This is a genomic window from Lacticaseibacillus sp. 53-4, from assembly GCF_016861805.1.
In the GTDB taxonomy this organism is placed as follows: Bacteria; Bacillota; Bacilli; order Lactobacillales; family Lactobacillaceae; genus Lacticaseibacillus.
Genome location: NZ_BOLT01000006.1, coordinates 56029 through 106544, shown reverse-complemented (window position 1 = coordinate 106544; position 50516 = coordinate 56029). Strand labels below are relative to the sequence as shown.

Genomic DNA, 50516 nt, shown 5'->3' with positions numbered 1-50516 from the left:
ACCGATGCATGGCGTAACAGCCTAGACCACTATCAAGAATTCGTTATCATCGTTGCACTTGACTTGAAAATTGAGGAGGCGAACTGGATGATACTTAACATCCTCATCGTAGTCTATGCAGCACTCACCATCTTTGCCGTCATTGCTGACTGGCAACCCACTGTACTGGTAAACTGGGTCAGCTTAGCCGCGGCGATTTTTTTGCTACTTGGTCTTCGGTGGCATTGGGCGATTCTAGTCGCTATCGTTCTGCTGCTGGCTGCGGCCATTGCCCAGGGCTATCAGCGCTACGGCCACATCCACTGGTCGCATCTGGTCGTGCGCCTGCTGCTGAGTGCGGCGATATTGGTTTTTGGGGGATTGCAGCACTGGCACTAACTCACACGCATACAGCAATGCCCCCGGTTCGCACCGACGCGAACCGGGGGCATTTTTAGCCTGACGTTAGAATTTCTGCCAAATATCTGCCAGCACATTGGTCTGCTCGCGGTCCGGGCCCACTGAGAACGTCAACAGGTCGACGTTGGTCAGTTCAACGATGCGCTTCACATAATTGCGGGCGTTTTCGGGCAAGTCGGCCAGCGTCTTGGCGCCGGTGATGTCCTCGTCCCAGCCGGGCAACTCCTCGTAAATCGGCTTGCAGGCCGCCAGCTCCTTGAGTGACGCCGGGTAGCGCGTGATGGTCTCGCCGTTCAGATCGTAGGCCGTGCAAATCTTCACCGTCCTGAGCCCAGTCAGGACGTCGATCGAGTTCAGCGCGAGATCAGTGACTCCGGCAACGCGGCGCGCATGGTTGACCACCACGGCGTCGAACCAGCCAATACGACGCGGACGGCCGGTGACGGTGCCGTACTCGTGGCCGGCCTCACGAATGAAGCTGCCATCGTCGTCAAACAGCTCGCTTGGGAACGGGCCGTCGCCGACACGCGAGGTGTATGCCTTGGCCACGCCGACCACGCGATCGATCTTCGACGCGCCAACACCAGACCCAGTGGTGACCCCACCGGCCGGATTGGATGAAGTGACAAACGGGTAGGTGCCCTGGTCAACGTCAAGCATGGTGCCTTGCGCGCCTTCAAACAGTACGTTTTCGCCGTGGTCGATGGCGTCGTTCAGCACGACGGACGTGTCAGTGACGTATTGCTTAATTTGCTGACCATAGCCGTAGTATTCCTCGAAAATGTCGTCAAAATTCATCGGTTCAGCGTCGTAAATCTTGGTGAACAGCAGGTTCTTTTCCTTGAGGTTGGCGCGCAGTTTTTCCTCAAAAGTCTCCCGGTCAAGCAGGTCGGCGATGCGAATGCCGACGCGGGCGGCCTTGTCCATGTACGCCGGGCCGATGCCGCGGTTGGTGGTGCCAATCTTGTCCGCGCCCTTGGCCGCTTCCTGCAGCTTGTCCAGCGCGATGTGGTACGGCAGGATGACCTGCGCCCGGTCGGACACGCGCAGGTTATCGCCGGCAACGCCTTGCTCGCGCAGGTGCGCCAGTTCTTCAACCAGGCTCTTCGGGTTGACGACCACCCCGTTGCCGATCACGGACAGCTGGTGTGAATGCAGGATGCCGCTGGGGATCAGCCGCAGCTTGTACACCTGACCGCCCTGGTGAATCGTGTGCCCGGCGTTGTCCCCGCCTTGATAGCGGCCGATGATCTTCGCGCCTTGGCTGAGGAAATCGGTAATTTTCCCCTTACCTTCGTCGCCCCACTGTGTGCCAACAACTACGACTGTTCCCATGACTGCTCGCTCCTTCGTCTCGATTGGTAAATGCCACTCATTGCCACTCAGTATGATAACAACATTGCGGCTGGCTTTCAAGCCTAAACCCGAATGTTAATTTTTTAAATTTAAAAAGAATACAAAAAATCCGAACAATTTGTGTCCGGATTTTTCAATATTCAAAAATAACCGAATTACCGTTCGTGATGCAGCCGCGCTTCCTGCAGGTAGGCATAGATGTGGCCGAACGCGATCTCCTGCACGTCATCAAACGCGACCAGGGCCGGCTCACTGTCACTCGGCAGCTGCATCTCAAAGTTGGCAGGGCCGACCGCCTCGGGCACGCCCATCAGGTGGTCGTCATCGTCCTTGGTGCGAACGCGCACCACCCGCTCGAAGGCCGCCGCCTCCTGGATCAGACTCTGAAACAGGTCTGAGGAGCTGTCAAACTCGCGGTCCGCGTTCAGCACCGGCTGCTTTTCCAGGTGATTGGCCATCATCCAGTCGCTGTACGCGCGAACCGTTTGCAGGTAATCCGACGCCAGCGTCACACTTTGCAGACTGGTGAGCCGCAGCGCCACGTAACCGCCGAACTGACCCGCCATGTCCTTGAGCCGCAGCACGACCACGCTGTCGTTGATGGCCTTGACCGTGCCGACATAGAACTGGTCGTCCCCGCCCTTCGGCATCGCCGCCAGCAGTGTGCCGGCGGCCTGCGCATCCGTGAACACGGACTTGAGCTGGCCGTCGTTTTGCACGATCTTAGTGACGACGTGGCGCAGTTCGTCGCGTTTTTGAACCAGCTGACTTTCCAAATGCAGCTCAAGGCCCTGAAACTCGACCACCAGTACGTCACTGAAATCGACCTGCATGTAGCGCACATCAGTGTAATTGAACTTGTTGAACACGGACAGCGTCATGCGTCCTTCCGCGACGGCCGTCACCTGGCCTTCCAGATACGCGTCATCATCGGCGAGGATCACCAGGATTACCTCACCCGTTCGCTGCGCCTGGGCGGCCAGCTGGTGCATCAGGCTTTTGCGCGGGTCAAAATGCAGCTCGGGGCTCGGCTCCGCCATGGTGAGAAAATGCTTCTCCGCCGCCACGCGCATGCGAAACGACATGTCGACCAGGTCATCCCCGGCGAACTCGACCTGATCGATCGCGGTGAACGCAATCAGCACCGCCCCGTCGGCGATCCCCGCGTCGTTGTACGTCGAAAGGAGCACCCGCTGCTTGCCCAGCGACTGTACGTAACCAGTGTAAAAATCATCGGTGTCGCGCTGGTAGACGTTGATCAAAAGCTGCTCGTTGAGGGCAGTCATGAGACTCATCAAAATTGCATCCATGGTGGGGACCTCCTTTCTGTGAGGTTGCGTAGGGTCTGCGCGCTTAGGGAAACAGCTAGCCTAGCCTACCGCATTGGCGCCGTTCTTTGGCGCCGAGGCGGTGGGCGTTGATCAGCCAGTCTCGCAAAGCGAGTTACTGGCTGACATGCGTAGCTGCTAGATGCTTCCCCGTTGCAGACCCGAAGCGCGACTAAGTGTACATCCGTCGTATCACTCAGTCGGGCAACAGGGTGGTACGCCTAGTCGCGCTCCGCACTGGCAACGCGGGAGTGGATAGCTACGCTCAGCGCCTCGAAGCCAAAGTGCGGCTTCAATGCACTGAGCTATGATCAGACTGTAGCCGTTCACGGCGTACAGTCTGACATGCATAGCGGCTATCCATCCCGCTAAGTTCGCCAGTGCTTCGCAGCCTTACTCTTGCATCGGTGCCAGCGAACTGAACTTGTTATAGGACTTCACAAACAGCAACTTGACCGTACCGCGCGCGCCCGAACGGTTCTTTTCGATGATGACTTCAATTGGGCCAACATCCGGCTCGTCGCCGTTGCCCTGGGCATTGTTGTTGGTATTGTCGGCGTCATCGTCGTCGCCGCCTTCACCGTCGCGGTAGTAGTCCTCGCGGTACAAGAACGCGACAATGTCGGCATCCTGCTCGATCGACCCGGATTCACGAATATCGGACAGCACTGGCCGTTTGTCCTGGCGCTGCTCAACGCCACGCGACAGCTGCGACAGTGCGATGACCGGGCAGTGCAGCTCCTTGGCCAGCTTTTTCAGCTGACGCGAAATCGCGGAGACTTCCTGCTGCCGGTTTTCGCCGGTGCCTTCGATCAGCTGCAGGTAATCGATTACGACCAGGCCCAAGGGGTGAGCACCCTTTTCCTGATTACCATTCTTGTCTGTGGTTTTCTTTTCCTTCATTTCCTTTTGGAGCTTGAGGCACTCGGAGCGAATCTGTGCCACGCGCATGCCTGGGGTGTCGTCGATGAAAATCGAGGCATTGCTCAGGCTGCCCATCGCCACGACCAGACTGTTCCAGTCGTCAGGGGTCAGCTGGCCCGTGCGCAGGTGCTGCGAGTTGATGTTGCCTTCCGCACACAGCATGCGGTTGACCAGGGACTCCGCCCCCATTTCCAGCGAAAACATCGCGACAGTCTTCGGCGTCTTGGTACCGACGTTTTGCGCAATATTCAGGGCGAACGCCGTTTTCCCGACGGCCGGGCGGGCGGCCAAAATAATCAGCTCATCGTCGTGCAGGCCGGTCGTGATTTCGTCGAGGGCCTTGAAGCCAGTCGGCAGTCCCGTGATGGTCTGATCACCCTGCGCCAACTTGTCGATCTCGTTCATGGTCAGGTTCAGCACGTCTTTGATGGGGCGGAACCCGCCTTGCTGGTTGCCATCGTTGACCTTCATGATCGCCGATTCGGCGTTTTCCATCAGCGCTTGTACGTCATGGGGATCGTCGTAGCTCTGCTGGATGATTTTCGTCGCGGCATCGATCAGCTGGCGCAACTGCGCCTTGTCCGCGATAATTTTGGCGTAATAGACCACATTATCTGGCGTTGGGACGGCGTCGGACAGCTCCATCAAATACGGCACGCCACCGACGTCATCGAGCTGGTTGTGGTCGTCCAGGTAATTCTTGACCGTGACCACGTCGATGCCTTCCTCGTTCAACGACAGGTCGGACATCGCGGCGAATACGAGCTGGTTTGCGCGCTTATAAAAAGCCTCCGGCACGAGGAACTCTTCGGCCGTCGCAAGCGAACTTGGGCTCAGAAAAATGCCCCCGAGAAGCGCTTTTTCGGCGTCTGTATCTTGCGGTGGCATGTTCCGGATCTGATTATCCATGCTCGAGGGCTCCTTTTCTTACATCGTGAGTTATCTTATATAGTTTAGTTTACGCCGCAGGGTTTAGCAACAGACCGACCGCCAGGAAAAAGTAGGTCAGCATCCCGCCAGCACAACATTAGACGTCAATTAAATGACACCCGCTATGAATCAAAAAAGTGCACTGACATGGTATCCTATGCTAGCCCGCCGTGCGGTGGCACACCTTTCAGACTCAAATTGGAGGTGATGCCTATGTTATTATTTTGGGGGCCTCCAGAATGGAGGACGCGTGAATACGTTTGAAGTGTTAACGTTGCTGTTTCAATTTGGCACGTTAATTGCTTACATCGTCATCAGCCGCGACCAAAAGAAATAGCCGCCCGGCCATAAGCCAGACGACTGAAGAATCAATCTAAAGTCTGAAGGTGACCACCGGGTTCAGCGGCGGGTGACCCAGGGGCGTCGTGTTCGCGCACGGCGCCTTTTGTGTCTCCATTATAGCATGGTGAACAACTTGCCCGCTACTACTTCTGCGCGGTGATGTGAACGCGGATCCTGGCGTCGACGCCTGGGTACAGGTGAACCGTTACATTGCGGAAACCAAGGGCACGAATCGGCTCCGGCAGGTCCATCTTGCGCTTATCGACCTTGATCTGGTACTGCTTTTCCAGGGCCTGGGCGATTTGCTTGCTTGGGATCGAGCCGAACAGCCGGGAGTCCTCGCCGGCCTTGCTTTGGATCTGCACGACCGTCTTGTCGTCTTCGAGCTTAGTTTTGACGGCTTCGGCCTCGGCGCGATGTTCAGCCGCCTTTTTCTCTTCAAGCTTCTGCTGGCCGCGCAAGGCACTCATTGCCTGCGGAGTGGCCGGCTTGGCCTTACCGTTTTTGATCAGGAAGTTCTGTGCGTAGCCATCCGGGACCTCTTTGACCTCGCCACGGTTACCTTTGCCTCGTACGTCCTGCGTAAAAATCACTTTCATAAGATGGCCTCCCTAGTTTTCTTCCTTTTCCGTCTTGATGGCGTCTTTGAGCATCGCCGTCGCTTGCACGATGGTTTTGCCTTGAAGCTGAGTCGCCGCATTATTCAGGTGACCGCCGCCGCCAAGCTTTTCCATGATCAGCTGCACGTTGATGTTGCCAAGGCTGCGCGCAGAGATGCCCACGGTTGAATCAGACCGCCGCGTGATCACGAAGCTGGCCTCTATGCCGTTGAGCGACAGCAGTGTGTCCGCCGCCTGGGCCGCGATGACCGGATCATACGTCTGAGTCTCTTCACCCGTACATAATGCCATAGTTGGCGCGATCATTTCAATCGTGTCAATCAGGTGGTTCTTTTGAATGTACGAGTCGACGTTCTCCTTCAAAAAGTTCTGCGTCATCTGCGGATCGGCGCCCAGGCTGCGCAGGTACGACGCGGCGTCAAACGTCCGCGTGCCAGTGCGCATCGCAAAGTTGTGGGTGTCGACCGTGATGCCGGCCAGCATCGCCGTCGCCTCAAGCTTGGACAACGTCGCCACGCCCTTCGGCTGGTACTCGAACATTTCGGTGATCAGCTCACACGTTGAGCTGGCGTACGGCTCGATGTAAACCAACATCGGGTCTTCTGGGAACTCCTCGCCGCGGCGGTGATGGTCGATGATGACCGTGCGCGTCGCCAGGCGGTCGAACAGCGCCGGCGCCGCCGTGATCGACCGCTTCGAGTGGTCGACCAAGATCAATAGAGACTTGTCGGTGGCCTCGGTCAGCGCCGCTTCCGGCGTAACGATGGCGTTACCGATGTCCGGATCCTTGCCAACTGCGCCCATCAGGCGCTCGACGTCAGAGTGCAGGTGCTCGGGATTGATCACGACGTAGCATTCCTTGCCGTTCATCTGGGCGATGCGGCGAATGCCAAGGCTGGCGCCGATCGCATCCATGTCAGGCCGATCGTGCCCGACGACAAAAATCTTGTCCGTCTGCTTGAACAGCTCCTGCAAGGCCTGCGAAATCATGCGGGCCCGTACGCGGGTGCGCTTTTCCATCGGGTTCGTCTTGCCGCCGTAAAAACGGGCCTGGGCATTTTTCGCGCGGACGACGACCTGATCGCCGCCGCGGCCGAGCGCAAGGTCCAGGTTCGACTGCGACGTGATCGCCAGTTGCGCCAGGTCCGAGTCGCCGTACGCAATCCCGACCGACAGCGTCAGTGGATAATTCTGCTTCGACGTTTCGGTGCGGATCGTATCGAGAATCTTGAACTTGTCGGCCTCAACGGCTTCCAGCGAGCGCATATAGGCGATCATCAGGAAGCGGTCGTTGGCCACGCGCTTGACGAACATGCCGAACTTGTTGGCCCAGTCGCTCATTTGGTTGGTAACATAGGAGTTCAGGTTCGTCGTTGCCTGGTCATCCATGGTTTGGGTAACCTCATCGTAGTTATCCAGGAACACCTGGCCGATGGCGATGCGCTCGCCCTTTGCCTTTTCCTCGATCTGAGCGTAATGCGTGATGTCCATCAGGTACGCGACGCCGATCGGCTTTTGCACCGTCAGGTTGAAGTCGTGACCGCCCCAGTGAACCTCGGACAGCTCTGTGTCGTCCTGGTGCGCGGTGATGACATCCGCCAGCTCGCCGTCGATGTCCTTCAACGGCCGGCCCAGAATGTCCTCATCCTTGAAGTACTGCAGCAGGTATGGGTTCGCCCACTCCACGTTCATCTTCTGGTCAAAAATCAGGATCCCGACCGGCATCTTGATCAGGGCTTCCTGCTCCCCGCGCTTGATGCGGTAGGACAGGTCAGAGATGTATTTATTGGTCGACACCGTGATGCGTTCCAGGGTGAAGAACGTGGCCACGACCAGGCCGAGCAGGAACAGGAACAAAAGCAGACCCAGCCAGGGTTTGATGAAGACCGCGATCACCACGTCGACCACGGCTAGGCCGGTCATGATCAGCGCCAGATAACGCAGCCGCACGTCTTCTAAAAAAGACGGCAGCGTAATTTTTTCAAGTAATTTTTTCATAGTCCTCGCTAACTCGCTTTCGCAGTGCTGCTAATCGCTTTAATGTGCCCTTACAGTTTAACATATTATTAAGGAAAGGCTGCGAAGCCGAGCGCACTTAGTCCGATGGCTAGCCTAGCTCAAGGCATTGGCGCCGTTCTTTGGCGCCGAGGGCTTGAGCGTAGCTGGACACTCGGACGTTGCTCGGCTGAGCGCGACTAAGGCTGCGAAGCCGAGCGCACCTCAGACCCACGACAAAAAAGGCCGGCTCATCAGCCGCCCCCCTTCACCGCTTAACTTTCTTGTACCCGTCCTGCTCCAACGTGTGCGAGACATTATCCAGGCTGATGTGATCGACCTTGCCGGGACTCGGCTGGCCGTCCGCCTGCGCCAACTTCTTCATACTGGCTCGGGCTGGATCGACCGTGACCACCTCCCGGGCCTTCGTGCCGGCAAACGTCGCATTGGCGGTCACGCCGCGCAGCTTGTCGTGAGCCTTGGCATCGGCCCTCACTACTCGCCGCCAGCGCTCAGCTTCTTTTTTAGCCGCGCTTTTGCCCACAATTTTGACGAAATCAAGGTCCAGCGTGGTGACCTGCTTGTCGACGCGGTCAGAGCGGCCGCGCGTGTAAAAGACCATCGTCGTGGTCTCACCGCCGCCGCTCTTCTCAAACACGGTCTTCTTCACTGCCTGGCTGCAACCTGCCAGAAGCAACACTAAAACCAAGACGCCGAACCACCGCGTCAGGTTTGCGAAAAATGGCTGGCTAGCGGCTGGTCTCTTCATAAAGGTACCCGGCCTCGCGCAGGGACGCCTGAATCGCCGTCAGCTGGGCGGGCGTCTCGTAGGCGATCGTGTGCAAGTGAATGCCGTCGGTCAGCTCCGAGAGCATTTTTCCCTTATTCTTCCGCATGCGGCCGAGAAACAGGTTGATTTCGGCGTGCGTGCGAATCTGCAGCTCACCGCGCAGCTGGCCGTAGAGCGGGTGGTCGACGATGACGTCAAGCACCGCGCCGCCGTTATCGACAATGCGGCTCAACTCGTCGCCCGCCTGCGCCGGGGTGTGGCGGCAGACAATAATGGCCTCATGCGCGGCGTCCTCGACGTACATGTACCCGCGCGGCGTGGCGACCAGTTCCTCACCATGGGCGCGCATCAGGGCGATGTCGCCCACAATGGTCTGCCGTGACACGCCAAAACTTTCCGCAAAAGTGGTCGCGGTGATCGGTTTTTTCGCCGTGCTCAGCTGCATCTGAATCTGAGCCTGCCGTTCTGCACTATTCATAATGGTCAACTCCTCTTGTGATAACTTTAACGCAAAGCGCGACAAGACAACAGTCTTAACACACACTTAACCACCCGCACGCCTGGCACCATGCTATCGTAATGGTGAAGCAAGAACTGGGGAGGGAGCGGAAAATGTTCAAAAAACTGTTGATTGCCCTGTCCGCTCTGCTGGTGGTGGGTGGCATCGGGTTTGGCGTCGCCTTATGGCCGGATTTCGTGGCCCGCAGCACGACTTTGAACACGCTGAACGCCAAGCAGTGCGACCTGAACCGGTACACGGATCCGGAAACCGCGCAGGCGCTGCAGTCAGACCACTACCGGGTGGTGCTGCAGTCCGACGACCAGGGCTGGGCCGGCACCGCCGCCTACGCCATGCAGATCAACGGTGTGTCCTACTGGGTCGAACTTAGCCGCCGCGGCAAAATTTTCCCCGAAGAAAAGCTCCTGCGAATCAGCCCGTTTCAGCCTGATGGCACAAATTGAGCAATCGGCTTCGCGCGTAAATGCTAAACTGAAGACGACCATCAACGGGAGGATTCAGCAATGGCAGAAACCAAGGGACACTTAATTGAACTGGAAGGCACAATCAACCTGCGCGACATGGGCGGCTACCACACCAAGGACGGCCGCACCATTCGCCGCCACCGCCTGTACCGCTCCGGCCTGATCACCTTCATGCCGGAAAAAGTGCAGCAGCACATGCTGGAAGTCGGGCTCAACCAGGACCTCGACCTGCGCCAGGCGGACAACTCGGACAACGCGCCGGACGTCAAGCTGCCCGGCGTGACTTACTACAACCTGTCGCTTTACCCCTTCGCCGACCATCCCCACTTTCAGGAGGAATTTCGCGGCGCGGACACCGCCAAAAAGTTTGAGCTGGCACGCTTGTCCTACCAGTACATGGCGACCGACCCGCGCACGGCGAAAATGCTGCGGCGGGCGATCCAGCTTATCGTCCAAAACGAAACCGGCGCGACGCTGTTTCACTGTTTTGCTGGCAAGGACCGCACCGGCGTCGTCGCGATGCTGATCGAGGGCTTGCTCGGCGTGCCCGAAAAAGTGGCCCACCAGGATTACATTGTCACCAACGATATCCTGCTGGATCGCTTCAAAGACGAGCAATCCGCCGCCGACCTACCGATGGCGGATCGCATGGTGACCGGCATGAACTCGCAGCCCGCCGATGACAGCTACTTCGAAACTGTGCAAAAGGTCGTCAAGAAGTACGGCAGTTAGGAAGAATACGCCAAGCGGCATTTGGCGCTGGCGGACAGCGATATTGCCGATCTGCGGCGGTTATATCTGGAGTGATGGCAGCCTGATTCTAGGCTGTTTTTTGTTGCAGGCGGACAAAAAAATCGGCCATCTCTGACCGACTTCGTGTTGCTATTGCTCTTTAAACCCTGCCGCCTTCAGTGTGTTGACCGAATCCTTCAAGCTGACGGTGTTCTTGGTGCCCTTATCCAAGCCCTGCGCGTCCTTGAGCTTTTGCATGTCAACTTTGGTGTAGTCAATCGTGATGTTTTGGGTGACCGTGTTGCCTTTGCGCGTCACCTTGGTCGTCACGCCCTTGAGGCCCTTGTAACTGTTGACCGATTTTTTCAGTGAATTGTAGGCGGAGTCTAGGTCCTTCTTCTTTTTGGAGCCGATCAGCTTGGTCAAGTCGTTCTCGCTGGTCAGGCTTTGCTGCTGGACCTTATCTGAATTGCGCTTCGTGTAGTAAACCATTGTCGTCTTAGCGCCGGCGACCTGGGTGTTGACCAGCGTCGTCTTGTGCTCGAACAGCGTGCAGCCGGCCAGCACGGTGATGCTGAGGACGGCAGCGGCGGCGATGAGTGCCTTAAGGATTTTTTTCATGAACGTGCTCCTTTAATGAACCAGATTGCCCGACAGATTCCTGCCGGCGAATTAGGTTTTATCATAATAGTTTAACCTAGTGAGTGCAACCGGCCCGCCCTAATCTACGCTGATGAAAATTTAATGGAAGCGCTTCACTTTTCGAAAAAATTGTGAAATAATGAACAGTGTGCCAAATGAAACCTCAAGGGAGTGTGTAATTTGAAGATCAAAGCAGCTGTTGTAGAGAAGCAAAACGCGGATTTCGAGATCAAAGATGACGTCGAACTCGCCGAGATGGGCCCGGACGACATCCAGGTCCACATGGTTGCCAGCGGCATCTGTCACTCGGATGAGGCCCTGCGCATTGGCGACGCCGTCATCGACTACCCAATCGTCCTCGGCCACGAAGGCTCCGGCATCGTCGAGAAGGTCGGCCCGGAAGTCACCCAGTTCAAGCCAGGCGACCATGTCGTACTGAGTTTTTACGCCTGCGGGAACTGCAAGTCCTGCCTGAAGGGCATCCCGACCCAGTGCGAGAACTACGCGCACAACAACCTGTCGGGTATTCGGCCGGACGGCTCCAGCCACTTCACCGAAAATGGCCACCACGTCGCGGACATGTTCGACCAGTCCTCGTTTACCACGACTACCGTGGTGCGTGAGCGCAACGCCGTTAAGGTCGACAAAGATCTCGACCTGCGCACCCTCGGCCCGCTGGGCTGCGGCTACGTGACGGGCTCCGGCACCGTGCTGAACACCCTGAAGCCAAAACCTGGCGACACGATCGCCGTCTTCGGCACCGGCGCCGTTGGCCTTGCCGCCATGATGGCCGGCCGCATTTCCGGCTGCGTCAAGGTCATCGGTATCGACATCGTGGACTCCCGCCTGGCGCTCGCCAAGGAGCTCGGTGCCACCGACGTCATCAACTCCAAGGACGTTGACGTGGTCAAGGCCGTGCAGGACCTAACAGGCGGCCGCGGCGTTGACTGGGCCGTTGACACGACTGGCGTCACCGCCGTCATGGAAAACTCCATCAAGGTCCTTGCGCAGGGTGGCACCACGGCAACCATCGCCGTCACCCCGCACCACATCGATGTCGACACCTGGAACGACCTGTGCGTGGACGACAAGAAGATCGTCGGCGTCAACATGGGCGACTCGGTCCCGCAAATCGACATTCCGCGCCTCATTGACTTCTACAAGATGGGCATGTTCGACTTCCCGAAGACCGAGAAGTTCTACAAGTTCGACCAGATCAACGAAGCCAACGCCGATTCCCGCTCCGGCAAGACCATCAAGCCGGTGCTCGTGATTGACGAAGACTACAAGCCTGGCGAATAATTTCGCCGCCAAGGCAAAACAAGACCCCGCTGCCGCATAGAAAAGCCTATGCCGCAACGGGGTTTTCGTTTACTTTAAGGTACCGTCGGCCCGCAGCTTGGCGAGGTCGACTTGTGGCAGGTACTGCTCATTGGCCACCAGCAGCTCGTTGAGCAGCGGCCGTGCGTCAACGTCAGAGTGAACCGCGGGATTGATGGTCAGGGCCTTCAGCGCAGTGGCGTAATCCCCGGAAACCGCCGCTTGGCACCCTACCTGCTCGAAGCTCTTCATCTCGTGCACAATGCCGGCGCACGCCTGCGGCAGATGGCCGGTCGCAAGCGGCACCGGGCCGTGACCAGTGATGATGCAATTCATTTCCATCACCGAGTCCGGTGCCAAGTCCAGGCAGCCACCGTTGTTCGCGACGTTGACGACCTGCACGTCGCGCTTGTCGGCGTATATCGAGTAAATCAGGTTGCAAGAGGCCCGACTGTAACCCGACCCGCCGCGCTTTTTCAACTCTTCCGGCAGGGTGACCAGCGTTGGGTCGCGGTAAATGTCGAAAAGCTGCTTCTCCAGCCGCTCGGCCACGACCGCCCGGCTACCTTCGTGCGCCGCCGCCCGCTGCTCCTCGGCGACGACCTGTTTATTTTTCCAGTAATACTGCAGATAGCTGATGGGAATCACACCGAGGCTTTGCAAAAAGTCGCCGTCCCAGTTGCCGATGCCGGGATTGTCAACGCGTTGCTTCTGGCTGGTCACCAGCTTGATCACATGTGCCGTCACGTCCTGGCCGTCGAGGTAGATGTGCTTGGCGAACACCAAGTGGTTCAGGCCGATGAACTCAACGTAAACGCGCGCCGGGTCGACGTCCAGCGCCTTGACGATATCGCGGCGAATGTTGTCCGGCCCGTTGCAAAGCCCAATGACCTTGGTCCAGTTCGTGTAGTGCAGCACCGCCTCGGTCATCATCCCCGCCGGGTTGGCAAAGTTGATCAGCCACGCCTCCGGGCAGAGCCGCTCCATGTCGTGCACAATGTCGATCAGCACGGGAATCGAGCGCATCGCCATCATCAACTCGCCGGCGCCGTTGGTCTCCTGCCCCAGCGTGCCGTACTTGATTGGAATATTCTCGTCGTTGACGCGCGCCGGCAGCTGGCCAACGCGAAACTGCGTCGTGACAAAATCGGCATCGGCCAGCGCGGCCTCACGGTCCAGCGTCGTGACGATTTTCATCGGCTTACCTGCCGCCTTGACCATGCGTTTTGCCATGGCCCCGATCACGTTGAGCTTCTCCTCACCGCTTGGCACATCGACCAGCCACAGCTCGCGCACCGGCATTTCATCGTACCGGTCCAAAAAGCCTTTCACCAGCTCCGGCGTGTAGCCTGAACCGCCACCAATTGTCGCAATCTTTATGACACGTTTTGCCATCTGACTCACCCTTTTTCAAAAAGATTCACTTGCTACCGTCTTCAATATAGCGCGTCTGGGGCGGCGTTCAACGTTCTGGCAGTATGCGGGTACTGTATCGTCAATTGGGTTGTTGTAACGTTTTCAATACAGGTCGTATCAGGTAGTGTAAACTGAAAGCGAGGTGATTCACATGCTGTTTCTCGACCACGCCGTCGAGCTATCCGACATCGACTTGGCGATTTATAAGTACGTCCTGCAAAACCTGGACAAGGTGATTTACATGCGCATTCGCGAGCTCGCCGCCAACACCCACACCAGCACGGCGTCGGTGCAACGTTTCTGCCGCAAGTTCGAGTGCCAAGGCTTCACTGAATTCAAAATTCGGCTCAAGCTGCTGCAGGAACAAACCGCCGCCCAGACTCGGCCCACGCCAGTTGACCCCGGCATGTACATCAACTTCTTCAACCGCGTGACGACGCCCGATTTTGACGCGAAGATCCAGGCCGCCGTGCAGCTGCTCAAGCAGTGCGAGCTGGTCTTGTTCATCGGTGTCGGCTCCTCCAACGTGATGGCTGAGTATGGCGCGCTTTATTTCTCCTCGCTGTTTCACATGGCCGTGCGCATTGAAGACCCCGTCACCTATCCGCAGCGCTATTTTCCCAAGGCCTTGCTGGATAAAACCTGCGTGATCGCCCTGTCCGTATCCGGCGAGACGCCCGAGGTAATCAGCTATCTGAGTAACTTGTCATTCCGCGACAGCCACACCCTGTCCATCACGAACTCCGCGCACTCCACCGTCGCCCGCCTGACCGACGTGAACATCGCCACCGACATTGCCAAGGAGCATTACGTCGAGCAGGACGTCACGTCGCAGGTGCCGTGCCTGTTTATTTTGGAGTATCTGGCGAAGATTCTGCATGAGCAGACGACAGCAAAATAGTTCCTGTGGAAAGACCGCCTTTCCTGAAATTTCCAAGAAAGGCGGTCAGACATCAACGTGTTTTCATAAATGAACGTACAACAAGGGCACCATCCCTCTCGAAATGGTGTCCCCTGCCACCGGGATTTCCCCGGTGGCTTTTTATTGCGGAGTTTCCCCCGCCTGCTATCCCCGTTACGTTGCCGCTTCGAGTCGCTTTATTAAGTTAGGAAAGTGATAGCAGCATCCTGCCATGCGTCCTGAAAGGACCCCATACATTGGAGTATGGGCTTCTTAGCCAACCGATCGGCGGCTCGGCATGCCTGGTCAACCCCATGATATAGGTCGGATCGCCAGGTAGTTTCAGGGTGGTGCTGATGAGGTTGTTCCTTCCTCACCCACCCGTCATCCAAATGCAGAATAACACGTCGTTGAAACCGCTGTCAATTATTTTACTGTCAATTTTGTAAATGTTTTTGCCTGAAATTTCACAGTATTCTTCCATATCAATGCATTGTCCCAGAGTTAAGAGACACCATAAGCAATTTTTCTTATATGATGCTTGATCAAAACTACTCAAGCATATTATTTTCTTTCCTTCAAGGCGGGGCTTACACTGACCCCAAACATCTGAAAGGAGGGACTAACCATGGCTCAGGAACTAGTGCTGTTGACGATTGAGGGCTGGGTAATGAACGCGCATCTCAGTTATGTCATCGATCCCGGCGGCGAGCTTGAGCAAATGCCGATGCTGGTTGTCTACGCGGATGCGTTTTGGGACAGGCGCGAAGAGCAGTTAGCCATCCCCAGTCAGCCGATTCAAGTCGAATTCAATCAGGCGGTGGCGTGGCAGAAAACCGTGTGGACCTTAGGTGAGCGGCTGCGAGCAACGGGGCAAGTCGCCGCCGTGAATATCACCAAAACCAAACAGTACAAAGCCATTCAAAAAACGCGGCAGGAAATCTTAACAGTCGATCAAAACACCTTACACGCCTTTAACACCGGCCTGCTCCGCCGCGACAACCAGCTCGCTCGCGCCGCAAAATGGCGGGCCGAATACCTGGCCGGAAACATCAGTCTAAACACGTTGCAGAACCAGGAGAACCGCATTTTTGCCCGAGAAGGCCGAGTCTGGCTGGAACTGCTGGCGCGGATGCATGATAAGCAGCTGACAATTCGGCGCAACGCACTGCCCGCGCTCTTGGCTGGGGGTCGAACGACTTATCTATTGCGGGCACCCTTTAATGTCGCGCGAACGGTCGGGGCCCAGCCGCGCCTCATTTATCCGCGGAAGACAAAGGTCGACCAACCGGGAAAACAAGTGGTGATCAAGGCCAAGGCTCGCGAGCCGACCGTCGCCAAAAAACAGACGCTCGATTCGGCGCACCGCCGCGAATCGTTAAACTCACTGCGACATTTCCGGCGAGCCTGGCTAGCAGCAGGGCGGCCGGTTGACGTCTTGCCACCAGTGCCGCCTAGTTTACAAAAACAACAACAAGCATGGCTCTCTTACGAGGAGGCAAACCATCATGACTAGGTACTTTTTTGAAGGCCTGATTGAAGGCGGCCAAACCGCCACGATTATGACCCAGGACGGTCGGTTCGGCGAGCTGGATTTGGTCCATTACGTACTCAAGTATGCCGACATCGACCTGGATAATCCGACCGAGGCGCAGAGTGAGCGCGCGGCGCGCCTTGCGGACCCGCCCACCCGCAACCAGTTTTATTTTCCGTTCGGCCGCGACTTCGCCCAGTCAACGGCCCGTATCGGGGAAACTGTCAGTGTGGTCGGCGAACCGCAACCGTTTGTGATTCTGTCCCCTGTCAACCGGCACAAGGCTGAAAACGTGAGAAAGAAGATTTTTAACATGGCACAATGGTGGCGGGCTGCAGGGCCGGCGAATAGCCTCCTGCACATCAGCGAGGGTCTCGACAAGCGCTTTGCCGGGGGTGTGCTCACCTTTTCCGCCTACCAAAGTCAGTGGCGCGAGATCACCAAGGTCAACGGCAAAACGCCGCGCAATGTCAGCCATCAACTCGCCGAGCAAAAACGGCTTTGGACCGACCTGCTCAAACAGATGCGCGCCGACGAGACCAATGAGCGGCGGTATCTGATTCTGCCTGACCCGGGTTCAGACATGCAGGTGATCAAAGCCATTCCCGGTCAGGATGTACTTGAAAATGACCCTGCGCTTTACACCACCCCGCTTGTGCGCCACGAGCAGTATCTCAAGTGGCTGAAGCTGGGGCAACAGACCGAATGATTTTTCCTAAGGCTCCCGCCAACAATTGCCGCCTGGCAAACTCGTTGACGGGGGCCTCATTTTTTTGCACGATTGCGTCACAACCGTTTCTTTATCGGCACCGAGAACGCTTACGGTGTAAAATAAGCACTGAGAACTACGACGAAAAAGGTTATAAACGCGGTCGGGCAATCAACGCCGGCCGCAGAACAGAAGATGATCCACATGTACAAATACCAAGAAGTCACGGCAGAACTTAAAAAAATGTTCACCAGCGGCCACTACGCCCCAGGCGACCTGCTGCCGAGCCAGGAATGGCTGGCGGCCCATTTTCACACCACGCGCCTGACTGTGCGCAAGGCGATTCAGTCGCTGATCATGGACGGCGTCGTGTATTCCAAGCGCGGCGCCGGGACCTTTTTGCGCAAAGATTTCCGCACGAATCAGCCGGACCTCACGCCGCTGAACCGGCCGGTAGGCACTACTGAAACCATGAAGGGGCGTAAAGTCACCAGCAAGATCCTCAGCTTCACCGCGCGGCTGGCAACCGAGGATGAGCAGCACCAGCTGATGATTGGCCCTGCCGACCCGGTTTATGTCATTGAGCGCGTCCGTTACGTTGACGGTCGCACCTATTCGTTCGAGCACACCATCATGCCGGTCGCCATCATGCCCCTTACCGAGAAAATCCTGAAGGGCTCGATTTACTCCGCGCTTCGGGCCCACGGCATCACAATTGCCTGCTCGCACCGCAAAGTCTACGCACTCAAGGCGACAGCCAAGGACGTTGAAGCGCTTGGGGCCAAGCTGAACGACCCGGTTCTCGGCATCAAGCAGGTCAACTACACCGAGGAAGGCAAACCGTTCGACTACTCGGAGGTCCACTTCCCGTATGAAACCACGCGGGTCAGCGCCGAGATCAAAATCGCGCCATTCCCGACGAAAAAGCCCGCCCGCCATGCTCACAGCGTCAAACAGTAACCCACGACAAAAACATCCCCCAACATTGAAGTTGGAGGATGTTTTGCTTTCTAATTACTTACTGCACAGCACGCGCACGCCATACGCCGGCAGGCTCAGCGGCCCGGCGGCAACGCGCCGGCCGGACTCGGCGTCGACAGTGGCTTGCGTCGTTGTGACCGCCTGCTTTTCAGCGCTCATGTTCATGATAAAGTAGTAGGTCTGATCCAAGCCGACACGCGCCTGCACCGACACCTGCGGCCGGGTTTCTTTGAGCAGCGTCTCGCGCAGCTCCCGATCATGGCACAACCGCTCGTAAAACACGTCGAGAAAATCGCGTCCGGTGCGCGGCCCGATGTAGTAAGCACGGCCCTGACCAACGGCATTGCGCGTCACCGCCGGCGTGCCCTTGTAAAAATCAGCCTCGTAAGTACCCAGCACCGTAGCGCCGGTCGCTTCCATCAGCTGGTTAAACTCGCTGGTTTGGAAAACCTGTCCGGCATAAGCAATACGGTTGTGCTCGCCTTCGTACAGCGAGTCAAACTCAGTCGGCCGAATGCCGAACAGCTTTTGCAGCGGCTGGGGCCAACCGTTCAGCAGCACCGTGTCGTGCGGGTCGACGATGCCGGTGAAGTAACTGGACACCAGCGTCCCACCGCCAGCCACGTAATCGCTTAGCCGCGCCTCAAGTTTCGGCGTCATCACGTACAACATCGGCGCGATCACAATATCGTAACCGGAAAAATCGCGGCTGGTCGGCACCAAGGCGACCGGAATGTCATGCTGCCAGAAGTACGCGTAGTGGTCCTCCAGCGTCTGGAAGTAGCGCTTGCGGTCGCGCCCGAACGCAGCCTCGCGCTTTTGCGCCCACAAGCTTTGCCAGTCGTACAAAATGGCGACGCGGGCTTGACGCTTGCTGCCGCGCACGCCGCCCAGCTTTTCCAGCCGCGCCCCGTACGCCGCGACTTCTTGGAACACGCGGTTGTGCGGGTCGTTGTCATGGCCGACGACGGCGCTGTGAAACTTTTCCGAGTTGGCGCGGGCCTGGCGGAACTGGAAGTACAGGCTTCCTTCCGAGTCGTGCGCGATCTGCTGAAACGAGCTCAGCGCGTGCACGCCCGGCCGCTTGGCCTTGGCCACCGGCGAGTTGACGCGCGACGGCGTGGACTCCATCACCAGAAACGGCTGGTTTTTCAGGCCATAGAAGGTGTCGTGAACGAATGCCGCCTTCATGGCCGTCTCGTCAAACGGCTCGAAGTTGTTGTTCCACTGCGGGTAAGCGTCCCAGGACACGACGTCGACATGCTGCGCAAACTTGGCGTAGTCGATGCCTTCAAGCGGCACAAAGTCCCCGTTCGCGCCTTCCGCCATGAAGTTGGTGGTCACCGGTACGGCCGGATTGGCGGCCTTGACCGTGGCCTTTTCCATGTCGAAAAAGTCGATGGTCATGTCGGTCACGAACCGTTTCCAGTCCAGCGCCATGCCATGCGTCTTGGTCGTCGCCAGCTGGCTTGGCACCTTGATTTGCTGCCAGTCGGTGTAAAGGCCGCTCCAAAAACTCATCAGCCAGGCGTCGTTGACGGCCTTGAGACTGCCGTACTTATCCCGCAGCCACTGTTGCCAATTGGCCTCACACAGGTCGCAGAAGCACTCGCCGGAAAATTCGTTGGAAATGTGCCACATAGAAAGCGCCGGATTGTTGCCATAGCGCTCAGCCAACCGCCGGTCGATTTCCTGCACCTTTTGCCGGTAAACCGGGCTTGAGTAGCAGTGGTCGTGGCGAAAACCATGGTGGTGGCGCTGCAGGCGGTCATCGACGCGGTTGACCTCGGGGTACTTTTCGGACAGCCAGCGCGGGCGGGCACCGCTTGGGGTTGCCAGCACCACGTTGCCGCCCATCGCGTTGATCTCGTCAAACACCTGGTCCAGCCAGCCGAATTCAAACTGGCCCTCCGTGGGCTCCAACGCGTCCCACGCAAACACCCCAAGCGTGACCGTGTTGATGTGGGCCTGCTTCATCAGCTCAATGTCCTGCTTCAAGATCTCCGGATAATCGAGCCACTGGTCGGGGTTGTAGTCGCCGCCGTGCAGCAGCCGCTGATCGACATCAAAGCGCATCGTTTGCCTCCTTGGTCAAAATCAAGACTTTCGACTGAAAATCGCCCTTGAGTTCGGCGACCGCCTCGTTGGGACCGTTGAACTCGTACGGCAGGCGCAGGCCGAGGTGCTTGAGCGCCGAGCCCGTGACCACGGCGTCGCGCCCACTGATCGCATACCGCGCGTGCGGGTCGGCAAACGGGATGGCCAGCCGGTCAACGGCATCGCCATCGGGATCGGCCAGCACGCGGTAGAACCCCAGAACGATTTGGCTATCATCGGCAGCCACCATCGCCCAGGCCAGCGTGTTGTGGTCGCCTTCATCAAGCGTCCGCAACAATTCGAAGCGGCCGGTCAACACCAGCGGCTGCAACTTTTTGTAAGTTTTGATCTGCTCGGTGATCGCCGCTAGCACGGCCGGTGATTCCTTGGTCAAGTCGAGCTCGTAACCGAGCGACCCGAACAGCGCGACGTTAAACCGTGTGGCCAGCGGCGTAGTGCGGTTGAGCTGATCGTTCGGCACGGCGGTCACGTGGTTGCTCATCGCGGACAGCGGGTAGGCCAGCGCCGTGCCGGTTTGAATTTTAAGCCGCTCCAGCGCATCGGTGTCATCGGACACCCAGATCATCGGCGAGTAGAACATGATGCCCAAATCGAACCGCCCACCGCCGCCGGCACAGCCCTCGATCAAGAGATCCGGGTAGGCCTTGAGCAGCCGCGCGTACAGGTCGTACACGCCGCAGATGTAGCGGTGGAAGAACTCGCCTTGCGGGCGCCCAGTTTTCGCCAGGTACTGCGAAAAGGCCTCGGTGATGTTACGGTTCATGTCCCACTTGATGTAGGTCAGCTTCGTCGTATCGATCACCTGCTTCATTTGATCAAACAGGTTATCGACAACGGTCGGGTTGGCAAAATCCAACACGTACTGGTTGCGCGCAATGGCCCGTCGCTCATCCGGCGGGGCCACGACCCAGTCGGGGTGCGCGGCCAGCAGCTTGGCATCCGGCGACACCATTTCCGGCTCGAACCACAGGCCAAAGTCCAGCCCGAGATCGCGAATCGACTGGGCAAACTGGGCGAGCCCGTGCGGGAACTTGCGCTTGTTCGCCTGCCAGTCGCCGAGACTGGAGCGGTCGCTGTCGCGCTGGCCGAACCAGCCGTCATCGAGCACGAAGGTGTCGACGCCGACTTTTTTGCCGGCGGCCGCCAGCTTCAGCAGCATGTCGGTATCAAAATCGAAGTACGCCGCCTCCCAGGAGTTGAGTACCACCGGCCGCGGCTGGTCGCGCCACTTTGGCGCCATCACGTGGTCGCGGGCAAAGGCAGAGTTTTCCTGGCTCAGCCCGTTCAACCCGGCGCTGCTGTATGTCAAAACGGCCTCGGGCGTGCTGAAGCTGGCGCTTGGGTCGAGCTGCCAGGCGAACTGGTCGGGATGGATCCCGATCATGAAGCGCGTCTGGTCCCATTCGTTGACTTCAGCCTGCGCCAAAAAGTTGCCGGAATAAATCAGGTTGAACCCGTACGCGTCGCCGCTTCTCAAAGTGCCGTCCTTGGCCTGCAGCGCCACGTAAGGGTTCTGCTGGTGGCTGGAAGCGCCGCGCTGCGATTCGATTGACGTGGTCCCCTGAGCCAGCGGGCGCACCTTCACGTGGCGCTCCCTGACCCAGTTGCCCGACAGCTGCACGAACTGGTAGTCGGCCGTGGGCAGATCGAGCCCGCCGGACAGCATGCGGTCGATGGTGACCGGCGCAGTCCCGGTGTTGGTCAGCGTCTGCCAGCGCACCACCGCGCCGCCTTGGGCAAAAATCGCGTAGTGCTGCTGCAGTTTCAGGTCATGGGCGGCATCAGCCAGGTCGATGGTCAAGACGTCGACTGCACCGGCCTCGGCGAAGCTGCGCGGAAAACACAGGTCCCGCTTTTTTTCATGCGCGACCGAGTAACCCTGATACGTGAAGTTCAGGTATAACGGCGTGGCGTTTTGAGATACCGCCACTGCACCTTGGCGAAAGTCCGAGGTCCCGCACACCGGGTACTCCTGCAGCTGGTCGGCCAGCGTGAACAGCGTGTTGTCGGCCGAAAAATGCACCGTGCCGCCGGACTTGCTTTCCAGCTTCGTGTATTCGGTCAGCGTCGCCTCGTCCACGTCCAGCCGCGGCCCGTAGTACAAGTGGCCGAGCTGGCCATTGGGCAACAGGTACAGGATGTAACTGACAGCATCGTTGGCCAAATGAAAGATTCGGTTGTCATATATCTTGAGCAGTGGTCTCATCTACTTTCTTTTTTAACCGGGCGAAAAATGGTTCCCGCCCTATAAAAAAGCGAGCCAAGTGGGACCTTTCAGTCCGCATTGGCCCGCCAAAATTACTCACTGAGCAGCGTTTGCGATCTGCTCAATGGTTTTCATTCGTTTCTTCAAATTGTGCTTATACATGAAGGTGTAAAACCAGCTGACCAGCCAGAAGTTGGTCATCATGTTCGCCTTGTTGAAGCTGTTTTGCTCCGAGTAGAAAACCTTGGTCTGGTCGCCCGCCGGCTGCAAGGCGTAACGCATGACGATATCGCCTTGACTGTAGGAAACCCGCGTTTCAAACGTGCGGTCCGGCTCCAGGTCGGTCACCTCAACGTTTGTCGGCACGCCTTCTTTTTGCACCTTCGTCAGCATCTCCGCGTCAACCGCCACACCGGGGTGCAGCTCGTCGATCGTCGGGTCAAAATGCTGAAAATACTTGAGCTGCTCCTTATAAATCGTTTCATAAAGCAGCGGTGTCTTGGTGTTCAGCGTGATGTTGAATGTCATGGGTTTGAGCGCCATCGTCAGGGCCTCCTTTGGCAAAATCCAGATGAGTGAACGAACAGTCAGGTTACTTAGCCGCCTGCGCTGCCGCTTCACCCTTTGCGGCTTCTTTTTCGAGCTTCTTTTCGCCGGCCGCTTCATCGTTCAGGAACTGCTTATCCAGCACTCTCAGGAATGGGATCCAAAGCAGTGTGGAAGCGACGACCTGCACGAGCTGCAAGGCAGCGCCGCGCCAGGAACCAACGGCGATCCAGCCAGACAGAAAGATTGGTGTGGACCAAACGACTGTGGCACCGATTGGCTTTGGTACCAGGCCAACAGCCATCGCGAAGTACCCGATTGTGACCATGACCATTGGGCCGAGGACCCAAGGAATGAAGATGGTTGGGTTCAGGACCATTGGCAGGCCGAAGGTAACAGGTTCAGAAATGTTGAAGAACGCAGGAACGGCAACCATGCGCATGGTCTTCTTCATCCGGGCAGACTTGGCAAAGACCCAGCCCATGGCCAGGGCAAAGCCGAGGATCATGCCGGTGATTTCAAACACACCCATGAAGGTCGTGCAGATGATGTGGGGAATCGGCTGGCCGGCAGAGTATGCTTTGTAGTTCTGCAGGGCTAAGGCATCGTAAATCGGCTGAACAACCGAGTTAACAACCAATGTGCCGTGAATCCCGAACCACCAGAGGAACTGTGAGAAGAAGGCCACGACTAATGTTGCAGGCAGCGTGGAACCGATCCCTTGCAGCGGGGTCTGGAGGATTTCATAGATAAAGTCAAACGCATTGCCCCATTGGGTAAAAGTGAAAATGTAACGGATCGTGGTGAAGGTCAAGAGTGCCGCAGACCCTGGGAGAATCGCGATGAAGGACGTCGCAATGGCAGGCGGAACGGACTCTGGCATCTTAATTGTAATGTTGGCATTTTCCAGGGCGGCAAAGATTTCCGTCGAAATTATCGCGGTGATGATCGCCACGAACATGCCCCGTGAACCCAGGTAGTTGATGTCGATGTAGGAGCTGACCTTGTTGGTCATGATCGGCAGCAGCATCGCGAACGCGGCCAGCGAAATGCCGCCGGCGTACAGCTGGTTGGCGTGAAGCTTACCAGCCAAGTGATAGGCGATCCCAAACGCAACGAACAGTGACGTGATGTTCATCGTGGCGTTGGAAATCGGCCCGAGGAAGTTCGTCAGAAAATCCATGACCCCTTTTGGCACGTACTGTGCGAAACTAAAGGTGGTCGGTAAGTTTTGGACAATGATCATGATCGATGCGAACATGGTGGCTGGGAAAGCAACCATCATGCCGTCACGAACACTGATCAAGAATTTGTTAGCTGACAACTTGGTCGCAAGTGGTAAGACCTTGTTTGTCATCGTATCTTGCATACTCATGCGGTGTGCCTCCTAAGTAGAATTAGGGGTGCGGCGGCGTTTCGCCTTGGCCAAGGTGAAACGCTTACCCGCCCCGTACTGCAATAATGGCTAATCTCGCAAATCGATTTACAACTGTCATGTTAATCGCTTACATTGGAACTGGATATATTCAAATGTCGAGGAGAGATGTCCAAATGTCGACACACTACGAAAATCCACGCATTTATGATTTTTCTAATACCAATCGCACCTTCAACCTGGACGTGAACGTTTACACCTGCGGCAGTGAAGCCTGCGAGCCCGACCACGCCTATGGGCCAACTGTGCGCTCAGGGTACATGATCTATTTTGTGTTGGCAGGCAAAGGGACCTATACCGTGCACGACCACCAGTACGCACTTAAAAAAGGCCAGGGGTTTCTGATCGAGCCACACACGCTGATTCACTTCGAGGCCGACCACGACGACCCGTGGACCTACCTGTGGGTCGGCTTCTCCGGCCGCAGCGCCGACAAGTACATCGCCGGTACCTCGCTGACCTCCGACGCCCCGCTGTTTGATTTTACGCCTGAGTCTAAGACCCTGGCGGCGGCGCGGGGCGTCATCACCGGCTCCAACCACAAGGAAAACCGCAACCTGATCATGACGGGCAAGCTCTTCGAGTTCCTGTATCAGCTGGCCACCGATTATCCGCAGCACACCCGCACCGCCGCCGCGAGCTCGCGCGCCGAGCTGGTCGAGTACGTGCTGTACTACATTTCCCAAAATTACAGCAACCCCATCACCGTCGCCAACCTGGCGGCGATCGTGCACATCGACCGCACCTACCTGCACCGCCTGTTCACCAAGCAGGTCGGCCGCTCGCCCCAGGCCTACCTCAAGCAGTACCGCATCGACCAGGCCGGCCAGCTCCTGCGCGAAACCGACTACCCCATCCAAGTTGTCGCCCGCGCGGTCGGGTATGAGAACCAGTTCTCGTTCTCCAAGGCCTTTTCCAGTTTGATGGGACTGGCGCCAAGCGCGTATCGGGAGAAGCATCTGAAAAGTTAATTTAATAACACGAGCACACAAAAACACCGCAGCCAATCATTGTCGACTTCGGTGTTCTGTATTCTTATTGAATTCGGGGCAACGAGTAAAGTATTGTCAAAGTACTTCTAATGCTGCCCGATTCGACTCACTACGCGACCTTCTTGGTAAATCTGCGGTAAGTGAACCAAATCAACAACAAGCTAACCAGAACGCAGAAAGCTGTCACGCCAATTCTTACCCAATCTAGGGTAGATTTTTCAATTTTAACTTTTGACCCATGGATTGCGCCGTTGACTACCTTGGAGTTCGCACTTGTATACAGAATATTATGTGCAGCCTGCCGAGCCAATGCGTAATCCGTCTTATTGTTCTTATTGAACTTGTAGCCAGTTGGATCAACTCCAATAATCAGCTTGGCATCGCCTCCTGCGCTGAGCATCTGGTTGACATCCATGTATTTACTGGTCATCGCATTATCTGTCATAACCATGCCATGGAAGCCCCATTCTTTGCGCAGAACATTGGTCAACAGCGCGTAATCACCGCCTGCCCAGGTTGCCCCAATTCGGTTAAATGAGGTCATCACAGCTTTGGCAATTGGTACCTGCCGCTCTGCCAACACATATTTACCGTCAACTTTCTTATAGTACTTTTCAGGCAACGAGCCTTTTTTCGCACACATCTCAAAGGGTGTTAAGTATATTTCTCGAATTGACTGCTCATTGGCCCATGTTGCTAGCCCAAACTGCCCATCTGTATCGCCTCGGTGATTTTCCTGCTCATTAAGCGCGAAATGCTTAAAGTAACCATATACGCCCTTTTCTGCAGCACCCTTTAGCTCATCCGAGGCCATCTCGCCAGATAAGAACGAATCCTCTGAATAATACTCCCCATTCCGTCCGTCAAATGGCGTACGGTGGATGTTCATAGAAGGTGCATACCACCCGTCCGCACCACCAAGTATCGCTTGGTTACCAATCATTCGACCCATTTTAGTAGCCAAGTGTCGGTTCCAAGTTTGAGCCAAGTTCATCGAGTTAGGATACATTCGCCCAGTCCCAGAATAAACGAGTCCATTAGCCGCATCCGCATCAATGTTATACGGTTTGTTGACCGACTTAATCGGATTAATATTGTAACCCGCGTCTGCAACCAAACTTTCATAATCCTTTGCACTTAACTGATTAAGCAGCTTATTCCATTCTGGATCGTTATATGGCTTACCTCGTAAGTCGACTAGTTCCAGTCCATTCTTCTGGCCATAAACAAGCTTAACCTTGCCTGTGTCAAGCTTAGGCGCACCGGAGCTTGTACTGTCTAGCTGCTTTAAAAGCTTCTTGCTTGCAGTTTTAGTCCACGTATAGGTTTCCGGTGTCCCGGTTGCAGATTTGCTATTAATGGCATTCCCCCATGTACTCTTTTGGTCACTAAGACGTCCGTCAGCGGTTGGAAACGTCCCCGTCCAGTCTTGACGGGTCAAGTACTTCAGGTTACCTCTTACGTTATCAAACTGATTTGTCACCCGATTACCAGTCGTTGAATCAGCCTTAAAGACCTGGACGTCTTTATCGCCCATCTGAGGAAGCCAAGTTGTGGCTAGACTACGGTCGGCCTGTCCAGACAATTTGTCAGCTGTGGTTCCTTTCAAGGCGAGAATATTATTGATGGCCTCGTGAGCATTGGTCGCAGCGGTCAAATAGTATGTCCCTTTGTCTAAGATGTAGCTCTTCGCCTTCTGTGAATCGTAAGAGAGAAGTTGCGTCTTATTGACCGTGGCGCTCACGACTTGACTTGCACCAGGTGCCAAGTTCTTGGTCTTTGCGTAGTTGACCAATTGTACAGATGCCTTCTCAACGTCATTTGTGCGATCGTAGTTGGTATAAGGCGATTGTGCGTAGAATTCAACAACATCCTTGCCTGCGGTCTTACCGGTATTGGTGACGCGAACACTAAGCTTAAACTTATCCCCATCATCTTTGACTTTGTAATCCTGCCACCTGAAGTCGGTATACGACAGCCCATATCCAAATGGAAACTTCACCTGACTGTCGTAGTTATACTTGCCCGCATTTCCTTGGTTAAGAACCGCGTCCTCATACCGAGTTTCATAATACTTATAGCCAACGTATATACCCTCTTTGTATGAAACATAGTTGTATTTGGTCATCTTGCCCGTCTGCGTTGAATACTGAAAATCACCAACGTTCTTGGCCGCGGGAGACTGAAGTGCATCGTCCGCAAAAGTATCAACGGTCCTTGCCGATGGATTAACAGCACCAGAGAAAATTTTCCCCAAAGAGGCTGTGATTGTTGGTGCACTGATTACTGCATGAATGTGGGGATAATCAGCCAACCAGCCCATATCCACCGCAGCATTAGTATTCACCAATACAACAACATTCTCATAATTATCATTGAGATATTTTAAGACGCCGCGTTCCGTTGAATCTAGATCAAGGTAGCTGCGATCTTTATCTACATTGCTCTTGGCGTAGTTCGCCATTGAGCGTGCCATGTCACGACCTTCACCAGCCTGACGCTTTAAGACGTATACAGGAACCGTGCCTTTGACTGAGTTCAAAACGCCGCTCTTCTTAAGTGAGGAAATTGGTGCTTCATTGATTGAGAAGTCCTCAGACCGCCCGTAGCCCACAGAACCAGGACCAAGCCCGTATTTATGGCCAGCTCCTTTTGCGTAGTAATGCCAAAGTTTTTGATTAACCTTAAACCCAGCCTTTTCTAAGGACTGCCGAACTGTCATGGTGTCGCCCGACTTACCACCAAGTGATGTACCACCCTTCTTGGTGTGAGGGACACTGTTGGCACTGAATAAACTAAATTCTGTTCCTTCTTTGAAGGGCATTGTCCCATCGCTATTCTTCAGCAAAATAGTCCCTTCGTCAGTGATCTGATTTGCGACCTTTTCCTCTGCACCTTTCATCTTCGATTTACTATAATCTGAGCGATAATACTGTGTATCGAGCCCCTTTTGCTTTACTGAGGAATTATCATAGTGTTGATGAAAACCTCCCATTAGCATATTCGTTCCCATCTTGATGTATCCGTGAACTGGCGTCGAATTGACTACTACTCCCAGAACAACCAGTGCTACAAGAAAGATAGCCGATATTACGGTCTTAATCACTTTTTTGAGGGTGCTTTGAGGCTTCTTTATCTTCTGACGTTTCTGCTTCTTGAACATTTCATACCTCCACTTTTAATTAAACCGATAAACGCGCTGTAAAACTCGATAACAACCAACAGCGGTTAATCTGCCCCATCGTCCTGGCAAGTTGACACCCCTGCCAATGATGCTCCGTCTAACTCTTGTGTATAATTGCGGTTCTTGAGATCTCAGCGTCTGCCATAGGTCCTGTTTACGATGCATACTGGATGCGCTACCATCGTGAAGCAAAAGGAATGATGAAATACCGGTTATGACTTCAATATAGTGCGCCATGTAATTCCTTAATGCGCAAGTGACTGGCGGTAAATCTCGGTAGATTTTGATTAAAGCTCGATTGACGGTTAACTGCTGATCGATTCGCGCAAGCATCACCGTTTCATTGACTGATTGATCTTGCCGTCCGGTAACGTACTGGTATAAATCCAGGTTCCAGTACCTCAACGAGTGAACTGAGGGCAGCGGCTGAAAGACATAGAGTGAATCCTCATAAAAAAGATGATGAGGCAGACTCAGGTGACATCGACGAAGTAAGTCAGTCCGGTAGGTGACGGTGTGCATTGTCAAATACTTACCAACGGGCAATCGTACTTGGTTCCAGCCAAACGTTGTGCCCTGAGGCAGCCAGTGTCGAAATCCGACGGCTTTCGTGCGGCCGCCATCTCGCCCAACATATGTGTAGTTCGTTATTGCCATATCAACCACAGGGACTTGAGATAACCTACTCAGCCATTGCCTAAAGGCTTCCGGGGCCAACCAATCATCACTATCAACCACTTTAAAATATTTGCCGTTAGCAACATCCAACCCGGCATTAATTGCGGCACCATGACCACCGTTCGGTTGGTGGACTGCTCGAACGATGGTTGGATACCGGCTGACGTAATCATCAGCGATTTGGCCTGTCTCATCTGTCGATCCGTCATCTACAATAATAATCTGTACTTGTTCACCGCCGACAAGTAAAGAATCGACACACCGCTCTAAGTAGCGTGAAGAATTATAGCTGGGAACTACAATGCTCAGAAGTTTCACCCAATCACCCCTTTCTCATGACTTTGAACTTCAGCATCGGGTAGTTGATGATGACCTGCAGGACGATGTTGACGATATTCGCCACCGTGGCAGCAAAGCCTCCAACATACGGCTGCACAAACGCAATGACGTGCGGCGGCAACCAGATGGAGACGAGACCGGCCACGACCACTGTTCCGATGTACCACGGCAGCGCCTGCATGATGGAGTTGCTGGCCTTAAACACGATGTCGCGCTGGACGAAAAAGTTGACGATCTGCGCACAGACGTAAGCCACCAAGAAACTGATGAATCCGCCCATGCCGCCATTTGCCGTTGAGTAATTAAAAATGAACCAATGGAACGGGAGATCACTCCAAGCCCGAAACAGGATCCCGGTACCCAGCCACAACACAATGAAGTTGGTGATGGTGGCGGCATTGCTCATGATGTTGAACAGGATGAACTCGTAAAGGTCCGGGTGTCGTTTCTGGAATTTTTTGACTGAACTGATGACATTACTCACAATCTTGCTCACCTAACTTTCTCGCCAGTGCCTTGCTGCGTCGCCGATTGGCAAAATAGCCGCTGATCACTCGGTGCAGGCCGCGAAACGCGTGCCCGTTGACCGCCACAACCAGCCCGTCGACCATTCGCTGATCAATCGCGCCGTTGGTCATCTTTGCAATGCCGCGAAACGGCATGTTGTAGATGAATAACACGTTCAGACTTGACTCGCCCTTGGCTGCCAAACGGTCCAGCTTGCGCCTCAGGGTCCGCGCGACCAACCGCGCGATGACGTTCTTGGCATGGCTCATCTCACCAATCGTGCTATTGATGGTCAGCCCATCCGTGGCAGTCTTCACCGCGTTCTCATCTAGATTCAACAGCCGACTCACTTCTGCTTCGCTCGCCTCAGTGACTTGACCGCTCATGTAATGCGGCAAATCGGTTTGAGGATCAGGCACGGTCCCGCTCACCTTGAAGCCGCCTTGTAAAGGCAGCTTTCGTGAGCTGCCGCCCACAAAGCACTGGTACTCCCCCGCCGGCTGGCACCACTGTTCTTTGTGCGGATCCCACGCCCGGAAGGTGTAGGCATCAAAAGGAATGGTAACCAGCTGCTGCTCGCCCGGTGCTAGGGTCACTTTGGTAAAACCCTTCAGCTCGTGCACCGGGTGATACAAGTTCTGGTCAGGCGACTTCACATACAGCTGAGCGACTTCCGCACCGGTCTTGGCCCCGATATTTCTCAGTGTGAAATGTGCCCCTGCGTCATCGATGCTCATTGCCGAGTACTCAAATTGCGTATAGCTGAGGCCAAAGCCAAACGGGAACGCCACCGGTTTGCTTACGGTGTCGTAATAGCGATAGCCCACATACAGCGATTCGCGGTACAACGCATTCGCGTCTTGGCATGGAAAATCCTGACCAAACGGCACATCTTGATAGCTGATAGGCAACGTCTCCGCCAGCTTACCGCTAGGGTTCAGTTTCCCCAGGAGCACGTCGCACAGCGCGCTGGCCCCGGCCTCACCTGTCAATCCTTGATAGATTAGGCCGTCAACGTCCTTCGCCCATGCGGTTGTAACTGGTGCCCCGGCGGAAAGCACGGCGACCACCGACGTCTTGAGATTAGCTAGTGCTTCCAGCAGCGCGACCTGATTATCCGGCAGCGCCATTGAGTCGCGATCCTTGCCTTCGCTTTCCTGCGCCTCATTCAACCCGATGAACACCACCGCCACGTCACTCTCTGTCGCAAGGGCCTTTGCTTCTTGGATGAGATGCTCATCGGCCTTCCCGTTTCGGTCAAAACCTTTTTCATAGCCCACCACGTTCAACACTTTCGCGGCAGTATCCACAAAGTTTTCGACGTGAACGGCATTGACAGCACTAGAACCAGCGCCTTGATAGCGCGGCTTTTGCGCGAAATCACCGATAATGGCGACGCGTGTCTTAGCCCCCAGCGGTAGGATGGCCTGGTCATTTTTTAACAGGACCATCGAGGCCGCCGCAGCTTTGCGCGCCGTCTCGTGATGCGCGGCAAAATTTGGCTTCTCTGGGGTGCTCTTTTCTTTTGCAGCCATCGCCACCGCCAAGAATTCACCCACGCGCTGGTTCAGCACGCTCTCGTCAAGTTTGCCAGCCTTGACGGCATCGATAAGCTCTTGCGGGGCCACCATGCCACTGCCGGGCATTGCCATGTGGGATCCGGCTTTAACGCCTGCGACATGGTCGTTATCCCCGCCCCAGTCGGACACGACAAACCCATCAAAACCCCAGCTGTCCCTCAGCGTCTCCTGCAACAACGCCCGATTCTCATTCGCGTACGTGCCGTTGATCATGTTGTAAGAAGACATCAAGGCTTTCGGATGGCCTTCCTTGACGGCAATTTCAAATGCCGTCAAGTACAGTTCGTGCAGGGCACGCTGATCGACGACCGAGTTCGACGCCATCCGGCGCAGCTCCTGATTGTTGACAGCAAAATGCTTCGGTGTTGCCACCGTCCCAGTCGCCTGCACGCCACGAATGTACCCGGCCGCCATTCGGCCTGCCAGCAGGGGATCCTCGCTGTAATACTCAAAGTTGCGCCCACTCAGCGGATTTTTCTGGATATTCATCGCCGGGCCGAGAATGACCTGAACTTCATTGGCCTGACTCTCCTCACCCAAAGCCTGACCCACGGCCGTCGAAACGGCCGGGTCCCAGCTGTTGGCCAAGGTCGAGCCTGACGGAAAACAGGTGGCGGGGATACTACCGTTTAGGCCTAAATTGTCAGCAGCCCCCTCCTGCTTACGCAGTCCCGAGGGCCCATCTGACATCGCAAGCGAAGGGATTCCTAGTTTCCTGATCCCGAATGTGTCAAAAGTCGTTGCGCCTGACAGCAGGGCCGCTTTTTGCTCGAGCGTGAGCTGACTAACGATTTGTTTAATATTCATGCTTCCACCCCTTTGCTACAGTCACACCTTACCGATGGAAGCGGTTAAATCACAGCCTTTCTGCATAACCTGTCGTGGATTTTTCCTAACCTGTCACTGGTGCGATTGCAACGCGGCAAAAACTCGCTTAACTTAGACATGAGGGGGCGACGCTTTGAAAATTGCAATTATAGAGGATGATCTACACACAGCGGACGCCTTTAGCACACTGGTTAAACAGTATGGTAAGGCCCATGACTTGCCGATTCAGGTCACGCACTTCAGCGACGGCCTGGAGTTGGTTGAACACTACCAGCCGATATACGATGTACTTTATCTCGATATTCAAATGAAACACCTCGACGGGATGGCTGCCGCAAAAAAGATCCGAGCGATCGACAGCCAGGTCATCATCGTCTTTGTCACCAATTACGTGCAGTACGCGATCGATGGCTACGCAGTCGGCGCCACGGATTTTCTGCTCAAACCAGTCACCGCGTTTGCCTTCGCGGAACACTTCAAGAAGGTTCTGGCCAAGCTGGCCAAGCGCGATTCGCCAACGCTGACCATCCGCGTGAACGGCGAGTTGATCAAACTTGAAATCAACACGATCACCTACCTTGAAACCAACGGCCACTATCTGACCATTCACACCTTGCAAGGGGACTACACCCTGATTGAGTCGCTGCGTAGTTTTGAAGAGACCCTGCTTCCGCAACGCTTCTATCGGTGCAATAACTCCTACTTGGTGAACTTGGCCCAAGTCAGTGGAATTCAGGACAACCAGGCTGTGGTCAATGGCACCCCGCTGCAAATCAGCCGGCCACGAAAAAAAGCCTTCATGCAGGCTTTGACAGACTTTCTCGGAGATGAAATCGTATGATGACGACCAACTTACCAAACATTCCCCGAGTCTATACGGCCCTGGCTGAGTGGCTTGCGTGCGGACTGTTGCTGCTGCCAATTCAACACAAACCACTTTGGATCTTACGCTACCTGGCTTTCGGAGCGGGGCAAATCGCACTGCAGCTAACCGTTGGGACCTGGTCGGATACGTTCTGGATCCCGGGCATGATCTTGAATGTCTTGTGGATGTTCGCCACACTTTGGGGCTGCGGGCAGGCACCTCTGACCATTCTGGGCCTCGCCGTTGCCAAGGCGTTCGTCCTCGCCGAATTTGTCGCATCGCTGGCTTGGGAGTTGTACTGCTACCTGATCTTGGGCCGGGTCGCTCACGAGGCCGCCTGGGGCACTTTGTTCATGCTGCTCGTTTATGTGCTCCTATTTGCCGGCGATTACTGGATTGAACACCGCCATGCGACCCGCAATCAAGAGCCGGTGACCAGACGCGCTTTGGTCTCAGGCCTCCTGACCGCGACCATCGTGTTCGCCGTCTCCAATATTGGCTTCATCCTTGCCAATACGCGCTACACCATCGGCGACTCCGTAACCATCTTCATCTTCCGGACCTTCATCAATCTGTGCGGCCTGCTGATTTTCGCCATTCAAGACGACCAGCGACAAGAATCAGCCTTGCAAAGTGAGCTTGGTGCGATCAACCGGATGTTCCAGACTCAATATGATCAGTACACTGCTTACAAATCCAGCAGTGCCGTCATCAGGCGGCAGTTTCACGATTTGAAGCATCAAATGGCTGTGATTCTCAAAGAAGACAACGCTGACCTGCGCGCGCAGTACCTGGCGGACTTGAACACTGCGATTGATACTTATTCCGCAACGATCAGTACTGGCAACGGTGTGCTGGATACGATCCTTTCACAGAAAAATGCAACGTGCATTGCCAATCACATCGATATGACGTGTTTTGCCGATGGGAAGGCGCTGGACTTCATGCACGCAATGGATATCGCGAGTCTCTTCGGTAACGCCCTAGACAACGCCATTGAATCCGTTGGGCAACTGGCCAACCCAGACAAACGCCTGATTGAAGTCCGCGTGTCTCGCCGGATAAACCTACTCGTTATCACTTTCAAGAACGTGTTTGAAGGTGCTGCGGAATTCAAAGATGGCCTGCCAAAGACGACCAAGAAAGATACCGCCGTTCACGGCTACGGGCTGAAAAATATTGCCTACATCACCCACAAATACAATGGGCAGATGACAATCAGCACGCAAGACGGCTGGTTCTCGCTAAAAATTATTCTGCCTGTGCCATCTGATAATTAGCGTCGGGCCTCGAATGTTTCTTGTGAAACAATCGCCGCGGTTCACCCTAACTTTTGCTAAAGTCGGCCGCATTCTTCATCCCCGGCAGCGCGGGCTGGCTACAATGAACACAAGATCAAACGGAGGCGAGTTATGATAAAAAATGAACGCATTCATCGCTGGGCGCTGCGCGTGGGCATACTGCTCCTGCTTGTGGGTATCGGCTGCTTTATCGCAAAGGCCGTCACGCCGAGCTACCTCGACGCCGAGGGGATCCTGCACGAAGCCTTTTTCCTGCTGCCGCTTGGGTATGCTGGCCTGCTCGCCAGTGCCATCAGCTTCCTGGTGGCCGGGCTTGCTCGCGGCCGGCGCCAGCACGCCTAAACTTCTGAATACAGCAAACGACCCAGACACCGCGTTTTCGCGCAGGTCTGGGTCGTTTTTGATCACTGAAACTTAGCCGCTGACTTCCGCCGTGTGGGTGCGGTGCGCCCACTTGCGGTAGGCTAGGCGGATCATTTTGTCGCACTCAGTGACAGCCAGGGTGATGACGCCGGCGCCGACCGCCACGCCCCACTCCAGCCAGGACATACCCGCGGTGCGGAAGACGTCCTGCATGAACGGAATGTACGTGAACGACAGCTGCAGCACCATCATCGCCGCGATCACGGCGAACGCCATCGGGTTGGAGAAAAACTGCTTCGACAGCGCCAGCGCGTGGGTGCGGATGTTGAACAGGTAGAAAATCTTGCCCAGGATGATGATGTTGACCATCATCGTCGACGCCACCGCCGCGTTGACATAGCCGCCGTCCAGCAGCCAGTCGTGCGCGAGCAGCCCGACGCCCGAGATCATGATCGACACGTACGCCATTTGAAAAACGTCGTGCCAGTTCATCATTGAAGCGGTGTTGGAGCGCGGCGGGCGGGCCATGATGCCAGGCTCGGCCGGCTCCCAGATGAACGCGAACTGGATCGTGATGGCCGAAACCATGTTGATCCACAGCATCTGGCTGGCGTTCAGCGGCATGTTGTCCTGCGTGAGGATGGTGATCGCGATGATCAGCCCTTCGGCAAACGACGTCGGCAGCAGGAACAGGATACTCTTTTTGATGTTGTCGTAGATCCGACGGCCCTGCGCGATGGCTTTTTCCATCGTCGTGAACTTGTCGTCGGTCAGGATCATGTCAGCGGCGTCCTTGGCCACGTCGGTCCCGGACTCGCCCATCGCGACGCCAATGTCGGCCTTTTTCAGCGCCGGTGCGTCGTTGACCCCGTCGCCAACCATCGCGGTAACGTTGCCGGCTTCCTGGAGCGCGGTGACGATTGCCAGCTTGTCAGCCGGCGTGGTGCGGGCGAAGACATCCGTGGAGATCATCGCCTGCGTGCGGTCCTTGTCGTTCATCTCCGCCAGCTCGGTGCCGGTGACAACGGTGGGGCTGTCCGCCAGACCAAGCTTTTTGGCAATGGCCAGCGCGGTATCCGGATGGTCGCCGGTGATCATGCGAACCTTGACGCCCGCCATGCGCATCTGGCGAATCGACGCGATGACTTCCTCGCGTGGCGGATCGATGATGACGGCCAGGCCCAGGAAGGTCACGCCATGCTCACACAGGCCTTCGGTGATCTCATCGACGCTGTCGGGCAGGTCCTCGGCGGCGACGGCGATGACGCGCATCCCCTGCTTGGAATACGTGCGCGTCAACTCGAGGTAGTGCTCGATGTCAAACGACGGGTCGGCCGCCTCCGCCATCGGCAGCACCTTGTCGGGCGAGCCCTTGACGAACAGGCGGTGCTGACCGTTTGGCAGCTGCATCAGCTTGGCCATGTAGCGGTAGTCCGAGTCAAACGGCAGCATATCGAGTTCTTCGTAGTCCGGCTCGTCTTCAAACCCCTTGTGGTACGCGGTTAAAAAGGACCCGTCCGTCGGTTCGCCGTTGATCTCGTACTTGCCGTCAATCTCGGCCAGCGTCGTGTCATTGGCTTCAAAGCCGGCAATCAAAAGGTCGCGCAGGTCCGCGCGGTCCTTGGCGGCCACGGGCTTGCCGCGCAGGCTGAACTCACCGGTCGGGGCGTAACCCGTGCCGGACACCGTGTATTCGTGGTGCGGCGTGATGATGTTGGTGATCGTCATTTCGTTTTTCGTGAGCGTTCCGGTTTTATCCGTCGCGATCACGTCAACCGAGCCCAGCGTCTCGACGGCCGGGAGCGTTTTGACGATCGTGTTTTCCTTTTTAACCAGCTGCTGCATGCCCATCGCAAGCACGACAGACGTGGTCGCTGGCAGGCCTTCAGGCATCGAGCCGACGACCATGGTGACAACTGCCAGCGCAAGCGTGCCGACTGAGTAATGGCCAGACCACATGCCCAGCGCAAAAAGAATCACCGCAGCGGCCAAAATCGCGTAGGAGATGCCCTTGCCCAGGTTGTCGAGCTCGGTCATCATCGGCGTCTTGCCCTTGCGCACGTCAGCGACCGCCTGGGAAATTTTCCCCAGCTCGGTGTTTTTCCCGGTCGCGACGACCAGGCCCATGCCCGAGCCTGTCGCGACGGCGGTGGAGGCGAAGGCCATGTTGGTGCGCTCCGCCAGCGGCGTGTTGGCCGGCAGCGGGTCGACCGTTTTCTCGACCGAGTTGGACTCACCAGTCAGCGCCGCCTCCTGCATCGATAAGTTGTCGATGTCAAACAAGCGCAGGTCGGCCGGCACGTTGTCGCCCGCCTCGAGGAACACGACGTCGCCCACGACCAGGTCGGCCGCATCGACATCGACGCGGTCGCCGTCGCGGTACACCGTCGCCTCGTGCGACAGCATCTGCTTGATCCGCTCCAGGGCGTTTGAGGCGTTGTTCTCCTGCGAATACCCAATAATCGCGTTGATGATGATAACCAGACCGATAATAATCGTATCGGTCATGTGCCCCATCACAGTTGTCAGTACGGCGGCGCCAATCAAAATATAAATGATCAGGCTGTTGAACTGGCGAATGAAGATGACCCACTTCGGGGTGGTGTACGATTCCAGCGCGTTTGGTCCGTTTTCCGCCAAGCGCTTGGCGGCCTCTTGGCTGGTCAACCCAGCCTCCAAATCCGGCACCTTTAACTCCTGCTGCAACGCAGACACCTCAGAATGGGTCATCGACCTCTGACCATCGGGACTGTCCATGTATCATCATCCTTTTTCCTTATAAATTTGGCAAAATGCCATGTCATATTAATTGTATTTTATCCGAACGGTAAGGCGCACGCAACTGGGCTTGGGGCGGATTATTTTGTGAAATATTCAATTATACAGAGAGAACGCAACGCCGTTCATTTTTTGAAATTTGGTTCTGAGACCTACTAAGCGGAAGCCACACAATGAGTTTCTAACCTCAATAGTTTTGAGCAGTGAGAGATCCAGGTAACAATGACTGCTGCATTCGGCAATTCTCGTTTATTCCTCGAGGAGATAGAAAAAGACACCTAGACGGTCTTTGCCTAGATGTCCTCAACGATACTGGTTACTCTACCTAGCTATGATCTTAATATGCTACTTTTGCGCTGGACGAACCCGGTTTTTCAAGCTATCGTGCAGGATTTCTTTCACACTCTTCCGCTTGCGGTTTCTGATTACCTCAACGGCTTCGTGATTAAACTGCTCCTGTTTCTTTTGCTTGTCCTGTTGCTGCCGCTCGTACTCAGCTTCAGACATGACATGAACGCCAACAAGCTTCCTGAGAAAACTGATAACTTGATCCTGATTGTCTGTGAAGAAAAGGGAATAACCACCCGATTTTTTGGACCGGAAAGTCACCATTAATCGGCTCTGATCTTCTTGTTTATCAAAGGTAATCAAGTCGTAACGCTTGTAATCGCTCGCCATCAGCACGGAACCGTATGTAATAACCTTGTCTGGCCCTAGCCCCTGCTTGAGGAACGCGACGCTGCATAGAAGCACAGCAATCAGAATAATTTTGGCATCATAGACAATGTCGCTTCGCCAAAATAGAACAAGTAACACGGCACTAATCACCAGCGCAATGAGGTACTTCACCTTGGTGGTGTGCGCGGCAAAGACAATATGCTTCTGCTCGTTGAATTCCAGGATTAAGAGTGCTGCGAACAGCACTGCGATCACGATGACTTGATTCATTGTTTATCCCCTCTTGGCGAAAACTACCACTCCGCGATAGTCCCGTCGTAGTTCTTCCAGCTCGGGTTAGTCCAAACCAGACCCTGCTGAGCGATGTCCTTGATCTTGTCTTCGTCCATATCGATACCAAGACCCGGACCCTTCGGCAGATCGACGTAGCCATCCTTGTATTGGAAGATTTCCTTGTTCTTTACAAAGTCCAACAGGTCAAAGCCCTGGTTGTAGTGAATACCCAGGCTCTGCTCCTGGATGAAGACGTTAGGCGTGCAAGCGTCGACTTGCAGCGTTGCCGCCAGTGCCACCGGCCCGTATGGAGCATGTGGTGCAACAGCCATATCATAGGCTTCTGCCATTGCCGCAATCTTGCGTGTTTCAAGGATGCCACCGCACATCGCAACGTCTGGCTGAACAATGTCGACTGCACCTTGCTGGAAGAGTTCCTTAAACTGCCAGCGAGTATAGAGCCGCTCACCAGTGGCCAGTGGAACTGAGACCTCACGGGCAATATCATCGAAAGAATCCCAGTTTTCAGGCAGAACCACTTCCTCCAAGAACATTGGGTGGTATGGTTCGAGCGCTTTAGCTAAGACCTTGGCCATTGGCCGGTGAACACGACCGTGAAAATCGATACCAATTTCAAGCTTATCGCCTACGGTGTTGCGAATCGACTCGACCCGGTCAACCACGGCTTGGACCTTCTGATAAGAGTCGATGTAGTGCAACTCAGAGGTTGCATTCATCTTAATCGCTGAGAAGCCTTTGTCGACCCGGACTTGCGCCTGCTCGCCAACATCGGAGGGACGATCCCCGCCAATCCACGAGTACACACGAATGCGATCTCGGGCAGCGCCACCAAGTAGTTCATAGACTGGCACATTCAGGGCCTTGCCTTTGATGTCCCAAAGGGCCATCTCCAGGCCGGAAATAATAGTCCCGTTGATCGGGCCACCGCGGAAGAAGGAGCGGTGCAGTTCCTGCCAGAGGCGTTCAATTTCGAAAGGATTCCGACCAATGAGCCGATCACCCATTTCTTTGGCACCAGTCACCACCGTCTCAGTCTTGGTACCGGAGATCATTTCACCCCATCCCGAGATGCCTTCGTCAGTGTTGACCTTCACAAAAATCCAACGTGGCTTTACTTTATAAATATCAATTGAAGAAATCTTCAAAATACAAACCTCCCAAAAATTGAATCCAATTAGTTCTCAGCCGTCGTGTCAGCGGCTGCGTCATTCGTCGCAGCGTTAACCTTCTTGATCCCGTCGAAGTAGTACCAAACCAACGCGAAAACAATCAGAAGGACTGGAATCAGAATCAGCTGGTGCGTAGTGAACGCCATGTAAACCAGCCAGCTCTGGATCATTGAAGTTGCCGCAAAAGAAGAAATCAGCAGTGAGTTCGAGCCGACTTTGATCCCGACGGACTTGGCCAACTTGGTCAGTACCGGCGCAGTTGAAGAACCGCACCAGAGCAGCGAAGCCGTCACAACCAGGCCAATCACGATGTTCTTCAAGAGATTACCATTGGTCAGCGCAACGACCATCGCTACCCTAAATGGAACAACCGCCAAGTCAGCGAAAGGCAGTACCTGGTTACCTGGCAGCACCAGGGCCATCGCAATCGTCAGTGGGATGATGATCAGGGCAGTGGTGATAACGTCCTGGTTACCAACAACAACCGCAGCATCCAATCCAATGAAGAGCTTACGGCCCTTGAAGTGTTTCTGAGACCACTTCTGAGCGGCTTCAGAAATCGGCATCAGGCCTTCCATGAACAATGAGGTCATCTTTGGAATCAAGACCAGAACAGCGGACATCGATACCCCTAACTGCAACACTTGCGTCAGGTTGTAACCGGCAAGGATACCGATTACCATGCCGATAATCAAGCCCATGATCATTGAATCCCCGAAGAAACCAAGATACTTTTGCGCATCACGAATCGAGAACTTACTCTTCCGGAAGAACGGAATCTTATCCAACAGCCAGTTCAACGGCCATGCGATAACCAAAGAAGACAGTGCCGAAACCGTGGGCAGCGAAACCCCAGGAATCCCGAAGAAGTGTTCCACCATCGGCTGCGACCAGTCGGCCAGCTTGAAGGTAATCAGCGCCATCACAATCGATGCGCCGACGCCAAGCCAGACGTTCTTCGTCACGAAGTAAACCATAACCCCAACAATTGCGACGTGGTGGTAGTTCCAAATATCCACATCCAGAGTGTTGGTGTGCTTGAGAATCAACAGCACGATATTCACCAGCAAAATGACGAAGATCAAGATCGCGATAATTGGAGAAGCCCAGGTGACCGCGGCGATTGAGCCCCAGCCAACATCCAGGGCAGTCAGATGAACCCCGGTCCGATCAACCATCGCCTTAGCGGCTGGGCCAACGTTAGTGGTCATGAAGTCCAAGATTAACTTGATCCCGGCAAAACCAATTCCCAACGTTAAGCCTGACTTGAATGAACGAGTGATCTTTAACCCGAATACTAACCCTACAATTGTGATGATGACTGGAAGCATAACAGTGGCTCCGGCAGCAATCAGCCAATTAAAGGCGTCCATAATATAATTCATTAGTTTTCACCCCATTTTTCCATGAGCTATTTGCTTAACTGATCCCCAATTGCTTTCAGTGTGTCATCCGCACCAATCCCGGTCAGTAGGGACATGCCTTTGATGTATGGCACACCTTTCGTGTCGCCATCGTATTCGCCTGTCGTGACCAGCAAATCGTATCCTTCAACCTTACCAGGCACTTCAGTCAGCCGAGTCTGCGTGGTATCGGCTTGAATGCCTTTTTCCTGCAGATAATCCCGAATTTTGGACGCTACCACAGTGGAGGTAGCAATCCCGTTACCACAAGCTACTAATACTCGCTTCATAATAATCAACACTCCTTATAAATTTGACGTAACCAACTTAAACAACGTATCCCGGTCCGTAGCGCTGAGGATCTGCTTCATCAGGACATTATTCTGAATGATCCCGACCACGCTCTGGAGCATCTCAACTTGACCATGTGGCTCCTTGATCGCCAGCATAATGATGATCGAGACATCCAGGTTCTTCTTGGTGTCCTCCATATCACTGAAGGTCACCGGCTCGGTCAGCGTTGCGACCGCAATCGCGGTTTGATTGATAAACTTACTGTCGGCATGCGGAATCGCAACGCGCGGCTCAGCTGAGGGGAGTCCGGTCGGATAGACCTGCTCCCGCTTCAGGATTGCCTCTGTATACCCATCCTTGGCATAACCTTGAGTAATCAGCTGACCGCTTAAGAAGGTCAGCGCCTCAGTTGCAGATTCAAACTGCTGAGAGGGAAAAAATAAGTTCCGATCGTACTTAATTTCCACCATGACAAACCCCACCTAATCGTTAATGCCAACCGCACTCAGAAACTTCTGAATGTCGCTTCTCAAACTTTCAACGTCTGCACTGGCAAGGCTTGATTTGCTGAACATACCGGAGCCGATGCCCAGGTACGACGCCCCATTGTCCAGATATTCCTGGGCATTTCCAGCATTGATCCCACCAACTGCCATCAACGGCAGCTTGCCAAGCGGTGCCTGAATCTCGTGGAAGTACCGCGACCCCAACGTATCCGCCGGGAAGACCTTCACGATGTCCGCGCCTTGCTGAAACAGGCGGTAGACCTCGCTTGGCGAAAACGCTGCTGGCACCGTGACCACGTTGTTGGCCTTGGCTAAAGCAAACATGTCTTGGGTGAAGTTAACTGGTCCCAACATGAACTTGGCGCCAGCGTTGATCATCTGTTCCGCTTGGCTGATGTTGAGCACTGTTCCGGCTCCAATGTTGATTTTGTCGCCGTATTTCTGGTTCAATTGCTTGACCAGCTCGACGGCGTGTTCCGTATTGGTCGTCATCTCAATGGCAAAGTGACTTTCGTAACCAGCCAATGCCTGTAAAATCGCGTCAGCCTGCTGGCTTGTGTAGCCACGCATAATCACTGTGAACTTTGGATACTCTTCAACTTTCATTTCCAGAATTACTCCTTTATTTCATTGATCAATACTTCGTACACCTCATCGGCGTCTTTGGCTGCCACGATTTTTTTGATGGTGTGGGAATCAAGGGCAATTTCAGCTAGCTGGTTGATTGCCTTGATGTGCGGCCCAACGATTGCCACTGCCAGCGTTACCACAATGCTGACCTTCATTCCATTAGGAAAGACGGTGGGTTGCTTCAACACGAGAATGCCAAAACCGTCATTTTTAACGTCGCCTTCAGAGTCGGCATGGGGAATCGCCATCCTCTTGCCCAAAAAGCTGTATGCATCCTTTCCAGCATTCGCACGAGTAATACGCTGGATATACTGAGCAGTGATGCAGCCATCTTTAAGGAGCTTTTCAGCAGAAGCCGCGATAGCCGTTTTCCAGTCCGCCACGTAGTCCTTAACCACGATATGTCGACGACTCAGATAGTGGGCAAGTGCAGGCAGTTCCGTCGGCTCGGAACGCGTTTCATCACTCAACAAGGTACGCTGGATATCGCGCCGCAGCCGCTCCATGTCAATGATGTTGGCATTCTTGCTCACTGCCGCGACAATTTTGTTGACCTTATCATCGATCGCCACCACGTTCATCTCTCGCAGGACGCGATAGCGCAGGTTCAATTGCTGGATCCGACTCATGTTCGTGGGAATAATGAACTGCTTCAGCTTAGTCGTAAGTGGCACTGTAGAGAACACGAGGTCGACTTGGCTTTGGTCGGGATTGAAGTCTCTCACTGAACTGGCACTGGCGAGCTCGATCTCTGGGAAGGTTTGCGCTAACTGCGCGTATAAGATCCGAGTTTCGACGATGCCTGCGTTCGAGACGATTCCCGCCCGCAGCCGCTTGGCTTGGTTGAAATGAGGGGCGTCGTGCTGCTGTCCTGATTCCGAATCAAGGACCAACCCGAAGTAGTAGGCAATCAGCTGCAGCTCATTATTTGGAAAACGCTTGCCAGCCAATTTCTCGATTGGCTTGATAATTTCCCTAACAATGTCAATGAGAATGCTGCGATCTTCATCGCCAACGCTGAAGGTGTTTTCAATCAGCGGCATCCCGTATTTCACTCGGTAATAGGCTGGTTGCAAATGAGCAATCAGCTTATCGCGAAAGTCTGAGCGCTTGTCGATCGTGCTATAGGTAATTTCCTCAAATCGGTGAATCATCGTGTCCACCGCAAGGGAGAAATCCTCATCAAGCGTATTGTCATCGCGATACCAGGTGTTAGAAGTGAGAAAGATCAGAACGAGCCACTGAAAGTCGCTTTCGGTGTGGTACCAATTTTCGGGGAGAATGTCACGTAACTTGGTATATTCGATGCTGTTCGCAACTGCGGGCTCCTCGAAGTCAAAACGCAGATTGTGGAAAGTCAGAAGCCGAGAGATACTAGCCTGCAAACAGCTGATTAGTAATTTCCGCGATCGATCTGAATAATCTGTGCGCAACGCCTTTTCAGCCTTGGCCACAATAGCCTCAGTGTCCTCGCGATTGACAATCACCAGGGCTTCGATGTCGCTCTGTCCGCCCTCAAACCGTTGTAATCGAGTGGTTACTTCCAGCAGTAGGATACGAATCTTCAGCTCAGGGCCAAGAATGCGGTAACCATTTTGTCTGTCATACGACAGTTGGAGACCCCTTTCCTCCAGGTAGTTCGCAACCCCTTTCAGATCTTGGGTCACTGTGGTCTTGCCAACGTTCAGAAAGCTGAACAGATGATTCAGGGAAATATACTGGCCGCAGACTAGAACGTAGAAAATAATGTCAAACATCCGCTGTGTCTCATCGCGATAGCGTACCCCACCATCGGAGTTAGGAGTATCCGCTTCGAGACTTGCGAGGTATTTTAGGAGCTCGGAGCCAATCACAAACGCGCCATTGCGTGTCCGCTTAATCTGCGGCAGGTTAATCTCCTTCAAATGCTTGTTGATTTTTTTGATTGAATAGTCCAGCTGACGCCGGGTAATCCCTAGCCGGCTAAGGATATCCGTACTCGTCACATCAGGAGCGGAAACGATTGTATGCAATACGGTCATTTCCCGACTATCCATGAAACCTCACGCTCCTTTCCACGATTTAATTATAGAATGAATGCACTTTCAAAAATGGACGATTAGTTTCGTCTTTTGTCACACCTGATTAAATTAAATGTAGAACGATGGCATTGATGAGGGCTAAGCCCCAGGGTCATTAGGGTTTCCGACTTGTACAGTAGTGAGCACTAAGGCTCAATAGACAGTACAAGGGCATGCGAAGTCTCGCTCTCGCCAACCTCTGCGGTATTGTTCATAAACGTTATGGCGAACATATCTAGCATTCCAGACTTAACTCGCACTCTGGCGTCTGCAGGCAGTACGAAGACGCCCGCCACGGGTGGCTTGGGTCGCTTACCGGCATCTGTCCGGCTGGGTACGATGGAATCTCTCTGCTTAACATGATTCAAAAACCAAAATTGTGCTGCAACATGATATTCCCTGGTTATTGCAAGCATGATAAGAGGTTGCTCTTACGCCAATCCTTTAAATCACTTCCTCGATAGAACCGGATGTTTATCCTCCAATTAGCCGTACTTGCATATTTAACAGGCTTCCTTTGTACTTACTCAGGACGTATTTTTTGAGTCCCCTCTATCCGTGGGTATATAGTCGATTTATACAGGCAACGCGACTGTCACCGACTGAGCGAGGTGGTTGAATTGATTATAAAAGCTGCAAACGAGATACCTCTGGATGAGATCGTGGCGTGCCACACCAACATTGGCATCGAGGTGGAGAAGGTCCGCGTCGATCCGGAGAACCGGCTGAGCGAGCGACCGTTCCCCGCCAACTTCAATGCTGACATGCGTGATTTTGTCGAGCACGAATTCTTCAACGCGCAGATCGAGTTCGCGCTGCCGTTCGAACCTGTCGTCGACAAAAACCTCGCGCGCGGGGAACAGATTATTCGCGCAGCCGCGAGCCACCTGGCACCAGACGAACGGCTCTGGCCATACAGCTGTCCCCCACCACTGTCAGAGATGCTGGCGCAAAAGCATATCTCCAGGCAGCCAACAGAAACTTATGACTACCGAGAGCGCCTCAGTCACATCTATGATCTGCGCCGCATTCTCAACACTGGCATCCACATCAACCTCAGCTTCAGCGAGCAGGCGCTGACCGAGCTGCTTCGGCTGACGGACTTTACGACGACCGATGAGCTTTACGTGCACTTGGCGCAATACTTCATGCTCCACCGCTGGCTGTTCACGTATCTCTTCGGCGCGACCCCGCTGGCGTTTGCCGGGTATTTCCCGGGTGATGCGCCAACGCACCCAGTCCGCAGCCTTCGCAGCAGCCCGTTGGGTTTCCCGACCAACATCCACGGTGACTACCACTCAGTTTCGGGCTATGTTGCTCGCATCGAAAAGGCGCTCGAAAAGGGTGAGCTGCTGGCGCCAGGCCAGTACTACGAACCAGTGCGGCTGAAAAGTAAAGTGGGCAAAGACCCACGCGCGCTGTTGACCGAAGGTGTGTCCCACCTTGAGCTGCGCGGCTTCGACCTGAATCCCAACACCGCCACCGGCGTCGCCGCGGATCAGCTGCGGCTGGTCCAAAGTTTGGCCCTCTTTTTCGCCACTCAGCCGGTCCTCGAAGCCGACGAATTCGAGGTGCGCCTGGCGGAGTCGCGAATCCTCAACAATCAGATTGCGCTGGAGGACCCGCGAGACAACTCGATCTGTCAGGAACGGGCAATCGGCCTTCTCTCTCGGCTCTGCGATTTCGCTCGGTATAACCACTTCCCGGCAGCGTATCAACAGGCCATTGCGCACTACCTGGACGCCAGCATCGACACACGCGCCAGCCTCAGCTACACCGTCTGGCAGCAGCTCGCCAAGATTGACGACCCCGTCGCGGCTGATGCTTGCGCCATATTTTTCTAACTTCAAACGACCTAAACTAATGCATGCGTCATCCCAACCTGAGGGTGACGCTTTTTGATTGCAAAATAAAAAAGCAACGGTTACCCGCTGCTTCGCTATCTTTCCTAATAGGAGGAGGAAAAGATGGTAAGAAAGGACGCTTGGAACTGGTGTCTCTTATTGGAGGTTGCTTATGTCTTGCATAAATATAGTTTACCAGATGAACGGCAATTTATGCAAGCGCTTTCTGCGCTTTTCTCAATCACACTTTGGGTTCGGTCGCCCGCTACACGAAAAAATCCCCGCCTCAGCGGGACCTCTCTACAACGTTGCCTCAAGCTGCTCGGCGCCTTGTTCCAGCAGCGTCATCAGCGTGATGGTCTGCTCCGGCGTGACCACCGGCACGGCGCCATTTTCCAAAGTGTCGACCAGCGCCTCGTAATACTTCTGGTAGCCGCCGACCTCAGAGACGACCTTTTCCTCGTGGTATTGGCCCGCGTCGTCCAGGTAGGACAGCGTCCCATACTGGTCCGGCCGGTCGACGCCGAAGTCGGGATGGTCAGGCCCCGGCATGTAGAACTTTTTCATCATGGCTTCCTGCTGGTCGGTTTCCTGCTTCAGGAAGCGGCCGCGGGTGCCGTACACCACAAACGACGGGCGGTAATTCAACCGGAAGAAGCTCGACTTGACCGACACCTTCAAGCTGTCTGGGTAGTGCATGCCGATGTCGAAATAATCGGCCATGTGGTCCGGCCCCAGCAGCTGGCGCACGTCGTAGTCGACGCTGACCGGCGTGCCCCAGTAAGACAGCACCTGGTCCATTGTGTGCACAGCGTGGCCGTACAGGAAGCTGCCCAGCCGCGAGTACCCGGTACTTTTTTCCACGGCAGCGGCGCGGTAGTAGTCAAAATTATCCTCGACTTCGTAAACCTTACCCAGCTTGCCGGACTCGATCACCTTCTGCACGGTGAGAAAGTCCGAGTCGAAACGCCGGTTCTGGTAGCCTTCCAGCAGCAGCCCCTTTTGCTTGGCGTGGTCGAAAAGTTCGCGCGCCTCGTGGGCCGTGGCCGTGAATGGCTTTTCCAGCAGAACGTTCTTGCCATGGTCCAGCGCGGCTTTGGCGAGCTCAAAATGGGCCTGCGGCGGCGTGGTGATCGCAACCAGCTGAATCTCCGGGTCGTCCCAGATATCGTTGATGTTAGTGGTGTATTTAACGTCTGGGAGCTTGGCCCACGGCGAGTCATCGTGCCGCGCGTAAATCGTCTTCACCCGAATGTCTTTCACCTGCCGCGAAAACGGCAAGTGATAGCGATTCGTCGCCTTGCCGTTGCCGATATAAGCCATTGTGATCATCGTATTACCTCCCATGAAATCGTTCACGTTAACTTTAGTCGAACCGGCGCGAAAATACAAAAGTCACGGCGAATGAGAGGGACATGAAACTTCAATTGCGGCTCGCTTAAAACGGGTAAATTGGTCTAGACTACCTGTTACAATCCCCCTGATAGGAGGTTTATACATTTGAAAAAGCGTACGTTATTCACCGCCGTTAGCGTCCTGGCGCTGCTCGGCGTTTCACCATTGACCACACAAATCGTTCACGCAGCAACATCCGCCACGACCCGGACAGTCGCTGCGGGCGACGCGTCAGTGCTGTATCCCAGCAGCTTTAACGTCAAAATCGAAGGCGTCGGTCACAACTCCGATGTGATGAAGGTGACTGCCGACAAAACTTACCAAGGCACCTGCACCGTGGGTTATTATGGCGCCGATGGTCGACTGCCACTTGAGCACATGACACTCGTCTCAGACAATCCGAACGTGAAAATGACAGTTGTCAGCGTCACGGCTGAAGACCCAATGGCACCCGGCGGCCGTTTCACAATCCATTTCACCATCTCAGTTCACGGCGAAACGAGCACGGCGCCCGTTGTCTCATACATTCACATTGAGCGCACCGATGGCGGCAAAATGACCAGCTACGGCCACGGCCAAACTTTCGTCATTGTCGCACAGAGCACGCCGGAAAAGCCGGAACCAAAACCTGAACCCAAGCCAGAACCCAAACCTGAACCGAAACCGGAGCCTAAACCTGAGCCAAAGCCTGAGCCGAAGCCCGATCCAAAACCCGAACCAAAGCCAGATCCAAAACCCGAACCAAAACCGGAACCAAAACCTGAATCGAAACCGGAACCAAAACCTGAACCGAGACCTGAACCAAAACCGGAGCCAAAACCTGAACCGAGACCTGAACCAAAACCAGAGCCAAAACCTGAACCGAGACCTGAACCAAAACCAGAGCCAAAACCTGAACCTGAACCAGTACCTGAGCCGAAACCGGAGCCTAAACCAGAACCAAAACCGGCGCCAAAACCTGAAACAAAACCTGAGCCGAAGCCTAAACCAAAGTCAACGCCCGGTCTTACGCCTAATCCTAGTCCGATTCGTTCCTTTCCAACCAAGCAGTCCGCCAATTCTAGGCACACTTTGAATAACCAGAACCAGCTGCCGCAAACAGGTGACCAACCCAATATTGCCATCACCACCTTTGGCTTGATCACCCTGCTGAGCACAGTACTCGCATTTTTCCGTAAGCACAAAGCTTAATGACCAATCAAAATGGCCCTATCTCTGCAACGAAACGCAGAGATAGAGCCGTTTTCATCCCCAACCGAGCAGGCGAATCAGCGCCATCGCGACAACGCCGACAATCACGACCGCAAGCAGGCTCTTGGAAACAACCGCCGTGATCACCGCCGGCACCGACGCCAGCAGGTTTTCCCAGTTGATGCCCGGCCAGGCACCTCGGTGATAAACGAAGATATTTTCAGCAATGATTGCGGCGAAAATCGCAATCGGGACAAACGAGAGGAATTGCACCAGCGGCTTCGGGAATCGGAACGCCTTCGCCAGGATCAGCGGCACGACTTTTAACAGCCACAGCGCAAACCCGCACGCGAGGATCGTCATCAGGACATATGAATTAGACATGCGCGCGCTCGACCCCCATTCCAATCAGGCAGCCGGCCACTGTCGCGATCAGCATCGCCGTCGACCCCGGGAAAAAACGCATCAGCACATACATCATCACCATGACCACAACCACGATCTGGGCCTGGCGCACCAGTGGCTTACTGCGGTCGCCAATCATTTGCAGGTACAAGAGCCCGATGAACATCGCCACCGCGGCAAAATCCAGCCCAAACGCGTTGGGATTCGGGATCAGCCCGCCGAGCAGCGCCCCGACCACCGTCGCCAGCATCCACACGAGGTACGCGCCGACGTTGGCCGCATGAAACCACGCAGGCTTCAGCTTGTGGTCCGTGTAGTTGACCTTATTCATCGACAGCGCAAAGGTCTCGTCGGTCAAAAGTGTCCCAATCATGATGTTTTGCAGCAGTGACTCTTCTTTAATGTACGGCGCGACCGTCATACTCATCAGACTCATCCGCGAGTTGATCAAAATGGCGGACACCAGCATCGCGCTGATGGGACTCGCGGCAGCCAGCATCGTCGCCAGTACAAACTGCACCGACCCGCCGTAGACAATCAGCGACATCAGTGCGACCAGCCACCAGGCGATGCCAGCCGTGTGCGCGACGACCCCGAACGCAAGCCCGACGCCGATGTAGCCGAACACAGTGGGCAAGACGTCCTTCAATCCCGAACGAAAAGATAAGTCACCTGTCACTGCCGTCGCCCCCCAAACCATTAAAAAGTAATTAGAATCAGTGTACCAATAATCGCGGAGGATTCAAGCAGATTCGTCGACACTTGGGCGGCGGCTGAATCGTCGGCGATGGTCACCAGTGCGCGGTGCTTCGGGCCAGAACGAAAAAATCGCTAAAGGACGATTTTAAATGTGCCGACATGTGGAAATTGAGAAAATGACACACGACAAATTTTTGAATTGGCGCAGTGAATTGTACAAACCTTTGCGCTTCATGGGGTTGAGTGTTTAATAAAAATATGAACAACATTGTCATATTCGCCAGAACAGTCGCAGTCCTTATACCATCGCGATTTGTGGGCACCG

At 54.9% G+C, this 50516-nt stretch carries 42 protein-coding genes; 14 read left to right on the top strand and 28 right to left on the bottom strand.

Annotation, left to right across the window (positions count from 1 at the left end; all coding sequences use genetic code 11):
• Nucleotides 1–378, top strand: a 378-nt coding sequence (locus tag JUF21_RS04165; protein ID WP_203663177.1) for a hypothetical protein, incomplete at its 5' end; no start/stop codon positions are given.
• A 66-nt stretch (nt 379–444) separates the two neighbouring features.
• On the opposite strand, the gene JUF21_RS04160 is transcribed toward JUF21_RS04165, so the two are convergent.
• The 7 genes from JUF21_RS04160 to JUF21_RS04130 form a co-directional block, all read right to left on the bottom strand.
• Nucleotides 445–1734 (bottom strand): adenylosuccinate synthase, encoded by a 1290-nt coding sequence (locus JUF21_RS04160; RefSeq protein WP_203624575.1) that lies wholly within the window; start codon nt 1732–1734, stop codon nt 445–447.
• Nucleotides 1735–1910: 176 nt separating this feature from the next.
• Complete coding sequence (locus tag JUF21_RS04155; protein ID WP_203624574.1) at nt 1911–3065, bottom strand: hypothetical protein; 1155 nt, start codon at nt 3063–3065, stop codon at nt 1911–1913.
• A gap of 411 nt (nt 3066–3476) precedes the next feature.
• Nucleotides 3477–4916 carry a replicative DNA helicase gene (gene dnaB, locus JUF21_RS04150; RefSeq protein ID WP_203624573.1) on the bottom strand — a complete coding sequence of 480 codons (1440 nt, stop codon included), beginning with the start codon at nt 4914–4916 and terminating at the stop codon, nt 3477–3479.
• A gap of 506 nt (nt 4917–5422) precedes the next feature.
• A complete protein-coding gene (rplI, locus tag JUF21_RS04145) occupies nt 5423–5878 on the bottom strand; it encodes a 50S ribosomal protein L9 (protein WP_125754931.1) in 456 nt (151 codons plus the stop codon).
• A 12-nt stretch (nt 5879–5890) separates the two neighbouring features.
• Nucleotides 5891–7897: a DHH family phosphoesterase gene (locus tag JUF21_RS04140; RefSeq protein ID WP_203663175.1), complete on the bottom strand. Its 2007-nt coding sequence runs from the start codon at nt 7895–7897 to the stop codon at nt 5891–5893.
• Between the two features lie 265 nt (nt 7898–8162).
• The gene (locus JUF21_RS04135) at nt 8163–8663 is read right to left on the bottom strand and encodes a DUF1307 domain-containing protein (RefSeq protein ID WP_203624571.1); all 501 of its coding nucleotides are present in this window, start codon (nt 8661–8663) and stop codon (nt 8163–8165) included.
• Nucleotides 8644–9162, bottom strand: a complete 519-nt coding sequence (locus JUF21_RS04130; protein WP_203624570.1) for a transcription repressor NadR — start codon at nt 9160–9162, stop codon at nt 8644–8646. Before JUF21_RS04130 ends, JUF21_RS04135 begins: the two co-directional genes overlap by 20 nt.
• 134 nt (nt 9163–9296) lie before the next feature.
• Here JUF21_RS04130 and JUF21_RS04125 point away from each other — a divergent pair, with 134 nt between their 5' ends.
• A complete protein-coding gene (locus JUF21_RS04125) occupies nt 9297–9647 on the top strand; it encodes a hypothetical protein (RefSeq protein ID WP_203624569.1) in 351 nt (116 codons plus the stop codon).
• 60 nt (nt 9648–9707) lie between these two features.
• A complete protein-coding gene (locus tag JUF21_RS04120) occupies nt 9708–10400 on the top strand; it encodes a tyrosine-protein phosphatase (protein WP_203663173.1) in 693 nt (230 codons plus the stop codon).
• A gap of 150 nt (nt 10401–10550) precedes the next feature.
• Here JUF21_RS04120 and JUF21_RS04115 read toward each other — a convergent pair whose 3' ends face one another.
• Entirely contained in the window at nt 10551–11021 is a 471-nt protein-coding gene (locus JUF21_RS04115) for a DUF1307 domain-containing protein (protein WP_203624567.1), read from the bottom strand.
• A gap of 201 nt (nt 11022–11222) precedes the next feature.
• Here JUF21_RS04115 and JUF21_RS04110 point away from each other — a divergent pair, with 201 nt between their 5' ends.
• Nucleotides 11223–12344 (top strand): NAD(P)-dependent alcohol dehydrogenase, encoded by a 1122-nt coding sequence (locus tag JUF21_RS04110; protein WP_203624566.1) that lies wholly within the window; start codon nt 11223–11225, stop codon nt 12342–12344.
• A gap of 69 nt (nt 12345–12413) precedes the next feature.
• Here JUF21_RS04110 and JUF21_RS04105 read toward each other — a convergent pair whose 3' ends face one another.
• A complete protein-coding gene (locus JUF21_RS04105) occupies nt 12414–13757 on the bottom strand; it encodes a 6-phospho-beta-glucosidase (RefSeq protein ID WP_203663171.1) in 1344 nt (447 codons plus the stop codon).
• 172 nt (nt 13758–13929) lie between these two features.
• On the opposite strand from JUF21_RS04105, the gene JUF21_RS04100 reads away from it, so the two are divergent.
• The 4 genes from JUF21_RS04100 to JUF21_RS04085 all read left to right on the top strand — a co-directional run bounded on the left by JUF21_RS04100 (nt 13930) and on the right by JUF21_RS04085 (nt 17882).
• Entirely contained in the window at nt 13930–14679 is a 750-nt protein-coding gene (locus tag JUF21_RS04100) for a MurR/RpiR family transcriptional regulator (RefSeq protein WP_203624564.1), read from the top strand.
• Between the two features lie 628 nt (nt 14680–15307).
• Nucleotides 15308–16195, top strand: a complete 888-nt coding sequence (locus JUF21_RS04095; RefSeq protein WP_203663169.1) for a hypothetical protein — start codon at nt 15308–15310, stop codon at nt 16193–16195.
• Nucleotides 16188–16922 (top strand): hypothetical protein, encoded by a 735-nt coding sequence (locus JUF21_RS04090; protein WP_203624562.1) that lies wholly within the window; start codon nt 16188–16190, stop codon nt 16920–16922. Before JUF21_RS04095 ends, JUF21_RS04090 begins: the two co-directional genes overlap by 8 nt.
• A gap of 204 nt (nt 16923–17126) precedes the next feature.
• Entirely contained in the window at nt 17127–17882 is a 756-nt protein-coding gene (locus JUF21_RS04085; protein ID WP_308439750.1) for a GntR family transcriptional regulator, read from the top strand.
• A gap of 54 nt (nt 17883–17936) precedes the next feature.
• Here the strand turns inward: JUF21_RS04085 and JUF21_RS04080 are convergent, their stop codons facing one another.
• The 4 genes from JUF21_RS04080 to JUF21_RS04065 all read right to left on the bottom strand — a co-directional run bounded on the left by JUF21_RS04080 (nt 17937) and on the right by JUF21_RS04065 (nt 24148).
• Nucleotides 17937–19979, bottom strand: coding sequence for a beta-galactosidase (locus JUF21_RS04080; protein WP_239061427.1), 2043 nt, complete (start codon nt 19977–19979; stop codon nt 17937–17939).
• The gene (locus JUF21_RS04075; RefSeq protein ID WP_203663179.1) at nt 19969–22218 is read right to left on the bottom strand and encodes an alpha-galactosidase; all 2250 of its coding nucleotides are present in this window, start codon (nt 22216–22218) and stop codon (nt 19969–19971) included. The genes JUF21_RS04080 and JUF21_RS04075 overlap by 11 nt, the downstream gene beginning before the upstream one ends.
• Before the next feature lie 105 nt (nt 22219–22323).
• A complete protein-coding gene (locus tag JUF21_RS04070) occupies nt 22324–22770 on the bottom strand; it encodes a DUF3284 domain-containing protein (RefSeq protein ID WP_203624560.1) in 447 nt (148 codons plus the stop codon).
• Nucleotides 22771–22819: 49 nt separating this feature from the next.
• A complete protein-coding gene (locus tag JUF21_RS04065; RefSeq protein ID WP_125757057.1) occupies nt 22820–24148 on the bottom strand; it encodes a PTS sugar transporter subunit IIC in 1329 nt (442 codons plus the stop codon).
• Between the two features lie 176 nt (nt 24149–24324).
• Between JUF21_RS04065 and JUF21_RS04060 the strand changes: the two genes are divergently transcribed.
• Nucleotides 24325–25179, top strand: coding sequence for an AraC family transcriptional regulator (locus JUF21_RS04060; protein WP_203624559.1), 855 nt, complete (start codon nt 24325–24327; stop codon nt 25177–25179).
• 130 nt (nt 25180–25309) lie between these two features.
• Here the strand turns inward: JUF21_RS04060 and JUF21_RS04055 are convergent, their stop codons facing one another.
• The 4 genes from JUF21_RS04055 to JUF21_RS04040 all read right to left on the bottom strand — a co-directional run bounded on the left by JUF21_RS04055 (nt 25310) and on the right by JUF21_RS04040 (nt 32295).
• The gene (locus JUF21_RS04055) at nt 25310–28363 is read right to left on the bottom strand and encodes a glycoside hydrolase family 3 N-terminal domain-containing protein (protein ID WP_203663165.1); all 3054 of its coding nucleotides are present in this window, start codon (nt 28361–28363) and stop codon (nt 25310–25312) included.
• A gap of 15 nt (nt 28364–28378) precedes the next feature.
• Nucleotides 28379–29380 (bottom strand): glycosyltransferase family A protein, encoded by a 1002-nt coding sequence (locus JUF21_RS04050; protein ID WP_203623674.1) that lies wholly within the window; start codon nt 29378–29380, stop codon nt 28379–28381.
• A 4-nt stretch (nt 29381–29384) separates the two neighbouring features.
• Entirely contained in the window at nt 29385–29807 is a 423-nt protein-coding gene (locus JUF21_RS04045) for a GtrA family protein (RefSeq protein WP_203623678.1), read from the bottom strand.
• A 70-nt stretch (nt 29808–29877) separates the two neighbouring features.
• A complete protein-coding gene (locus JUF21_RS04040; RefSeq protein WP_203623673.1) occupies nt 29878–32295 on the bottom strand; it encodes a glycoside hydrolase family 3 C-terminal domain-containing protein in 2418 nt (805 codons plus the stop codon).
• 154 nt (nt 32296–32449) lie between these two features.
• On the opposite strand from JUF21_RS04040, the gene JUF21_RS04035 reads away from it, so the two are divergent.
• The 3 genes from JUF21_RS04035 (at nt 32450) to JUF21_RS04025 (ending at nt 34824) form a co-directional block, all read left to right on the top strand.
• Nucleotides 32450–33157, top strand: coding sequence for a LytTR family DNA-binding domain-containing protein (locus JUF21_RS04035; RefSeq protein ID WP_203623672.1), 708 nt, complete (start codon nt 32450–32452; stop codon nt 33155–33157).
• Complete coding sequence (locus tag JUF21_RS04030) at nt 33154–34461, top strand: ATP-binding protein (RefSeq protein WP_203623671.1); 1308 nt, start codon at nt 33154–33156, stop codon at nt 34459–34461. Before JUF21_RS04035 ends, JUF21_RS04030 begins: the two co-directional genes overlap by 4 nt.
• A 132-nt stretch (nt 34462–34593) precedes the next feature.
• Entirely contained in the window at nt 34594–34824 is a 231-nt protein-coding gene (locus JUF21_RS04025) for a DUF3955 domain-containing protein (RefSeq protein WP_203623670.1), read from the top strand.
• A 72-nt stretch (nt 34825–34896) separates the two neighbouring features.
• On the opposite strand, the gene JUF21_RS04020 is transcribed toward JUF21_RS04025, so the two are convergent.
• The 8 genes from JUF21_RS04020 to JUF21_RS03985 all read right to left on the bottom strand — a co-directional run bounded on the left by JUF21_RS04020 (nt 34897) and on the right by JUF21_RS03985 (nt 44633).
• A complete protein-coding gene (locus JUF21_RS04020; RefSeq protein WP_203663163.1) occupies nt 34897–37602 on the bottom strand; it encodes an HAD-IC family P-type ATPase in 2706 nt (901 codons plus the stop codon).
• Between the two features lie 366 nt (nt 37603–37968).
• Nucleotides 37969–38571: a hypothetical protein gene (locus tag JUF21_RS04015; protein WP_203623668.1), complete on the bottom strand. Its 603-nt coding sequence runs from the start codon at nt 38569–38571 to the stop codon at nt 37969–37971.
• A gap of 23 nt (nt 38572–38594) precedes the next feature.
• Nucleotides 38595–39740: a galactonate dehydratase gene (gene dgoD, locus JUF21_RS04010; RefSeq protein WP_203623667.1), complete on the bottom strand. Its 1146-nt coding sequence runs from the start codon at nt 39738–39740 to the stop codon at nt 38595–38597.
• Between the two features lie 29 nt (nt 39741–39769).
• The gene (locus JUF21_RS04005; RefSeq protein ID WP_203623666.1) at nt 39770–41149 is read right to left on the bottom strand and encodes a PTS galactitol transporter subunit IIC; all 1380 of its coding nucleotides are present in this window, start codon (nt 41147–41149) and stop codon (nt 39770–39772) included.
• Between the two features lie 26 nt (nt 41150–41175).
• Nucleotides 41176–41457: a PTS sugar transporter subunit IIB gene (locus JUF21_RS04000; protein ID WP_203623665.1), complete on the bottom strand. Its 282-nt coding sequence runs from the start codon at nt 41455–41457 to the stop codon at nt 41176–41178.
• Between the two features lie 15 nt (nt 41458–41472).
• Complete coding sequence (locus JUF21_RS03995; RefSeq protein ID WP_203623664.1) at nt 41473–41931, bottom strand: PTS sugar transporter subunit IIA; 459 nt, start codon at nt 41929–41931, stop codon at nt 41473–41475.
• 12 nt (nt 41932–41943) lie between these two features.
• Nucleotides 41944–42573 carry a bifunctional 4-hydroxy-2-oxoglutarate aldolase/2-dehydro-3-deoxy-phosphogluconate aldolase gene (locus tag JUF21_RS03990; protein WP_203623663.1) on the bottom strand — a complete coding sequence of 210 codons (630 nt, stop codon included), beginning with the start codon at nt 42571–42573 and terminating at the stop codon, nt 41944–41946.
• Nucleotides 42574–42581: 8 nt separating this feature from the next.
• Complete coding sequence (locus JUF21_RS03985; protein WP_203623662.1) at nt 42582–44633, bottom strand: BglG family transcription antiterminator; 2052 nt, start codon at nt 44631–44633, stop codon at nt 42582–42584.
• A 644-nt stretch (nt 44634–45277) separates the two neighbouring features.
• Between JUF21_RS03985 and JUF21_RS03980 the strand changes: the two genes are divergently transcribed.
• Nucleotides 45278–46501 (top strand): hypothetical protein, encoded by a 1224-nt coding sequence (locus JUF21_RS03980; protein WP_203623661.1) that lies wholly within the window; start codon nt 45278–45280, stop codon nt 46499–46501.
• A 300-nt stretch (nt 46502–46801) separates the two neighbouring features.
• Here JUF21_RS03980 and JUF21_RS03975 read toward each other — a convergent pair whose 3' ends face one another.
• A complete protein-coding gene (locus JUF21_RS03975; RefSeq protein ID WP_203623660.1) occupies nt 46802–47833 on the bottom strand; it encodes a Gfo/Idh/MocA family oxidoreductase in 1032 nt (343 codons plus the stop codon).
• Nucleotides 47834–48001: 168 nt separating this feature from the next.
• Between JUF21_RS03975 and JUF21_RS03970 the strand changes: the two genes are divergently transcribed.
• Nucleotides 48002–49087 carry an LPXTG cell wall anchor domain-containing protein gene (locus tag JUF21_RS03970; RefSeq protein WP_203663161.1) on the top strand — a complete coding sequence of 362 codons (1086 nt, stop codon included), beginning with the start codon at nt 48002–48004 and terminating at the stop codon, nt 49085–49087.
• 54 nt (nt 49088–49141) lie between these two features.
• On the opposite strand, the gene JUF21_RS03965 is transcribed toward JUF21_RS03970, so the two are convergent.
• Together JUF21_RS03965 and JUF21_RS03960 are read right to left on the bottom strand one after the other, a co-directional pair.
• Complete coding sequence (locus JUF21_RS03965; protein ID WP_203623658.1) at nt 49142–49471, bottom strand: AzlD domain-containing protein; 330 nt, start codon at nt 49469–49471, stop codon at nt 49142–49144.
• Nucleotides 49464–50171, bottom strand: coding sequence for an AzlC family ABC transporter permease (locus JUF21_RS03960; protein WP_203623657.1), 708 nt, complete (start codon nt 50169–50171; stop codon nt 49464–49466). The genes JUF21_RS03965 and JUF21_RS03960 overlap by 8 nt, the downstream gene beginning before the upstream one ends.
• Between the last annotated feature and the right edge of the window lie 345 nt (nt 50172–50516).

Coding starts and splice junctions, on each gene's coding strand:
- JUF21_RS04160 (WP_203624575.1), bottom strand. CDS start 1,734: ATGGGAACAGTCGTAGTTGTTGGCACACAGTGGGGCGACGAAGGTAAG.
- JUF21_RS04155 (WP_203624574.1), bottom strand. CDS start 3,065: ATGGATGCAATTTTGATGAGTCTCATGACTGCCCTCAACGAGCAGCTT.
- dnaB (WP_203624573.1), bottom strand. CDS start 4,916: ATGGATAATCAGATCCGGAACATGCCACCGCAAGATACAGACGCCGAA.
- rplI (WP_125754931.1), bottom strand. CDS start 5,878: ATGAAAGTGATTTTTACGCAGGACGTACGAGGCAAAGGTAACCGTGGC.
- JUF21_RS04140 (WP_203663175.1), bottom strand. CDS start 7,897: ATGAAAAAATTACTTGAAAAAATTACGCTGCCGTCTTTTTTAGAAGAC.
- JUF21_RS04135 (WP_203624571.1), bottom strand. CDS start 8,663: ATGAAGAGACCAGCCGCTAGCCAGCCATTTTTCGCAAACCTGACGCGG.
- JUF21_RS04130 (WP_203624570.1), bottom strand. CDS start 9,162: ATGAATAGTGCAGAACGGCAGGCTCAGATTCAGATGCAGCTGAGCACG.
- JUF21_RS04125 (WP_203624569.1), top strand. CDS start 9,297: ATGTTCAAAAAACTGTTGATTGCCCTGTCCGCTCTGCTGGTGGTGGGT.
- JUF21_RS04120 (WP_203663173.1), top strand. CDS start 9,708: ATGGCAGAAACCAAGGGACACTTAATTGAACTGGAAGGCACAATCAAC.
- JUF21_RS04115 (WP_203624567.1), bottom strand. CDS start 11,021: ATGAAAAAAATCCTTAAGGCACTCATCGCCGCCGCTGCCGTCCTCAGC.
- JUF21_RS04105 (WP_203663171.1), bottom strand. CDS start 13,757: ATGGCAAAACGTGTCATAAAGATTGCGACAATTGGTGGCGGTTCAGGC.
- JUF21_RS04100 (WP_203624564.1), top strand. CDS start 13,930: ATGCTGTTTCTCGACCACGCCGTCGAGCTATCCGACATCGACTTGGCG.
- JUF21_RS04095 (WP_203663169.1), top strand. CDS start 15,308: ATGGCTCAGGAACTAGTGCTGTTGACGATTGAGGGCTGGGTAATGAAC.
- JUF21_RS04090 (WP_203624562.1), top strand. CDS start 16,188: ATGACTAGGTACTTTTTTGAAGGCCTGATTGAAGGCGGCCAAACCGCC.
- JUF21_RS04085 (WP_308439750.1), top strand. CDS start 17,127: ATGTACAAATACCAAGAAGTCACGGCAGAACTTAAAAAAATGTTCACC.
- JUF21_RS04080 (WP_239061427.1), bottom strand. CDS start 19,979: ATGCGCTTTGATGTCGATCAGCGGCTGCTGCACGGCGGCGACTACAAC.
- JUF21_RS04070 (WP_203624560.1), bottom strand. CDS start 22,770: ATGGCGCTCAAACCCATGACATTCAACATCACGCTGAACACCAAGACA.
- JUF21_RS04065 (WP_125757057.1), bottom strand. CDS start 24,148: ATGAGTATGCAAGATACGATGACAAACAAGGTCTTACCACTTGCGACC.
- JUF21_RS04060 (WP_203624559.1), top strand. CDS start 24,325: ATGTCGACACACTACGAAAATCCACGCATTTATGATTTTTCTAATACC.
- JUF21_RS04055 (WP_203663165.1), bottom strand. CDS start 28,363: ATGTTCAAGAAGCAGAAACGTCAGAAGATAAAGAAGCCTCAAAGCACC.
- JUF21_RS04045 (WP_203623678.1), bottom strand. CDS start 29,807: ATGAGCAATGCCGCCACCATCACCAACTTCATTGTGTTGTGGCTGGGT.
- JUF21_RS04040 (WP_203623673.1), bottom strand. CDS start 32,295: ATGAATATTAAACAAATCGTTAGTCAGCTCACGCTCGAGCAAAAAGCG.
- JUF21_RS04030 (WP_203623671.1), top strand. CDS start 33,154: ATGATGACGACCAACTTACCAAACATTCCCCGAGTCTATACGGCCCTG.
- JUF21_RS04025 (WP_203623670.1), top strand. CDS start 34,594: ATGATAAAAAATGAACGCATTCATCGCTGGGCGCTGCGCGTGGGCATA.
- JUF21_RS04020 (WP_203663163.1), bottom strand. CDS start 37,602: ATGGACAGTCCCGATGGTCAGAGGTCGATGACCCATTCTGAGGTGTCT.
- JUF21_RS04015 (WP_203623668.1), bottom strand. CDS start 38,571: ATGAATCAAGTCATCGTGATCGCAGTGCTGTTCGCAGCACTCTTAATC.
- JUF21_RS04005 (WP_203623666.1), bottom strand. CDS start 41,149: ATGAATTATATTATGGACGCCTTTAATTGGCTGATTGCTGCCGGAGCC.
- JUF21_RS04000 (WP_203623665.1), bottom strand. CDS start 41,457: ATGAAGCGAGTATTAGTAGCTTGTGGTAACGGGATTGCTACCTCCACT.
- JUF21_RS03995 (WP_203623664.1), bottom strand. CDS start 41,931: ATGGTGGAAATTAAGTACGATCGGAACTTATTTTTTCCCTCTCAGCAG.
- JUF21_RS03990 (WP_203623663.1), bottom strand. CDS start 42,573: ATGAAAGTTGAAGAGTATCCAAAGTTCACAGTGATTATGCGTGGCTAC.
- JUF21_RS03985 (WP_203623662.1), bottom strand. CDS start 44,633: ATGGATAGTCGGGAAATGACCGTATTGCATACAATCGTTTCCGCTCCT.
- JUF21_RS03975 (WP_203623660.1), bottom strand. CDS start 47,833: ATGATCACAATGGCTTATATCGGCAACGGCAAGGCGACGAATCGCTAT.
- JUF21_RS03965 (WP_203623658.1), bottom strand. CDS start 49,471: ATGTCTAATTCATATGTCCTGATGACGATCCTCGCGTGCGGGTTTGCG.